The sequence below is a fragment of the Providencia sp. PROV156 genome, assembly GCF_028480905.1.
GTDB lineage: Bacteria > Pseudomonadota > Gammaproteobacteria > Enterobacterales > Enterobacteriaceae > Providencia > Providencia hangzhouensis.
In genome coordinates this window covers 1-56,227 of the sequence record NZ_JAMPPE010000028.1, presented here as the reverse complement: position 1 = coordinate 56,227, position 56,227 = coordinate 1, and the positions used below count along the sequence as shown (strand labels likewise).

The 56,227-nt window shown below is 40.8% G+C and carries 67 protein-coding genes, 1 tRNA gene and 3 pseudogenes (1 of these 71 cut by a window edge); 18 read left to right on the top strand and 53 right to left on the bottom strand.

The features are described 5' to 3' along the window. Both PSF31_RS17830 and nfo read left to right on the top strand, forming a co-directional pair. A protein-coding gene (locus PSF31_RS17830) for a YeiH family protein (RefSeq protein WP_096863848.1) crosses the window boundary here: on the top strand, positions 1-101 show its end. Its footprint begins 979 nt before the window's first position; the window shows 101 of its 1,080 coding nt (coding positions 980-1,080); the start codon falls outside the window, past its left edge; the stop codon is at positions 99-101. Between the two features lie 100 nt (positions 102-201). After that, positions 202-1,047, top strand: a complete 846-nt coding sequence (gene nfo / locus PSF31_RS17825; RefSeq protein ID WP_036957604.1) for a deoxyribonuclease IV — start codon at positions 202-204, stop codon at positions 1,045-1,047. A 63-nt stretch (positions 1,048-1,110) separates the two neighbouring features. Here nfo and fruK read toward each other — a convergent pair whose 3' ends face one another. Further along, positions 1,111-2,046 carry a 1-phosphofructokinase gene (gene fruK / locus PSF31_RS17820; protein WP_094960617.1) on the bottom strand — a complete coding sequence of 312 codons (936 nt, stop codon included), beginning with the start codon at positions 2,044-2,046 and terminating at the stop codon, positions 1,111-1,113. 164 nt (positions 2,047-2,210) lie between these two features. Here fruK and PSF31_RS17815 point away from each other — a divergent pair, with 164 nt between their 5' ends. The 3 genes from PSF31_RS17815 (at position 2,211) to yeiP (ending at position 4,779) form a co-directional block, all read left to right on the top strand. Beyond that, a complete protein-coding gene (locus PSF31_RS17815; protein WP_096863847.1) occupies positions 2,211-2,648 on the top strand; it encodes a nucleotide triphosphate diphosphatase NUDT15 in 438 nt (145 codons plus the stop codon). Between the two features lie 160 nt (positions 2,649-2,808). After that, the gene (mtr, locus tag PSF31_RS17810; RefSeq protein ID WP_096863846.1) at positions 2,809-4,053 is read left to right on the top strand and encodes a tryptophan permease; all 1,245 of its coding nucleotides are present in this window, start codon (positions 2,809-2,811) and stop codon (positions 4,051-4,053) included. A 153-nt stretch (positions 4,054-4,206) separates the two neighbouring features. Beyond that, the gene (gene yeiP / locus PSF31_RS17805) at positions 4,207-4,779 is read left to right on the top strand and encodes an elongation factor P-like protein YeiP (protein ID WP_004253124.1); all 573 of its coding nucleotides are present in this window, start codon (positions 4,207-4,209) and stop codon (positions 4,777-4,779) included. Positions 4,780-4,915: 136 nt separating this feature from the next. Here the strand turns inward: yeiP and PSF31_RS17800 are convergent, their stop codons facing one another. Continuing rightward, complete coding sequence (locus tag PSF31_RS17800) at positions 4,916-5,260, bottom strand: hypothetical protein (protein WP_004253122.1); 345 nt, start codon at positions 5,258-5,260, stop codon at positions 4,916-4,918. A 336-nt stretch (positions 5,261-5,596) separates the two neighbouring features. On the opposite strand from PSF31_RS17800, the gene PSF31_RS17795 reads away from it, so the two are divergent. Then, positions 5,597-6,196 carry a YrbL family protein gene (locus PSF31_RS17795; RefSeq protein WP_096863844.1) on the top strand — a complete coding sequence of 200 codons (600 nt, stop codon included), beginning with the start codon at positions 5,597-5,599 and terminating at the stop codon, positions 6,194-6,196. Positions 6,197-7,011: 815 nt separating this feature from the next. Continuing rightward, entirely contained in the window at positions 7,012-7,596 is a 585-nt protein-coding gene (gene mepS, locus PSF31_RS17790) for a bifunctional murein DD-endopeptidase/murein LD-carboxypeptidase (protein WP_004253117.1), read from the top strand. A gap of 260 nt (positions 7,597-7,856) precedes the next feature. On the opposite strand, the gene PSF31_RS17785 is transcribed toward mepS, so the two are convergent. The 3 genes from PSF31_RS17785 to rsuA all read right to left on the bottom strand — a co-directional run bounded on the left by PSF31_RS17785 (position 7,857) and on the right by rsuA (position 10,738). Continuing rightward, a complete protein-coding gene (locus tag PSF31_RS17785; protein ID WP_004260080.1) occupies positions 7,857-8,198 on the bottom strand; it encodes a hypothetical protein in 342 nt (113 codons plus the stop codon). Between the two features lie 629 nt (positions 8,199-8,827). Further along, the gene (locus PSF31_RS17780; RefSeq protein ID WP_036958095.1) at positions 8,828-10,012 is read right to left on the bottom strand and encodes a Bcr/CflA family multidrug efflux MFS transporter; all 1,185 of its coding nucleotides are present in this window, start codon (positions 10,010-10,012) and stop codon (positions 8,828-8,830) included. A gap of 18 nt (positions 10,013-10,030) precedes the next feature. Continuing rightward, the gene (gene rsuA / locus PSF31_RS17775) at positions 10,031-10,738 is read right to left on the bottom strand and encodes a 16S rRNA pseudouridine(516) synthase RsuA (protein WP_094960408.1); all 708 of its coding nucleotides are present in this window, start codon (positions 10,736-10,738) and stop codon (positions 10,031-10,033) included. Positions 10,739-10,961: 223 nt separating this feature from the next. On the opposite strand from rsuA, the gene PSF31_RS17770 reads away from it, so the two are divergent. Both PSF31_RS17770 and rplY read left to right on the top strand, forming a co-directional pair. After that, entirely contained in the window at positions 10,962-12,719 is a 1,758-nt protein-coding gene (locus tag PSF31_RS17770) for a DEAD/DEAH box helicase (protein WP_004260062.1), read from the top strand. 165 nt (positions 12,720-12,884) lie between these two features. After that, on the top strand, positions 12,885-13,166 hold the full coding sequence (gene rplY, locus PSF31_RS17765; RefSeq protein ID WP_004260060.1) for a 50S ribosomal protein L25: 282 nt from the start codon (positions 12,885-12,887) through the stop codon (positions 13,164-13,166). A 97-nt stretch (positions 13,167-13,263) separates the two neighbouring features. On the opposite strand, the gene yejK is transcribed toward rplY, so the two are convergent. After that, on the bottom strand, positions 13,264-14,265 hold the full coding sequence (gene yejK, locus PSF31_RS17760; protein ID WP_004260056.1) for a nucleoid-associated protein YejK: 1,002 nt from the start codon (positions 14,263-14,265) through the stop codon (positions 13,264-13,266). Between the two features lie 242 nt (positions 14,266-14,507). Between yejK and PSF31_RS17755 the strand changes: the two genes are divergently transcribed. The 3 genes from PSF31_RS17755 to PSF31_RS17745 all read left to right on the top strand — a co-directional run bounded on the left by PSF31_RS17755 (position 14,508) and on the right by PSF31_RS17745 (position 16,622). Next, a complete protein-coding gene (locus PSF31_RS17755) occupies positions 14,508-14,735 on the top strand; it encodes a YejL family protein (RefSeq protein WP_004911940.1) in 228 nt (75 codons plus the stop codon). Between the two features lie 21 nt (positions 14,736-14,756). Beyond that, positions 14,757-16,472, top strand: coding sequence for an LPS biosynthesis-modulating metalloenzyme YejM (gene yejM / locus PSF31_RS17750; protein WP_096863843.1), 1,716 nt, complete (start codon positions 14,757-14,759; stop codon positions 16,470-16,472). Positions 16,473-16,545: 73 nt separating this feature from the next. Further along, a tRNA-Pro gene (locus PSF31_RS17745) sits at positions 16,546-16,622 on the top strand. Positions 16,623-16,745: 123 nt separating this feature from the next. Here PSF31_RS17745 and PSF31_RS17740 read toward each other — a convergent pair. From PSF31_RS17740 to PSF31_RS17525, 46 genes and pseudogenes are all read right to left on the bottom strand, one after another. After that, positions 16,746-18,356 carry a phage tail fiber protein gene (locus PSF31_RS17740; RefSeq protein ID WP_176489286.1) on the bottom strand — a complete coding sequence of 537 codons (1,611 nt, stop codon included), beginning with the start codon at positions 18,354-18,356 and terminating at the stop codon, positions 16,746-16,748. 63 nt (positions 18,357-18,419) lie between these two features. After that, complete coding sequence (locus tag PSF31_RS17735; RefSeq protein WP_164561079.1) at positions 18,420-18,575, bottom strand: hypothetical protein; 156 nt, start codon at positions 18,573-18,575, stop codon at positions 18,420-18,422. Positions 18,576-18,583: 8 nt separating this feature from the next. Next, complete coding sequence (locus PSF31_RS17730) at positions 18,584-19,672, bottom strand: hypothetical protein (protein WP_096863842.1); 1,089 nt, start codon at positions 19,670-19,672, stop codon at positions 18,584-18,586. Then, a pseudogene (locus PSF31_RS21130) lies at positions 19,669-20,124 on the bottom strand (DUF1983 domain-containing protein); the annotation flags it as partial. The pseudogene PSF31_RS21130 and the gene PSF31_RS17730, both read right to left, overlap by 4 nt. Before the next feature lie 1,815 nt (positions 20,125-21,939). Further along, positions 21,940-24,432 (bottom strand): annotated as a pseudogene (locus tag PSF31_RS21125) (host specificity protein J); the annotation flags it as partial. 2 nt (positions 24,433-24,434) lie between these two features. Continuing rightward, the gene (locus PSF31_RS17720) at positions 24,435-25,091 is read right to left on the bottom strand and encodes a tail assembly protein (RefSeq protein WP_096863841.1); all 657 of its coding nucleotides are present in this window, start codon (positions 25,089-25,091) and stop codon (positions 24,435-24,437) included. Continuing rightward, positions 24,995-25,729, bottom strand: a complete 735-nt coding sequence (locus PSF31_RS17715; protein ID WP_375373120.1) for a C40 family peptidase — start codon at positions 25,727-25,729, stop codon at positions 24,995-24,997. Before PSF31_RS17715 ends, PSF31_RS17720 begins: the two co-directional genes overlap by 97 nt. A gap of 2 nt (positions 25,730-25,731) precedes the next feature. Continuing rightward, positions 25,732-26,430, bottom strand: a complete 699-nt coding sequence (locus tag PSF31_RS17710; RefSeq protein ID WP_096863839.1) for a phage minor tail protein L — start codon at positions 26,428-26,430, stop codon at positions 25,732-25,734. A 54-nt stretch (positions 26,431-26,484) separates the two neighbouring features. Further along, positions 26,485-26,724, bottom strand: coding sequence for a hypothetical protein (locus tag PSF31_RS17705; RefSeq protein ID WP_096863838.1), 240 nt, complete (start codon positions 26,722-26,724; stop codon positions 26,485-26,487). A 50-nt stretch (positions 26,725-26,774) separates the two neighbouring features. Then, positions 26,775-27,101, bottom strand: a complete 327-nt coding sequence (locus tag PSF31_RS17700) for a phage tail protein (protein ID WP_096863837.1) — start codon at positions 27,099-27,101, stop codon at positions 26,775-26,777. 44 nt (positions 27,102-27,145) lie between these two features. Beyond that, positions 27,146-30,211 carry a phage tail tape measure protein gene (locus PSF31_RS17695; protein WP_096863836.1) on the bottom strand — a complete coding sequence of 1,022 codons (3,066 nt, stop codon included), beginning with the start codon at positions 30,209-30,211 and terminating at the stop codon, positions 27,146-27,148. Beyond that, complete coding sequence (locus PSF31_RS17690; RefSeq protein WP_227528954.1) at positions 30,186-30,509, bottom strand: phage tail assembly protein T; 324 nt, start codon at positions 30,507-30,509, stop codon at positions 30,186-30,188. The genes PSF31_RS17695 and PSF31_RS17690 overlap by 26 nt, the downstream gene beginning before the upstream one ends. 14 nt (positions 30,510-30,523) lie before the next feature. Then, positions 30,524-30,907 carry a phage minor tail protein domain-containing protein gene (locus tag PSF31_RS17685; RefSeq protein ID WP_096863835.1) on the bottom strand — a complete coding sequence of 128 codons (384 nt, stop codon included), beginning with the start codon at positions 30,905-30,907 and terminating at the stop codon, positions 30,524-30,526. A gap of 43 nt (positions 30,908-30,950) precedes the next feature. Beyond that, the gene (locus tag PSF31_RS17680; RefSeq protein ID WP_096863834.1) at positions 30,951-31,463 is read right to left on the bottom strand and encodes a KilA-N domain-containing protein; all 513 of its coding nucleotides are present in this window, start codon (positions 31,461-31,463) and stop codon (positions 30,951-30,953) included. A 225-nt stretch (positions 31,464-31,688) separates the two neighbouring features. Then, positions 31,689-32,180, bottom strand: a pseudogene (locus tag PSF31_RS17675) (phage tail tube protein); the annotation flags it as partial. An 11-nt stretch (positions 32,181-32,191) separates the two neighbouring features. Next, on the bottom strand, positions 32,192-32,590 hold the full coding sequence (gpU, locus tag PSF31_RS17670) for a phage tail terminator protein (protein WP_096863832.1): 399 nt from the start codon (positions 32,588-32,590) through the stop codon (positions 32,192-32,194). Then, complete coding sequence (locus tag PSF31_RS17665; RefSeq protein WP_176489291.1) at positions 32,583-33,152, bottom strand: phage tail protein; 570 nt, start codon at positions 33,150-33,152, stop codon at positions 32,583-32,585. Before PSF31_RS17665 ends, gpU begins: the two co-directional genes overlap by 8 nt. Then, positions 33,130-33,426: an ATP-binding protein gene (locus tag PSF31_RS17660; RefSeq protein ID WP_096863830.1), complete on the bottom strand. Its 297-nt coding sequence runs from the start codon at positions 33,424-33,426 to the stop codon at positions 33,130-33,132. The genes PSF31_RS17665 and PSF31_RS17660 overlap by 23 nt, the downstream gene beginning before the upstream one ends. Positions 33,427-33,429: 3 nt before the next feature. Continuing rightward, positions 33,430-33,777: a DUF2190 family protein gene (locus PSF31_RS17655; protein WP_096863829.1), complete on the bottom strand. Its 348-nt coding sequence runs from the start codon at positions 33,775-33,777 to the stop codon at positions 33,430-33,432. A gap of 82 nt (positions 33,778-33,859) precedes the next feature. Then, on the bottom strand, positions 33,860-35,920 hold the full coding sequence (locus tag PSF31_RS17650) for a ClpP-like prohead protease/major capsid protein fusion protein (RefSeq protein WP_172767085.1): 2,061 nt from the start codon (positions 35,918-35,920) through the stop codon (positions 33,860-33,862). Beyond that, positions 35,865-37,370 (bottom strand): phage portal protein, encoded by a 1,506-nt coding sequence (locus PSF31_RS17645; protein ID WP_096863828.1) that lies wholly within the window; start codon positions 37,368-37,370, stop codon positions 35,865-35,867. The genes PSF31_RS17650 and PSF31_RS17645 overlap by 56 nt, the downstream gene beginning before the upstream one ends. Next, positions 37,367-37,582, bottom strand: a complete 216-nt coding sequence (locus PSF31_RS17640; RefSeq protein WP_096863827.1) for a hypothetical protein — start codon at positions 37,580-37,582, stop codon at positions 37,367-37,369. Before PSF31_RS17640 ends, PSF31_RS17645 begins: the two co-directional genes overlap by 4 nt. Further along, entirely contained in the window at positions 37,579-39,690 is a 2,112-nt protein-coding gene (locus PSF31_RS17635; protein ID WP_096863826.1) for a phage terminase large subunit family protein, read from the bottom strand. Before PSF31_RS17635 ends, PSF31_RS17640 begins: the two co-directional genes overlap by 4 nt. Further along, on the bottom strand, positions 39,687-40,190 hold the full coding sequence (locus PSF31_RS17630) for a DUF1441 family protein (protein WP_096863825.1): 504 nt from the start codon (positions 40,188-40,190) through the stop codon (positions 39,687-39,689). The genes PSF31_RS17635 and PSF31_RS17630 overlap by 4 nt, the downstream gene beginning before the upstream one ends. A gap of 424 nt (positions 40,191-40,614) precedes the next feature. After that, positions 40,615-40,836 (bottom strand): hypothetical protein, encoded by a 222-nt coding sequence (locus PSF31_RS17625; RefSeq protein ID WP_096863824.1) that lies wholly within the window; start codon positions 40,834-40,836, stop codon positions 40,615-40,617. Between the two features lies 1 nt (position 40,837). Continuing rightward, positions 40,838-41,371 carry a hypothetical protein gene (locus PSF31_RS17620; protein WP_164560854.1) on the bottom strand — a complete coding sequence of 178 codons (534 nt, stop codon included), beginning with the start codon at positions 41,369-41,371 and terminating at the stop codon, positions 40,838-40,840. Between the two features lie 347 nt (positions 41,372-41,718). Next, positions 41,719-41,898 (bottom strand): hypothetical protein, encoded by a 180-nt coding sequence (locus PSF31_RS17615; RefSeq protein WP_164561081.1) that lies wholly within the window; start codon positions 41,896-41,898, stop codon positions 41,719-41,721. Between the two features lie 659 nt (positions 41,899-42,557). Then, the gene (gene lysC, locus PSF31_RS21120) at positions 42,558-42,782 is read right to left on the bottom strand and encodes an Rz1-like lysis system protein LysC (protein WP_096863916.1); all 225 of its coding nucleotides are present in this window, start codon (positions 42,780-42,782) and stop codon (positions 42,558-42,560) included. Next, a complete protein-coding gene (locus tag PSF31_RS17610; RefSeq protein ID WP_164561082.1) occupies positions 42,700-43,089 on the bottom strand; it encodes a hypothetical protein in 390 nt (129 codons plus the stop codon). The genes lysC and PSF31_RS17610 overlap by 83 nt, the downstream gene beginning before the upstream one ends. Further along, positions 43,074-43,430 carry a D-Ala-D-Ala carboxypeptidase family metallohydrolase gene (locus tag PSF31_RS17605; protein WP_096863821.1) on the bottom strand — a complete coding sequence of 119 codons (357 nt, stop codon included), beginning with the start codon at positions 43,428-43,430 and terminating at the stop codon, positions 43,074-43,076. Before PSF31_RS17605 ends, PSF31_RS17610 begins: the two co-directional genes overlap by 16 nt. Beyond that, positions 43,427-43,795: a hypothetical protein gene (locus tag PSF31_RS17600; RefSeq protein WP_096863820.1), complete on the bottom strand. Its 369-nt coding sequence runs from the start codon at positions 43,793-43,795 to the stop codon at positions 43,427-43,429. The genes PSF31_RS17605 and PSF31_RS17600 overlap by 4 nt, the downstream gene beginning before the upstream one ends. Continuing rightward, positions 43,795-44,208 (bottom strand): putative holin, encoded by a 414-nt coding sequence (locus tag PSF31_RS17595; protein WP_096863819.1) that lies wholly within the window; start codon positions 44,206-44,208, stop codon positions 43,795-43,797. Before PSF31_RS17595 ends, PSF31_RS17600 begins: the two co-directional genes overlap by 1 nt. A gap of 22 nt (positions 44,209-44,230) precedes the next feature. Next, positions 44,231-44,479 (bottom strand): hypothetical protein, encoded by a 249-nt coding sequence (locus PSF31_RS17590; RefSeq protein ID WP_096863818.1) that lies wholly within the window; start codon positions 44,477-44,479, stop codon positions 44,231-44,233. 121 nt (positions 44,480-44,600) lie between these two features. Continuing rightward, entirely contained in the window at positions 44,601-44,921 is a 321-nt protein-coding gene (locus PSF31_RS17585) for a hypothetical protein (RefSeq protein ID WP_096863817.1), read from the bottom strand. Positions 44,922-45,612: 691 nt separating this feature from the next. Next, positions 45,613-46,050, bottom strand: a complete 438-nt coding sequence (locus PSF31_RS17580) for an antiterminator Q family protein (protein WP_096863816.1) — start codon at positions 46,048-46,050, stop codon at positions 45,613-45,615. A 31-nt stretch (positions 46,051-46,081) separates the two neighbouring features. Beyond that, a complete protein-coding gene (locus PSF31_RS17575) occupies positions 46,082-46,621 on the bottom strand; it encodes a DUF968 domain-containing protein (protein ID WP_096863815.1) in 540 nt (179 codons plus the stop codon). Continuing rightward, positions 46,618-47,004 (bottom strand): RusA family crossover junction endodeoxyribonuclease, encoded by a 387-nt coding sequence (locus PSF31_RS17570; RefSeq protein ID WP_096863814.1) that lies wholly within the window; start codon positions 47,002-47,004, stop codon positions 46,618-46,620. Before PSF31_RS17570 ends, PSF31_RS17575 begins: the two co-directional genes overlap by 4 nt. After that, positions 46,997-47,182 carry a Lar family restriction alleviation protein gene (locus PSF31_RS17565; protein ID WP_096863813.1) on the bottom strand — a complete coding sequence of 62 codons (186 nt, stop codon included), beginning with the start codon at positions 47,180-47,182 and terminating at the stop codon, positions 46,997-46,999. The genes PSF31_RS17570 and PSF31_RS17565 overlap by 8 nt, the downstream gene beginning before the upstream one ends. After that, positions 47,179-47,565, bottom strand: coding sequence for a hypothetical protein (locus PSF31_RS17560; RefSeq protein WP_096863812.1), 387 nt, complete (start codon positions 47,563-47,565; stop codon positions 47,179-47,181). Before PSF31_RS17560 ends, PSF31_RS17565 begins: the two co-directional genes overlap by 4 nt. Then, positions 47,562-48,029: a hypothetical protein gene (locus PSF31_RS17555; protein WP_096863811.1), complete on the bottom strand. Its 468-nt coding sequence runs from the start codon at positions 48,027-48,029 to the stop codon at positions 47,562-47,564. Before PSF31_RS17555 ends, PSF31_RS17560 begins: the two co-directional genes overlap by 4 nt. A 1-nt stretch (position 48,030) precedes the next feature. Continuing rightward, on the bottom strand, positions 48,031-48,669 hold the full coding sequence (locus tag PSF31_RS17550) for a phage N-6-adenine-methyltransferase (RefSeq protein ID WP_048608715.1): 639 nt from the start codon (positions 48,667-48,669) through the stop codon (positions 48,031-48,033). Next, positions 48,669-48,917 (bottom strand): hypothetical protein, encoded by a 249-nt coding sequence (locus PSF31_RS17545; RefSeq protein ID WP_232062889.1) that lies wholly within the window; start codon positions 48,915-48,917, stop codon positions 48,669-48,671. The genes PSF31_RS17550 and PSF31_RS17545 overlap by 1 nt, the downstream gene beginning before the upstream one ends. Further along, entirely contained in the window at positions 48,914-49,975 is a 1,062-nt protein-coding gene (locus PSF31_RS17540) for a conserved phage C-terminal domain-containing protein (protein WP_110591889.1), read from the bottom strand. Before PSF31_RS17540 ends, PSF31_RS17545 begins: the two co-directional genes overlap by 4 nt. Positions 49,976-49,984: 9 nt before the next feature. Further along, entirely contained in the window at positions 49,985-50,164 is a 180-nt protein-coding gene (locus PSF31_RS17535) for a DUF4222 domain-containing protein (protein WP_096865221.1), read from the bottom strand. A 282-nt stretch (positions 50,165-50,446) separates the two neighbouring features. Continuing rightward, positions 50,447-50,905 (bottom strand): YmfL family putative regulatory protein, encoded by a 459-nt coding sequence (locus tag PSF31_RS17530; RefSeq protein ID WP_096865219.1) that lies wholly within the window; start codon positions 50,903-50,905, stop codon positions 50,447-50,449. Positions 50,906-50,981: 76 nt separating this feature from the next. Next, on the bottom strand, positions 50,982-51,218 hold the full coding sequence (locus PSF31_RS17525) for a transcriptional regulator (protein ID WP_096865218.1): 237 nt from the start codon (positions 51,216-51,218) through the stop codon (positions 50,982-50,984). Between the two features lie 120 nt (positions 51,219-51,338). Between PSF31_RS17525 and PSF31_RS17520 the strand changes: the two genes are divergently transcribed. Further along, a complete protein-coding gene (locus tag PSF31_RS17520) occupies positions 51,339-52,028 on the top strand; it encodes an XRE family transcriptional regulator (protein ID WP_164561303.1) in 690 nt (229 codons plus the stop codon). On the opposite strand, the gene PSF31_RS17515 is transcribed toward PSF31_RS17520, so the two are convergent. Continuing rightward, positions 52,014-52,898, bottom strand: coding sequence for a BRCT domain-containing protein (locus PSF31_RS17515; RefSeq protein ID WP_096865216.1), 885 nt, complete (start codon positions 52,896-52,898; stop codon positions 52,014-52,016). The two genes, PSF31_RS17520 and PSF31_RS17515, sit on opposite strands and share 15 nt — an antisense overlap. A gap of 155 nt (positions 52,899-53,053) precedes the next feature. On the opposite strand from PSF31_RS17515, the gene PSF31_RS17510 reads away from it, so the two are divergent. The 5 genes from PSF31_RS17510 (at position 53,054) to PSF31_RS17490 (ending at position 55,978) form a co-directional block, all read left to right on the top strand. After that, complete coding sequence (locus PSF31_RS17510; RefSeq protein ID WP_094962334.1) at positions 53,054-53,263, top strand: hypothetical protein; 210 nt, start codon at positions 53,054-53,056, stop codon at positions 53,261-53,263. A gap of 33 nt (positions 53,264-53,296) precedes the next feature. Beyond that, positions 53,297-53,485 carry a carbon storage regulator CsrA gene (csrA, locus tag PSF31_RS17505; RefSeq protein ID WP_096865222.1) on the top strand — a complete coding sequence of 63 codons (189 nt, stop codon included), beginning with the start codon at positions 53,297-53,299 and terminating at the stop codon, positions 53,483-53,485. Between the two features lie 190 nt (positions 53,486-53,675). Beyond that, positions 53,676-54,590: a recombination-associated protein RdgC gene (gene rdgC, locus PSF31_RS17500; RefSeq protein WP_110591891.1), complete on the top strand. Its 915-nt coding sequence runs from the start codon at positions 53,676-53,678 to the stop codon at positions 54,588-54,590. Positions 54,591-54,674: 84 nt separating this feature from the next. Continuing rightward, positions 54,675-55,484: a hypothetical protein gene (locus tag PSF31_RS17495; RefSeq protein ID WP_096865214.1), complete on the top strand. Its 810-nt coding sequence runs from the start codon at positions 54,675-54,677 to the stop codon at positions 55,482-55,484. Between the two features lie 17 nt (positions 55,485-55,501). Further along, positions 55,502-55,978: a hypothetical protein gene (locus tag PSF31_RS17490; RefSeq protein WP_096865213.1), complete on the top strand. Its 477-nt coding sequence runs from the start codon at positions 55,502-55,504 to the stop codon at positions 55,976-55,978. Positions 55,979-56,227 lie beyond the last annotated feature (249 nt).

Here is a 56,227-nt window from a genome sequence, read left to right as displayed (position 1 = left end):
GCCAAGCGGGTATTAAGCCATTACTGATGGCACTTATCCTGTTTGTTTGGTTGATTGTCGGTGGGCTCTTAATTAACATACTGATTCAAAGCATTTTTTAGCATATATTCTCCTCACTTTTAGCCACCTCAATGGGTGGCTTTTTTGTTGATTTCATTTATTTGCTTATTAATGGCATACTCCAACAAAAAGGAGTCAAAAATGAAATATATTGGAGCACATGTCAGCGCCTCTGGTGGGGTTGACCAAGCTGTTATTCGCGCACATGAAATCAATGCAACCGCTTTTGCTTTGTTCACAAAAAATCAGCGCCAATGGAAAGCTGCGCCACTAAGCGAAGACGTAATTAAGAAATTTAAAGATAACTGCAAAAAATATGGGTACGGTAAACACCAAATCCTTCCTCATGACAGCTATTTGATCAATTTAGGTCACCCCGAATTTGAGGCTCTAGAGAAATCTCGTGTCGCTTTTATCGATGAAATGCAGCGTTGTGAACAATTAGGTATTGATTTACTTAACTTTCACCCGGGTAGTCATTTAAAGAAAATTGAAATTGACGATTGTTTAGCTCGAATTGCTGAATCTATTAATATTGCGCTTGCTGAGACCGAAGGCGTGACCGCTGTAATTGAAAACACGGCGGGACAAGGCACTAACTTAGGCTTTGACTTTACGCATCTTGCAAAAATTATTGAACGGGTGAAAGATAAAAGCCGTGTAGGCGTTTGTATTGATACTTGCCACGCATTTGCCGCAGGTTATGACTTACGCACAGCCGAAGATTGTGACAACACATTTAGCCAATTTGCAGATATTGTTGGTTTTGAGTTTCTAAAGGGAATGCACCTTAATGATGCTAAAAGTGAATTTGCCAGTCGTGTTGACCGCCACCATAGTTTAGGTGAAGGGAATATTGGTTTTGTTCCATTCACGTATATTATGCAAGATAGCCGTTTCGATGGTATCCCCTTGATTTTAGAAACCATTAACCCCGATATTTGGCCACAAGAAATTGCATGGTTGAAAGCACAGCAAAGTAGCTAATTATTGGCTTTCTAATATAAAAACCCCCGCATTATCATGTGGGGGTCGTTTGAAATTCATTAACTATAACGATTTCATTTCAATTTTTGCCATCATATCCGCTAATTTGTTTCTATTTTTTAAACCGACATCTGGCTGAGAAACGGATAGTGCAGAAATTGCGGTCGCCATACGTAACGTATGCTCGCTGGACTCACCATTGAGTAACCCATAAGCTAGCCCTGCTACCATCGAGTCACCAGCCCCAACCGTGCTTATCACTTCACAATGTGGCGGTTTCGCCAGCCAAGAACCCGAAGCATTAACCCACAGAGCCCCTTCTTCTCCTAATGAAATAACAACATGAGAAATTCCTTTGTCTCTTAACTCATGCGCTGCGGCTACAACATCTTGTAAATCTGGCAGTTTTCGGCCAACCCAACTTTCTAACTCATGACGATTAGGTTTTACTAGCCATGGTGACGCTTTCAAACCTGCCTTTAAGGCTTCTCGGCTACTATCGAAAATAATACATGGACATAATTGGCGAAGGCGAGTCATCCAACGAGTGAATTCTTCTGGGTCAATACCACTTGGTAAACTTCCGCTGACAACGACCATATCGAAATGGCCTAACCAATTAAGTGACTCTGTGGAGAAACGGTTCCAATCGTCTTTACTGACCTCAAAGCCTGAAAAGTTGAAATCCGTTGACTCCCCATTATTTTCCGTGAGTTTCACGTTAATCCGTGTACGCCCTGGCACCATACTAAAACGGTTCGCCATGCCATTTTCACTGAAAAAATGTTGAAACTCTTCTTGGTTATCCTTTCCCATAAAACCACTAACAGTGATATCAATACCTAAGTCACGGAGCACTTTTGCGACATTGACACCTTTACCACCCGCGTTGAGGCTAGCGGTTTTGACTAAATTGACTTCACCAACTTCGATAGTAGAGCATAAGCCCACAAGGTCGTAAGCAGGATTTAATGTAATTGTAGCAACCCGGCGAGTCATAACCACTAATCTCCCTTATCATGATTATCGTGTCTTTAAATTTAATTATAGTTATAACATTAAAGCATATTGTTTTCAGTGATATTTGTACTTTTTCCTGCTTGTTTTTCTACAAGATTATGTCAGGATCAGCGCGCTGAAAAATAAAATAATAAGGAGAATATATGTCTCAGCATACTCATGTCGTCGCCGGTGTTGGTGTTCTAATCACTAATAAACAGGGACAAATTTTGATGGGCAAACGCAGTAGTAAACATGCGCCCTATTGGTCCATTTTCGGGGGACATGTGGACCCTGGTGAGTCCTTTGAAGATTGTGCCATTCGTGAAATAAAAGAAGAAATTGGTATTGATATCCAAGCTCCGACTGTTTTTGGTATCAGCAATAATTTACAGACTTATCAACAAGAAGGTAAACATACCGTTTCTATTTGTATGCATGTTGAATATAACGGTGAGGTTGAACCTCGAATTATGGAAGCAGATAAATGTGAAAACTTAATGTGGGTTTCACCTGATAAGCTCCCAGAGCCTCATTTTGAAGCTAGCCGCAATGCTGTTGACCTCTGGCTTACACAACGTTTCTATCACCACAAAGCCTAATCAAGTGTAAACGTACAACATCCTCTTTTTGTACGTTTATCATCCATCCCTTTCTAATTACTCATTTTTCCCTATTTTATTCCATTTACTATATTTACAATACTGCACTCTTACCGTATCATTTAGCTAGTACAGTGAAACGATATATTTAGGAGCCACCATGGCTATTGATGGAACAACACAACAAAAAAATCCTTCTATATTAGGAGGTGCGATGATCATTGCCGGTACTGCGGTAGGTGCGGGTATGTTTTCAATTCCTATGGTGACTTCCGGCGTATGGTTCACAGGCTCTGTCATACTGTTAATTTATACCTTTATTTGCATGTTACTTTCTGGGTTAATGATTTTAGAAGCCAATATGAATTACCCAGCTGGCGCCAGTTTCCATACTATGGTCAAAGACTTATTAGGCACGACATGGAATTCTATTAACAGTTTATCCGTTACTTTTGTGCTTTATATTCTTACTTACGCCTATATTTCTGCAGGAAGCTCTATCATCACCGCGAATTTGTCAGAAAAAATACAAATACCACAAGCGGGTGCAGGCTTTATTTTTGCATTTATTGTGGCTTTTTTTGTGTGGCTTTCTACTCGTGCTGTCGATAGGTTAAGTACCATTTTAATTGGCGGGATGGTCATCACCTTTATTATGTCAATCGGTGGAATGATTTCAACCGCATCACCAGCTATCCTATTCAACCAAACTGAGCATGGTGAAAGCCAATATCTTCCTTATGCCTTAGCCGCATTACCCTATTTATTAACCTCATTTGGTTATCACGGTAATGTTCCTGGATTAGTTAAATATTATAATAAAGATAGCCGTAGTGTTGTTAAGAGCCTAGTGTATGGGGCCACCATTACCGTGGTTATCTATATTTTGTGGCAGTATGCGATCCAAGGAAATATTCCAAGAATGTCATTTATTGAAATCAGAGAAAATGGCAACAATATTGATGCATTACTGGCTCAAATGAATATTTCTACCCAGAGCAGCTTTATATCTCAATTTTTGAACCTGTTTTCTTATATGGCTCTAGCGAGTTCTTTCTTAGGCGTGTCTTTAGGGTTATTTGATTTTATTGCTGATTTTTTCAAATTTGCAGATAACAAATTTGGGCGCCTTAAATCTGTCTTAGTCACTTTTTTACCACCAACAATACTCGCACTGATTTTTCCTAATGGGTTTATTTATGCGATTGGTTTTGCAGGGTTGGCAGCTACTATTTGGGCAGTCATTGTCCCTGCGCTGATGGCGAAAGCAAGTCGTAAACGTTACCCTAACAACAGCTACAAAGCACCAGGTGGGAGCTTTATTATTGGCTTTGTGATCCTCTTTGGATTAATTAATGCGGTTGCTCATTTATTGTCACTATCTGGCTTACTACCTATTTATTAACCCTTTCAGTGTGGATATCGCCCTCTGGTTATATCCACACTGATATGCCACCTAAAAATTTTTCACTGAAAATTGACTTCAGCATCTTGCCTAATTCTTTATCTGCGAGTAATTTTGTCGCACTCTTTTTGACAACCCTAAAGAAGGTTATTTATGGCCAAGGCCAACGAAATCAAACGTGGTTTAGCAATTAACTACAATGGCAAATTATTACTTGTAAAAGACATTGATATTCAAGCACCTAGTGCTCGTGGAGCGAGTACATTATATAAAATGCGCTTTACTGATATCAAAACGGGCCAGAAAGTTGAAGAGCGTTTCAAAGGCGATGATATTTTAGAAACAATTTCCCTAACCCGTCGTGGAGTGAGCTTTTCTTATATTGATGGTGATGAATATGTCTTTATGGACAATGAAGACTATACTCCCTACCTTTTCAAAAAAGCCGATATTGAAGAAGAATTACTTTTCATTCCTGAAGAAGGGTTACCAGGAATGCAAGTGTTAACAATGGATGGGCAAGTTCTTGCTTTAGAGTTACCGCAAACGGTTGATATGGTCATTATTGAGACAACCCCAGCAATTAAAGGGGCTTCGGCTAGCGCACGAACTAAGCCTGCAACGATGGCTACAGGGTTAACAGTTCAAGTTCCTGAATATTTAACAACCGGTGAAAAAATTCGTATTCATATCGCTGAGCGTCGTTATATGGGTCGTTGTGATTAATTTCTGCTTTTGATTTGAAAGAAATAAGCCTTTATATGCCTATGAATTTATTGTTCATAGGCATATGTCATTAAAATTAAACATTGCATACCTTTTCATCTTAGTTTGCTATATTCAATTTGTGTTCGTCTCAAAATTAATCGTATTTTATTGTGTAAATACCTAGGGTTTTATCTTTATTAATCCAGTTGAATTGTTGAGTACCTTTTTGATTCGGAAGCAACATTTCTTGATTCTTTAGTTTACGAATATCTGCAGATGCGGTTTCCAATTTACCACTATCATTCCAGCATTTGGTTTCTACTTTATTCGCATTGGCTTCGACAATACAAGGCGCTGCTACAATAGCTCCAGTAAATCGAATAACGCCTGTATTGCTGCGTTTTACCTCACTGTTTTCAGATGCAAATACTGAAAAGCTTGAGTTCAATGCTGTTACTGCTAAAAAAGCCATTACCATTTTTTTTACTGAGCTATTCATAACGAAATTCCCGTTTAAAATTATGTTATCGTCACTTCCTGTAATTTATTTACAGTTAAAGTATTTATTTGGCTGAATTGCCTGAGGACGACATACTAATTCCAAAGGGATATTAATAATTTCATTTATAGCCGTAGTTTTTTATTTTTTGTTTTATTATTTATCAAAACAAAATATATGACTTGCCTCACACTTAATTAACCACACAAAATGCAACACTTTATAAATATAATCTATTAGCATTGGTCAATTAATTTATAAAAATCGTCGCTATGCCATTTTAGGTATATCTATATATCAAACACCTTAAATTTGTTAAAAAAAGTGTTTATTATCATGAATATGAACTTAGATAAAAAAATTTTATTACCTTCTGAAAACTTGATCGCATCAGGCAGGCAACGTGCTTGTTATCAGCATCCCGAGTATAATCACCTATGTGTAAAAGTTCATTTAAGTGGGCGAGATGATAAAGAAACATTAAGAGAGGTTCGCTATTATAAACGCTTGTATAAAAAGAATCTTACCGTAAAAACGATTTCTCATTACTATGGCACCCAGCAAACTGATCGGGGGCTAGGATATGTGTTCCAATTAATCAAAGATAAGACAGGGAATGTTTCAAATACCTTAGATTATTATCTTAAAAATAAACAAGTTTTTTTAAAACATAAAAAAAACATGAAAATTGCTTATGAGCAATTTAAAAAGAACATATACAAAGAGGCTATTACCACGATGGCGCTCAAAACTTATAACATCGTTTATCAACTAGGCTATAAACCTTATGGTCAATTTATTATTATAGATAACCTTGGCTCATCTAACCTAATCCCCATTGATTATTTCTCAACTAGAATTGCTCGTTCCACCCTAAATCGCCGGTTTGCTGATTTCGAACAACGACTTTATCGTGGCTATAATCTTAAGATATAGACACATTCCTCGCCCCCTATTTTGCTGTCACCATTAAATATCTAGTTATATTGACGTATTATTAGAGTTGCTCTAACAATACATTGGTTATGAATGGTTATGGTAGAATGCTACTCACTAGTCGATATTAATATTGTGGAGAATTACTAATAAATACAACCAGAAAATACTGATATACATACAGTACTTTTATTTTTTAAATTATTTTCTGAGTGTTTTTTATTCTAATGGACTTTCTTAACAAGAATTAAACTGTTTATTTGAGTACAAACACACTCCCTCTAAATAAAAACTTAAACTTCTTTACACTTCTAGTTTGAAAAGTCCTTAATTATGCAAATTCACTGAAATAACACATAGAAAAGTGTGATTTAGTTCATATTTTACTAGTTAAAAATACCATCTTTATAAGTAATATCCTTCATTGTAGACAATTGTCACATAAACCAATGGCAAATAGGCACTTTTATCTAATGTTTTGTAAATTTCACCCCTATTAACTCGCCATTTTGCTTTTGTTTATGTATGCTCTTAAAGGTTTGATTTGGTACTACTACGATGCTGAATCTTCTAAACAAAAAAATGTAAAGAATGTCTTAGTAAATTTAGTAAATATTGACTTATCTCCTATACTCAATAAGTCATTAAATATGACTAGTACATTCGAAGTTTAGTGGTACTACGATAAACACTTTCTGCGAAAAACACAGTTTTGCCATCTATAATGCGTTTTTCACAGGGATAAGTTTAGTTTTTTTGTGTCTTTTTACACAATAAAGTACTAAAAAGAAAAATGGTAAGGGATATATATAAGAATGCTAACCTCTGAAAAACTTAAGCGCTATGCTTGGCGCATTGTTCCGGCAATTGCAATCGCCGTAACGCTCACAGCATGTACCAACCCAAAGTCAGCTAAAAACACACAATATACTGCTAAATCAGATACTCGTATGCTAAATGGTTCTGCGGGTGACTCGTTGACGATGGCATCTCAAGATGAATTCGAAGAGTTAGTACAAAGTGTTGATACTAAATCTAAAATAATGGATCAATACGCAAGCTGGAAAGGCGTAGCTTATCGTCTTGGCGGCACAACAAAGAAAGGTGTTGATTGCTCAAGCTTCGTACAGAGAACATTTCTTGAACAATTTGGTGTTGAACTCCCTCGTACGACCTCTGAACAAGAATCCTCCGGCAAAAGCGTAAAACGTAATAATCTAAAAGTCGGTGATATTGTTTTATTTAAAACAGGCCGTACTATGAAGCATGTTGGCATTTATATTGGTGACCAAAAATTTGTCCATGCATCAACCAGTAGTGGTGTTATCGTTTCTGAAATGACTAACTCATACTGGAGCAAAAGATATTATGCCAGCAGGCGCATTATTAATGGCTCATAAGTTTTTATAATATCCTATATCCCTTCCCAATAAAAAAGCTTCCATTTGATGGAAGCTTTTTTATTGGGAATTTTTTGACTAAACTTAGTGATAGCTATTTGATTTTTAGGTAAAAAACAACTAAAACACCAAGCCCACCTCGCGATAATACTCATTCAAAAACAAGCTTTAAACACGTAACCGAATAAAACCTGTAACTAAAATAATAATAAGTAATCAAGCCACTATAATAACTAATAAAATATTAAATATACTCAAAACTAAGCACTATAAAAACCAGAAGAAAGTTCTGCAATAGCAACGCCAGAGGCTTTTAAACGGCACATAGCTGCCAACTCATCATTAGCATGAATAAATAGGCAAATTTCTTTTTGCCACTCTAAGATCGCGTTGGCAATCTGCATATCTGATAATGATTCAGACAATTGTTGCATTGCAATACAATCTGTCGCACAGTCATGGCTAAGTAATTTCAGCCCCACAAGCTTATCGCTATCGGCATCATTCATAGGTACAACTTCAACATCCGTACCTATTTTGCCTGATAACCAGCGGTAGCTTTGCGGTAGCCTGTGCACCACCGAAAGACCTAATTTTTCCACAAAGATATCCTATTGATACATTCTAGTATTTTGCCAAGTATTGATATTTAATTTCTTACTTGACCTAACATGGGCTTAAGCCACTCATTCATCGTTCAAACCGAACTTTAAGTTATCCAAAAAGTAACATGAATGTTAAATATCGAATCTTAAATATAACATTAAAAAAACAAAATGTCGTTAAATTTTTGTGACATAAATCATTGCATATTCATTTTAATAGCAAATATCTTAAAATATAAACTAATTTTGATCGCTACATCCTAACATCTTGCATAAAACACTTAACTTTTTTTTACATTTGTGAAAAGAAAATAGTAAAAAACAGTTTATTTTTGAAGTAAATCCAAATTTTTATTAATGAATAATGTTGCAATGCATATCAAATCACAAAACATAAATTTAACAAATTCAGCTGTAATGATAATTGATTTAGATCATTTTTCACTAAAGATTATTAATACCACTGCGTTATCACTCGATTTTATCGAGCAATCACTTTTATCTCTAATAGATAAATGAATTATATGGGAAAGTAACTAGAACAAACTTTGATTAGTCCGTTATAAATAATGAAGAAGAGAATTGAGTGTTCTCAGTTTCATCCATGAAACTTGAAAACATATGATTTATTTTGTTTTTTTGGCTAGTAAAACAAATAACATTGAGAGCGCCACGCAAGCAACCATAGAGCCGACCATTGGCCATGCGCTCTGAGCAGGTATTAGTGATAACAAAGTTCCAACGAGTGCGCCAATTGAAAACCTTATTGTTCCTGCCAATGAAGAAACGGTTCCTGCAATATGTGGATAATTATCCAAGATCACTGCCATTGCGTTAGAAGTGATCATCGCTATTCCACTAACATAGATTGCAACACCGATAACCAATGTCCAAAAATCTAATGTAAATGCCGTTGTCACAAGCAACCACACGCCCATCACAAATTGGATAATAATACCAAAGTAAAGCATTTTCTCCGCGCCAAAATGCCTTACATAACGGCTATTAATGGTCGTCATAATAAACAGGAAGATGATATTGATACCAAAGTAGTAGCCGAAATTCTGTGGAGATACCCCATTTAAATCGATATACACAAAAGCGCCTGCATTTAAGAACGAAAACATTCCTGCAAAAGAAAATGAGCTCGCTAATATATAGAACAATACTTGTTTTGCTCTAAATAAAGTCGCAAATTGCCTTAATGTTGTTCCAACATGAAATTTTTGCCTTTTGGCAACGGGGAGTGTTTCCCGCACAAAACAGCTCACTAAAATAACAGCGATAACCGCAGCAATAGCGATGCTCCAAAAAATTGCATGCCATGAGAACCAGCGCATTAGCTCTCCCCCTAAAATAGGGGCTAATAACGGTGCGATTGTCATCACTAAGACAACAAAAGACATACTTCTTGAGAATTCATCACGGGTAAACATATCCCGCATAAGTGCATTAATCACAACACTTGCAGCTGCCGCGGCAAAACCATGTAAAAAACGCAACCAAATCAGTGAGTCAATCGATTCAGTGATAGCACAAGCCGCTGAAGCAATTGCAAAAACAACGACTCCACCCAAGATAACAGGTTTACGACCAATGCTATCTGCCATCGGCCCATAAAATAATTGCCCTATAGCAAAACCAAAAATGTAGCTATTGAGCGTCATTTGAATGCGCCCTTCATCTACATTAAAATAATGCATCATCGTCGGAAAGCTTGGTAGGTACATGTCGATGGCCAACGGCATTAACATCGATAATAAACCTAGAATTAGTATCAGCCCCAAATAGGATGAACGCTGCTGTTGCACTCTTTAAACTCCTGCTATTTATTTACGTGGTACGTTAATACTGTTGATCTCTTCTTCCGTCAGTGGACGGTATTCTCCGGGCTCAAGAGTCTCATCGAGCCAAATTTCACCAACGCGTTCACGATGTAACCCACAAACATGGTTCCCCACCGCAGCAAACATGCGTTTCACTTGATGATAACGCCCTTCACTAATCGTCAACCTGACATCTCTAGGGCTGATAATTTCCAGTTTTGCTGGTTTAGTTAGGTGTTTTTCCCCGTTAAGCATAACGCCCTGAGCAAACTGCTCGGCAACATCATTGGCGATATCGTCACTCAATTGAACTCGGTATGTTTTTTCACAATGATGCTTCGGTGAAGTAATGCGATGTGACCACTGACCATCATCAGTTAATAAGACAAGCCCCGTTGTATCGATATCTAAACGCCCTGCTGAATGCAGTTTTTGTGCGAGAGGCTCATCAATAAAAAAAAGAATTGTTGGATGTGTTGGGTCATCTGTTGAGCAAATATAGCCTTGTGGCTTATGTAACATAAAATAACGCGGCCCAGTAACTTGCACGAGGACATTACCATCATAAGCGACTTCATGATCAATCGTAACTTGAAAGGCCCCTGACTTAACGATTTCATCATCAACCGTTACGAGCCCTGCGCGCAATTCTCGCGCTACCAAACTTCGGCTTATCCCTAATTGCTGGGACAAAAATTTATCCAGTCGCATAGATTCTCTTAACTTGATGGAATGCCAGCGAAGCGTACAATAACGCTCAACTGTCAGAATATAGAGTGAAAGGTTGTTGTGATTGCTATCACATAATTCATTATAACAATAACCCCTGTGAAGTGATAGTTTCACCGCAGCAACTTACATCTTTAGACAGAGTCATCGTTTTAAATTAAATTTAACGTCATTCACCTGATTTAATTACATAATACTGAATAATATGCCTTTTGTATTACGCCCTTACCAACAAGAAGCTGTCGATGCGACAGTTGATTATTTCCGCAAGCAGACTGCCCCTGCTGTGATTGTCTTACCAACAGGAGCAGGTAAAAGCTTAGTGATTGCCGAATTGGCTCGGCTTGCTCGCGGGCGAGTGTTGGTATTAGCCCATGTGAAAGAATTAGTTGAGCAGAACCATGCTAAGTACCTCGCATATGGCCTACAAGCCGATATATTTGCCGCAGGCCTGAACCGCAAAGAATCTCAAAGCAAAGTGGTTTTCGGTAGTGTGCAATCTGTTGCTCGCAATCTTAAGGCATTTGACGCTCATTTTTCCCTAGTGATTATTGATGAGTGTCACCGTATAAGTTTGAATGATAAGAGCCAATACCAACAAATTATTCAAGTTTTACAAGCTAATAACCCTTCATTACGTATTTTAGGATTAACAGCCACCCCTTACCGCCTTAACAGTGGCTGGATTTACCAATACCATTACCATGGCATGGTACGTGGTGATGAAAATTGTTTTTTCCGAGAGTGTATTTATGAACTCCCCCTACACTATATGATTAAAAACAAATTCTTAGTTCCACCTGAACGCTTAGACATGCCTGTTTTACAATATGATTTTAGCCAAGTTTCACTAACATCATCGGGTATTTTTAACGAACAAGAACTTAATTTGTCATTAAAAAAACAACAACGCATTACGCCTAAAATTATTGAGCAAGTTATTGAATATGCAACACCGTTACAAGGCTGCATGATCTTTGCTGCGACGGTCGAGCATGCCAAAGAAATTCTGAGTTATCTACCGAAGAATAGTGCGGCATTAGTGACGGCTGAAACCCCAGCAATTGATAGGCAAGCAATTATTAAGCAATTTAAAAATAAAGAATTACATTATCTCGTTAACGTTTCAGTATTAACAACAGGGTTTGATGCGCCTCATGTCGATGTGATTGCTATTTTGCGGCCAACAGAGTCAGTCAGCTTATACCAACAGATTGTTGGCCGAGGATTACGCCTTTATGAGGGAAAAACACGCTGTTTAATCTTAGATTACGCAGGTAATCCACACGATTTATTTCGGCCTGAAGTGGGGTCAAGTCAACCAAATTCAACCAGTGTGCCTGTGCAAGTTTTTTGCCCATTATGCCAATTTGCGAATATTTTTTGGGGAAAATGTACCTCTGATGGGCAAATTATTGAACATTACGGCCGGCGCTGCCAAGGCTGGGAAGAAGATGAAAATAAGCAGAAAAAACAATGTGAATTTCGTTTTCGCTTTAAACAATGTCCACACTGTGGTGCAGAAAATGATATAGCGGCTCGTCGCTGTCAAAAATGCCAAGAAGTGCTTACCGACCCTGACGATATGCTAAAAGCCGCCTTAAAACTCAAAGATGCGTTAATTATTCGTTGTGGTGGTATGCAATTCATTACAGGGAGTGATAACAAAGGTGAATGGATTAAAATCAATTATTATGATGAAGATGGAACCTGTGTTTCAGAACGTTTTCGCCTAGCCACACCCGCACAAAAACGCGTGTTCGAATATCGTTTTTTACGTGAGCATCAGCGTGCCCCAGGTGTTCCGTTTAAGTGGAATAATGCAAATGATATATTAGTGCAACAATCTTTATTACGATATCCCCAATTTATTGTCGCGCGCAAAAAAGAACGCTTTTGGGAAATTCGAGAGAAAATCTTCGATTATCAAGGGCGTTTTCGCGTTGCTGCTCCCCTGTCATAACGCGAAAATGATCATAATGATTGCTGGATGGCCGATTTTTCGTTAAAATGCCGCCCGCCTTCCGATATCTTGTTCTCTGAATGGATTATCCTAGGCCAAATCTCGAACCTGCTGCTGGGTCGCCTGTAGCAGGAATTTATATTTTCTTTTTATAGAGAAATAGTAATGTTAACTATCAATGCAATTGAACGTAAAGAGCAGGGTAAGGGTGCGAGCCGCCGCCTGCGCAGAGATAACCAGCTTCCAGCTATCGTTTACGGTGGCAACCAAGAAGCTATCTCTGTAACTCTTAACCACGATGAAATCATCAACCAAGAAAGCAAAGCAGAATTTTACGAAGTTCTGAATCTGGTTATCGATGGTAAAGAAACAAAAGTAAAAGTTCAGGCTGTTCAACGTCACCCATTTAAGCCAAAAGTGACGCACATTGACTTCCTGCGCGCTTAATTAAAGCCCACAGCCGAGCTTTAGAAATTTTCGGGACGCCGAGTAAATAACGCCGCAATTGCGGCGTTATTTATTTCTACCTCTTCAACACCACAACCTATTTAGTACCACGGCGTTGTAATTGATCACGCAAATTAGGTGGTGTACCACGAATGGTTAACGTATCAGTGACAGGGTCCCAAAAGATACGCTCCCCCATGAGCATCGCATCAAAGCTAATCGTGATCCCGCCACCACTCCCCGAAAACTTCGTTAATTGCTTTAACGTTCCTCTATCGGCAGGGAAACTTTCTTCGAGTTGATAATCATTTTGGCGAGCGAAATCGTCAAAGCTTTGTTCTTCAACCATTGGCAGCTCTTTTGCCAACGCCTGCAGCTCAATTTCCTCTCCAGACTGTAATTGTTCTGTGCAATAACTATGTACTTGCTGGCGATAAGCTTGGCGCGTATTTTTGTCCATTTGTGCATTGTCACAAAAATCATCAAGTGCCTGAACCAAGCCTTTATTCTGAACTTTTGCGTTTAACCCTTCAGATGCAGCCAGAAAATCCATAAAGAAATCAGAAACTTTCCGCCCTACTCTACCTTTTAAGAAAGTTAAATAGCGTTTTGACTCAGGATTGGTCTCCCATTCGGTTAAATCAATACGTGCGACAATATCTGCATGAGGAATATCTAAATAATGTGTCGTGCCTAAGTCCAATGATTCTGTGACAAACATGCTGTCACAACTATTGAGCACCGCAATTAATAAGTATTCGACCGCGAGGTAACGGTATTGACAAAAGAGAACCACGCCCCCTTCCGCAAAAGGATATTTGGCTAATTCATCTTTCAAGCGAACCGTCATCGCACGGCTGAAACCTAAAAATTCTTCTTCGCCCTTACGCAATAACTTTAACGCATCAGCAAGTTCACTTTCTTCGTTAAATTCACCAAATGCTTTACTTTTAGCACTATAGACGCGGTGCAATTCTGCCATCATGTCTTGTACGACACCATCTGCTGTCAATAGAGAATCCCGCAACATCACCTCTAGGGTCTGCTCATCTCTTTTAATTAGCTGGTGTAAAGCTATCTGGTTAATTTCCAGACTCATTGTTGGCTCCTTCGTTATAGCGAAAATAATGTTGCGCGTATTCAAACATTGATATTATTCATCTGCAACAGAAACCATCATTTGTTCTATTTTTAGCCTGATTGCGCTGAACTAATACGCACTTTTCGAATCTGAATTAACATTATTCCCATTTAAACAAAAATTTGTTGCGAAGAAAGAAGAAAAACCAACTGTGATACGCTATGATATGTAGCTTTCATTAATTTAGGATGTCTCAATTTATGCCACAATCATCTCGCTATAGTGATGAAAAAGTTGAAGGTTTACTTTCTGACCTCGTGAGTGTGTTAGAAAAAAATCACACCCCTGTTGACCTTTCCCTCATGGTGTTAGGTAATATGGTAACGAATCTGCTGAATACGTCGGTTGCGCCTGCGCAACGTAAAATGATTGCAGAATCATTCGCAAATGCATTACTTTCTTCTGTTAAAGAAGATCAATCACACTAATTGATTAATGAAATAAACAGTATGGTCACCCACCTGCGCTACCGTGACAAAGTCTCTAACATGATTGGTTGGGGGCACTGGTTTGCACTATTCAATATACTGCTTAGCCTTGTGTTAAGTAGCAGCTATCTGTTTATTTTTGATTGGCCAGATACCTTAACTGGCCGAATTTATGCTTTCGTCAGTTGGTTAGGTCACTTTAGTTTTGTGGTCTTTGCGACTTACTTGCTAATTATTTTTCCACTGACCTTTATTGTTATGTCTCAGCGGTTGCTGAGGCTACTTTGTGTTGCCCTTGCAACGGCAGGAATAACACTATTAATCTTTGATATCCGTGTTTTTAGTCAATTCGGTTTGCATTTAACACCGCAAGTTTGGGACTTGGTCATCAACCCAACTAAGGGGGAAATGGCTCGTGAGTGGCAACTGATGTTTATCAGTATTCCCATTATCTTTCTTGTTGAAATGTTATTTGCGACTTGGAGTTGGCAAAAACTACGTAGTTTAAACCGCCAAACATTCGGCAAACCTCTGGCGGCTATTTTTATTGTGACTTTTATTATGTCACACCTGATGTATGCATGGGCCGATGCTAATTTTTATCGCCCTATCACCATGCAACGCTACAATTATCCATTGTCGCAACCCATGACAGCTCGCAAGCTACTTGATAGGTATGGCCTATTAGACTTAACCGAACATCAAAATCGTGTATTCCAACAAGGTAGCCCAACGGCACTTAAGTTAAACTACCCATTGAAACCTTTAAGTTATTATGACCAAGGCGCTGATTACAACTTATTATTGTTGGTCATTGATGATCTAGGGAATAAATCTCAACAAGATTCTATGGGGGCGTTAAACGAATTTAAAGAAATCAGTACGCAGTTTACGAATCACTACACAGCTGGGCTACGTAACGATACTGCGCTATTTGGCCTATTCTATGGTATTTCATCGACTTATTTCGATAATATTCTCAATGGCCGCCATCCATCAGCGCTAATTGAAGCCTTACAACATCAAGGGTATCAGTTTGGTTTATTCTCAACAGATGGCTTTAATTCTCCATTATTCAGACAAGCTATTTTAGCTGATTACTCATTACCTGCAAAAACTGCAGATAATGACAACTTAACCGTTACACAGTGGAATAACTGGCTAGATAACCTTAAGAACGGCTCGCCTTGGTTCTCTTTCCTGAATATTAAAGGAACACCAGGAAGTGCAAAAACGAATGAACAAATCAATCGCGTAATGGCTGCATTACAGCGTGATAATCGCTTGCAAAATACCATTGTTATTGTGACGGCAAATTATAATAACCAAGGAAAAGCAGAAAACGAATGGTTAGATGGTAAACGCTTCAACCGTGATAATATGCAGGTACCACTGTTTATTTATTGGCCAAACACACCTGCACAGCAGATAGATAAGCTAACAAGCCATCAAGATGTGATGACAACACTGATGCAGCGTTTATTACATGTCAGTAATCCACCTGATGATTACAGCCAAGGTGAAGATTTATTTAGTGTTAAACGTACTTACCCATGGGTGATCACGGGTGACAACGACGATGTTGTCATTACCACAGATAATACCACCCTCTACATGGATCAAAATGGCCAGTTTAATATCTACGATAAACAAGGTGCCATAGAACGAAATGAAAAACCTGATTTGGCTGAGTTGTTGAAAATCTTTACTGAATTAAAGCGTTTTAATGAAAATTAGTGCTTAAATATCAACCAGTCGCATCATAAGTCTATTGCTTTTAGAAGCAAATTGAGTAGTATTAATCAAAGTTCGGCATGTAGCGCAGCTTGGTAGCGCACCGTCATGGGGTGTCGGGGGTCGTAGGTTCAAATCCTATCATGCCGACCAACTTATTTTAAGAAAACCAACCACTTAAGGTTGGTTTTTTTGTGCATGAAATTTGCTTGGTGTAAAACTGGTGTAACTCTGGTGTAAAACCCCGTCATGATTACACAGGATTTTTACCTCTAATTACAGCAAGGCATCATTATCACCAAGGCCATATTGTTTACGTTCCGCTGCTTCCTGCTCTGCCCTTTCCGCTTCCTCAGCTGCACGTTTAGCTTCTTCTTGTGCTAATCGCTCTGCTTCTAGCTTAGCGAGTCTCTCAGCTTCAGCTTGCTTTTGATTGTAGATAGAGTTTGAAGGCATGTTTACACGCACATCAACCCAATGTCCTGTAGGAATATCGCAAGGTTCTCCGGGTGTTAATTCAACTTTGCCATTAAAGCCCGGTATTGATTCTTCGCCATCGATAGCATCACGTAAAAACTCAGGATAAAGCTTGAATCGCTCATACTGTATATTTTGCGGTAAATCATGCTGACGATAAGACGTGTATAGAACGATATCCCCGTCCTCATCGGGCTCAACAATACGGCCGTCAAAAGGGTGTGGTTTTCCTTTCTCCAGTACATCATAAAGCGCATACACAAGGGGAAGTTGATTAATACCGCATGGGATTGTGATACCGCCGTTAATACCCCCCCAACTCGCATCAGAGTGTAGTCCAAGAACGCCGTGAAGCTGGTAAATCCCTGTATGTAATTTTTTGAGTGTGACGCCTTCCGCTTCTTCATTTGGATCGACATCGTCAGCGAATACTCGAATAATCGGTGATGCGGCTTTTAAGTTTCCGTTTGAGTCTTTAGTTGTATTTTTTGTTGAGTAGAAAGTAACCTTATTAAACCACGATTCAGACGTAGTTTTACCATAATGAAATAAATCCCCCTCTGGTGTCATTCCTAATATGGCCTGTGGAGATGTTACTTGATTCCCTGACCATCGTTGATGAAATAGAAAGTTGTATTTGTTAACATTTGGTGGGTTCTTTGCACCGCCCCATGCATATAGTCCCGTGCTTCTTGAATTGAACATCAAAGGTAAGTCGAAGTTTTGCCCGCTCCCATACAACCCTTCCAAATTTATATTTACACCACCAAGACCACAATCACCAACTTGCATAAACGTTCCTGCTGTTTCAGGAATTGCATGGTCAAACCACGTTCCGTTTTTATTCCTCGACCTTATTTTTGCTATATCGCCTCTACTATCTAACTGCGCACCTACTCCACCAGCAGTATGTGCCGTTACTTGCCCACCAGATGTTTGAATTGCACCTGTAGCCGAAAGACCTCCCTCAACTGAACCACCTGTTTTATCAAACTTCCCATCTAGCTGCTTATCCATTTCAGCGAATGTTTTTGTTTTTAATGTCGTCCCGTCAGGTAATACAACTGTGATAATTCCCGTTTCTGTAAACATTCGATTCAAAACTTCACTAAATACTGCATTTGCATTGTTCATTGCAACTAGCTTGTTTGCAGCATCAGAAATAGAGTTCACCATTGTTGTTAATATTCTGTAACTCCCATTTTTTACTGCCGCTGGAGCCGCAAAAGATAATGTTAACTCAGTGTCACTTTGAATTGATGCGATACTGTTAATGTAAACTGTCGTTCCGTTTTGAATTAAAATAACTTGCTCTGCTGATACAAGTGAGTTGTTGTCTTTCCACTTTGTGTTTGTGCCGGTGGCTTTAGTGCTGTTTGCTGTTGTTGTGACTGTGCCTGTGTTGTACATAGGATTCTCCGAAATTTAGATACAAAAAAACCGCAATTAAGCGGCCTGTAGGTGTTCATTTGCTTATTTCATACAGTGGTGTTGTTTAAACTCATTTGCATCAGATTGCGTGATAACAAATAGCCCTTCACAAACTTCGTGTGTGACTGTTACAGGGGATTTGCACGCAGCAATAAGCACGACTATTCCTGCGAATATCGCATAATTAATTTTTTTCATATGGTTACCTATGGAAAAGGAAAATAATCTGCAGCGTCTAGAAAAATAGCGGGGGTTGCAGTTCGGGCTATCGTTTGATTGCCATGATAACCACGCTGTTGAGAAGTACTGGTTTGAAACAAACTGATTTGAGACTCACCTAAATTCCCTATATTCAGGTCTCGCCACCAGCCTAAACCACCATCACTGCTGAATATCTCCCCGACCTTTGTCGGTGTGTACATGGGCCGACGAATGGAATCAACGTTAATACCTGAACCTAGCGGTATTTGATTTCCCGGAACGGTAATAGGCCTAGTCATTACCCCCATCTGGGAGTTAAACGTCACTTTCCCCTCGAGGTTGCGGATTTTTAAGCCAAAACCCGAGGTGTTGAGTTGAGCTGGTTGCACGTTTGTAAAAGCAACAACCCAATACCACGCAGGTGAATACGCTGTAATGTTGGTGCTGTTTCGATTTCGGCTAACATACCGCCACCACTTTAATTCCTCCCAGCTTTGCACGTTAGATGCCTCTAGTCGGATAAATGATTTATTATCATCGGTGTAAAAGAAAAATACGGCATTCTCAATTGTTAACCCGGGGAAAGTATTACCGATATTAAATGCATCCGTAATATACACTTTGGCTTTATGAGTCGCATAGGCATAACCAAGAGGTGGGGTATTCTCAAGAAAAATAGAACTTCCCATCACTTTTAACCCAAAACCACTGGTCGATTTTTGGGATTCGATTGTCGGGAATGCAATAATTTTTACATAGTTGAGGTCATAATCCATCATCCCCATCACAGTGACTTTCCTGCCATTTGAGCTATAAGCGATTTTGTCCTTTGTCCCAGATACGTAGCGCCTATCGCCACTTTGTGTAAATGTCACCTCTGCTGCACTCAAAGAAACTACTTGAAACCCATATCCTTCAGGTATTTCATTGGGGCAATTCCATTTGTATGTTAGCCAACCACCATCTGGAGATAGACCGTCACTTCTTTTCACATAACGGGTCCAAAGATTTGTTGCTGGGGCTGTGCGTTCATTAAAAACAAACTCACTACCATCAGGATTGCGAATTTTCAATCCATACAGGTTATCAATCATAAGAACCACCCTAACTCTATGATGTATGTATTTTTATATTTAAAGTAATCCCCTTTGCTATTGCGAATGACAGAATAATCACCTTCGTTGCTATTCGTTTCAAATATCCCATTTTCCATATCAATGCGCATACCAGACTTGCCGGGCACGTAGTTTTTTGAACGCATATCCGTCCCCACAATGATTTTTTCAATTGTGGCCTTGTTAATAAACGCTTCATTGATAAACACCTGACCATTTTCGACAAAAAATACGGGCTCTAACTTGCCGCTCGATGGATTGAAAATACCGAAAGTATCAGCACTGAAGCCAATTTGAGTCACGACTTTACCGTTTTTAACGGTGGCTCCCATCATGAATTTGGCGTCATAATATTGGCCATTCCAATTAATGCCTGTCTTGATTGTATAAATCGCAGAGCCATTCCCTTTGTGATCGAAAACAGTTTGCCCACGCAGTTCAATTGCCGCTTTGTTATCGCCAATTTCTGATTTAATGAGTTCGTTAACCTCCGCTTGTGCTTTTTCATTATCAGAAACTGTTTTCTTGAGGGTGGTAATGCTTGAATTAACACTTTCAAACTGAGCCTCAATCTTTTCAAAGGATTGTGCATAGGCAAGACTATTGTTGGCGACCGTTTTATCAACACGCTCAATGGATGCTTTAGCACGTAAAAGTTCTGTGCCTTGCACGTTCTGCTGAGCAGACAATTGCATCGCCATTTCAGCTAAAGATGATTCAGCATCTGCATGCGTATTTTGGATATTTGCAATTGATGCATCATTATCTTCGAAGTGTGATTTGGCTTCCTCTTTTGCTTGAGTTAATGCTTTATCAGTGCTCGCGGTTGTTTGCTTTAACTCGTCGATACTTGCTTGAGTATCTTCATGCTGACTTTTCTGTGATTGCTGAATTTGAGTTGTCGTTTCTTCAAGTGTCGCGATAGATTTAGAATGCTCTGTCACGACTGCATTGATGTTTGACAGATCGTTTTTGTTATCAGCGATATCTTTCCCGAGTTCTGCACGCACTTGCTCAGTGTGCTCAGAAGCCGCTTTTTTATCATCAGCTTGAGATTTTCTGATATCAACAAAAGTCGCTTGATTGTCTGCATACTGTGCATCGACTTTCTCAGAAAGCTCAGCGTGGGCTTCTTGCTGATTAGCGATTGCTTTCTGTTGTCGTTCGACACTAGCTTTAACTTTCAAGTTTTCATTATGATTAAGTGTTGTTTGCGCTGTGGTTTGCATAATTGCTTCAGCGTTAGCACTGTCACTGTTAGCAATAGTTTGCTGAAGATTAGCAATGTGTGCATTGTTCTCTTCATAATTACTTTGTTGAGTTTGCTTGAGCTCCGTTTGTGTTTTATCAAGTTCTGCAATAGCTGTTTTTTGCTCATCAACACTACTGCTTATTTTTGATAATTCACGCCCTTGGTTATCAATCCCCTCCTGCAGCTTGTCGTCACCTGTTTTAATTTCAGCACGTAATTGCTCAGTCGTTGACGCAATTGTTTTCCCCTGCTCTGCGACAGTTTCTTTTATTTCAGTTATTCCGCTTTCATTACTATCAATGCGCGCTTCTAACTGAACCCCCATTGTTGCCCGGGCTTCCGTCTCTGTCGCTATCGCTTTCTCATTTTTCGTGATTTTCGCTTCGGATTTAAGCTGTTTATCATGTAACGAATTGAATTGTGCAGTTGTTTGCATTAGCGCTTCAGACATTGTCATTTCAGCACTTGATAATGATGTTTCAATGTTTGTTATATACGCTTGATGCTCTTCAAACTGAGCAATTGTGCTACGTTCAAACTTCGCTTGCGCCTCTGTTAGTGTCGCCGTTGCAGTTTCAACTTGTGTCACTCGCCCAGTTACACTATCAACATCGGCTTTTACTTGACTGATTTGCTTCGCGCTCGCTGCTTCATAAGTCGCTTGTGCTTCTTTGACTTCAAGTATTGATGATGTATTAGAGCCAACTTTAACGCTAATTTGCTCTTGCCAACGCGCTAAAGCATCTAAATCAGTTACTCGAACTTGTTCAAGTCTGAATATTTCAGCTTTGCGATCCGTAACTTCTTCACTGAGTTTAAAGCTAACTTGTGTTGTGAATTGCGTATTTTGCAAAACAGCTTCATTGACTATTTCAACATCAGTATTGAGCTGAACGACTTTGTTATTTAAGTCAATTGTCTTACTATCAACATTGATAATGTCATGCTTAATTTCGAGTTGTTCGAGCGTTAAGTCTTCAATGTGATCTTTGTTGAAGTCGATTTGCTTTTGCATTTCTTTGCCAGCGTCAGTGGTGATGAAGTTGTTTCCCAACTCATCAATCATATCCTTTGGCGTTCCGTCAGCCTTTCCTACAGCTTCAACAAACTGCGACTTGCCTACGGGGTTCACGGTTCTGACATAAACGTAATATGTCTGACCAGCTTTAAGTTTCCTTCCTTGAATCACCCACATTGTGCCATTGCCAAGGTATTCAGCTAATAGCTCAACCTCATTGATATTAGCAATCTGCTTTTCAGAAAACCAAAACTCATACTGCAGGCGCAGCGCATTTTGTCCACCCACATGTGGGATAATACCCAAACTGAAAAAGCCCGGATCAATATCAATATAAGACGGCGGGGGCGGTGGGTTAATATCAAATGAGACTGAGGCTTGTTCGCCTTTTTGCCCATCTTTATTTTGCGGTGCGACAGAGAGCAAGTAATTCCCTTGCGGTAAATTACCAATGCGATAACGGTTTTCTTGGGTTTTCGCGGTACCAACAATACGCCCCGCTTGAGTTAGTTTGAGGACAAAATCAACACCTCGAACCGCCGTTGCGGTTGTCCAGTTGGCTTCCACTTGCCAGTTGTCACTATCTGCACTGACTTCAACAGAAAGGTTTTCAACTGGAGGAATGTAGCCGCCCAATGGCGTATCGGGCAACGGTTCAAATTTCACCCCCTGGTCAACCATAGCCTCTTTTTCGGGAACGTGCTGAACTGCAATAACACCGTAGGTGCCATCGCCTTTATCAGAAATCGTAATCGCCCTAAATAAGCGACGAGCCAAATCAGGCTGGCTAATACCCCATACCGATTTTGTGGCGACACCTTTTGGTACCGATTCAACTTTAATTTGATTGTTGCCTAAGTATCCTGTCACTTTTACGCGTTCATAACGCCCAGTGGCATTCATTAACGAAATAAATGCGGTACCGGATTTAGGTTTTGTTACTTCTCTATCAAGCGTTAAAATCTTTTGAGTGGCATCGATGGCTATGAGTCTACCACCAATAGGATCCTCACCCCCCACCCAGTCGTTATCCATAATTTCGATAATATCACCAGGAGTATGCCGCAGCCCTTCCGCGCCTACTTCAAACTCAACAGTTTGGGTCTCTAATTTTTCTGTCAATAATATCCACAGACCATAACGCCGAGCTTGTCCACGGCTTGTGCAGCCAAATGCATCAACTCGAAGCACGTTAAGGCCAAACTGAGCAACCAATGCATCATCAGAGACTTGCTCAACACTGGTTTTCCAGCCGTTTTGCGGATCAATAAAACGTACTTCAATAACGGTATGACGGGCTTTTAATGGACTGAAGCTGTAGTGGAAACGACCATTAACCACGTTTGCATTTGTGTAAGGCCAAACAACATCACTAGGACGATCTTGAACAAATGTCATTTGTAGCCCGTTCCACACAGGCATGATGCGCATTATTGAGCACAGGTCACTGAAGTAATCATAAGCTTTTCGAATATCAGTAATATAAGCATTGCAGGTGACTCGAGGCTCTTTATTACCGAAGCCATCAGGTACCAGTTGATCGCAATATTGACCAATAACGTAAAGCGCAAACTTATCAACCTCAGCTATTTTCAGTCTTTTACCTAGCCCAAATCGCTTCGTTGTTAATAAGCTATACAGTACCCATGCGGGATTATTGGTGTATGCAGGCTTAAACGTTCCATCCCAAATGCCACTATAGGTGCGAGTTTCAGGATCGTAATTGTTCGGCACTTGAACAATCAGCCCCCGAACTAAATAGTTACGTGTAGGATATTGATTACCAAACTGTTCACTTTCAAACGTTAGACCCGCGACTGCTGAGCCCGGATAGGTTTGATTAATATCGGTGATTTCGGTGTAACTTGACCAAATAGTATTATTTTGTAATTTATCGCTGTTGCTATCTGGCGTTATACGAACCATGCGAATGCTAAAAGGTGGCGGTGGCAACTTATCGATAATCACAGCCATTAGGTATGGGGAATTACTCCTTTTACCACGGATAGTGATATTTTTTTCAGTTACCCACGAACCATTACGTTGTACCTGAATTTGTAACTCAACCGATGTACCAACACGATCCCCATTATCTTTCACTTCAACCAACGCTTGGGTACCAAACGTTAACCGTAAGCGGTCAATGTTTCGTGAAGTTATTGTGCGAGTTACAGGTGTGCTTTTTTTGATTTCAATACTGACAGGGGTTTCACTTGATGACGATGAAAACCCCTCTAAGACTGGTTGCTCTAAAGTGCCTGACACCCACTGAGCAGTCATACCGTTTACATTACTGTTACCAGAGGAGTCAATAACGGGAGTATTATTAAGATAAACCCCCTTTAAATCGCCAACCGGCCCCTCAATTGGACCTTCACTCACTAAATCAATAATTGATAATTTCTGCCGTGATGTTAAATCGTTTGGCGCCTCATAAGGAGTATGTTGTTTACCGCCGCCTTTACCCATGATTACGTCTCCCCACTACCACCGTGTTTGCCCACATCAATATCTTTTGCGTCACCGTCATCCATGATTTCAATTGCTTGTGAAATCACCCTTGAGCCGCACATAATTTCACCATAAGCAACCGGTACCGCCATCCCCTGCGCCACTGCGTTTTCGAGATTGCTGAAGTACGTGTTCCCTTTTTCTTCTTCAGAACGCGACAAATTGGCAGGCTTAGGTATCGGCGTTAACATTTGCGCGACCCCACCAATCATCATTGCACCACCTGCCAGCATCATCGACGCGCCAAAACTCCAGCCTGCAGGGTTCCACCACCCGATCGCCAAAACGGCTGCGCCGGCAATAAATTGAAATGCACCCCCTGTTTTTGCACCCTCGATACGCGGAACGATGTGAATTACCGCATTTGCCATCAGAGGTTCATGGACACGCTGATGTAATTCGCTGGGGTCAACATCGGATCCGCTAATGCGAATTTGGTACCAGCCATCACGGAATTGTTGTTTTAGATTGGGAATTTGAAGAAATAAGGCATGAAGCCCTTCAGCTGCGGTTTTAATATTTAAATCGAATCGACGGCCAAATCGTTGCAGATCCCCATAAAAGCGGATGGTTGCCAGTCGCGGTAGCGCCAAATCGAGTGCGTCATTCGTTGCCATCTTTCGTTATAAACCTCTCGCTTACTCAATTGATTAGGAACGTGATGCAAAATAGTTTGGTCGCCCAAGTAGATTGCGGCATGATTTGCGCGGGAACTGGCATAGCAACACAAAATAATATCGCCGGGCTGGATATCTCTTTTGACTTGCTTAAAGCCATTTTCCGCTAAGTTATCTAAATAGAGCTCCTTCCCTTTCCGCCACCAATTGTCTTCACGGTCAAAGTCTGGCAATGAGCAACCGGCTAAATGGTAAGCGTCACGGAATAGGCCATAACAATCTGTAGAGCCATGAATAAACTCACGGCCTAATAACTTTGGCACACACTCAAATTTGATAATTTTTTCATCGCAAACCAACCACCAGGGGAGGTTTGTTTTTAACTGGTGCGCTCTATCTGCTGAACTTAAATAGGGATTGCCACCGGGGTGACTATGAACAATCGCGATGACTTCACCTATTTGGCTGGCTTGAATGTAGTCTTCAGCCGCAATTGAAAAATGATTTTCAGGGTCGATATGTTGGTTTTCACAAGGAATATAAATCTCGGTACCGTCTTGAATAATCACAAGGCCACACGATTCCTGTGGCGCCATGCGTTTTGCATGTTCCAAAATAGTTTGTTCTAACATGGCGATCCTTATTGACTGAGGCGAGACGAAGAGAGGAAGCAGCCTATTCGGTGTGCGTTATTCCTTAATTTACAATCAGATAAGCGCTTACCGCATTTATCTTTACTGGGGTCTTGAGTTGGGTTGCCGAGCTCATCAGCAACCGGCGCACCCTTATAGCCGCACTCTTCAGAGCGATAGCCAAAATTACATACATCAGAAAGAATGACTCGAGCTGGAAAAGTGGCGCCATCCGTTTCCGTTGGGGCAGCAAGTTCCCATGTTGCTGTTTCAGCATTGAGGCTGGTTAGTTGCTCAATCACCCAGCGACTAACTTGCTCTTGCGTTGGATCTGCATTGTCATTACCACCAGCAAAATTCGCTGCATCGAGGAATTGTGCTGTTGTTTTACGGCGAATAACAATACCCCCTAACCCTGAGTTTAGGCGACTAGCGATACCAAAAATTAGGCCGAACAAATTAGACAGTGAAATAGTTGGGCGAGTCGATGGACCCTTGCCATTTAAATCAAACCCATCCCCCATGATTGGGTAAGGTTCATATTCTTGGCCTTGCCAAATAACCGGTCCTGATGATTCATTGGTACCGTTGTGGAATCGATACCGAATTCCACCTATATTTGTTAGATCTATTTCATAGAGTATAATTTCTGCTTCTGCTTCAAGTTTCGTTGTCGCGATAAGCAATTCTGGTGGGATGTTTTGCATTTATTTTACCCATAAAAAAACCACCCGAAGGTGGCTGTTTTGAAAGATGTAACATTATGGTTTTACACCATATTTTTTTTGAAAATCATCCTCTTTCTTTTCACACACGGAAGCAACGAATTGCTTAGTCTCTGGTGAAAGAGATTTTTTCTCATAATCTTTCCAACAAAGTTTTATTACATCTCTGTCCTTACTTTTCTCTTTATCTTTTGGTGACTCATTAGTACTAGGTATCGCTAAATATAGTAATAGAAAGCCAACCGCAAAACCGATAATGTATTTATATGATTTCACTTTAGAACCCCAATAAAATTAGATTGCTAAACAGATCATATCTTATCCCATTAAACTACCTGTTCAAATTCGGCACTTATTGTTTTGCGGATATTGCCGCTATCTGAAGACCATTTTCTGCAAACAACTACAACAGCAGGCTTGTTTTTAGTGGGTTGAAATAAAAATGATTTCACCCCGCCATGGCGTTTTAAAAAATCTAACGCCTGATTGGCCTTTTCTGGCGTAAGAGATAGGTTCACATTGAATTTTTCAAGCTGTGAGTTTAGCCCATCAGGTTTACGTTGTTCATACCCATCACCAAAACTAACAGATCTCACTCGGGGGGAGGATTCTGTTCCCATCCCCGGTTTAATAGGCCAGTTAAATGTTTCCATTAACCCTCCATTATTCAGCCCTCAACAGAGGGCTTCATATTATGTTACGCTTGAAACGAACCACCATCACGGCGTTCTTTTATCATAACTTGCTTGGTTTTTTGCTCCACTAAATTCAAAATTTGTTTAACTGCATTCGGCCCAATTTCCCCGTTGCTAGCATCATTTTGAATATTAATTTGGAAAGTTTGATTAACCTCACCGCCCGTTGGACCGCTTGCAGCTACAACCCCCAATTTCCCATCAATTCCTCGGCGTAAAGGTAATATCGCCTCTGGCCCTGCTTCACCCATTAATCCAGCGCCACAAGCAAACGGGAATAAAGTTGGCTTCGATACAATTTGCCCACTGTACGCACTAAGACCAGGAGAGTTGTATACACCCCCTTTTGCATTAGCGGTCACACCACCAAACCCAAAAGCTTCAAAACCTTTAACAATGCTCATTTTGATAGCAATTTCAGCTAGCATTTTCAAAATTGATTTAGTGAAGTCTTTAAAGTTGGCCTGTCCATCCACTAGCACGCTAGATAGTGTGGAACTAAATCCATTTAATGTCGCTGATGTAACGCTTTGAATTTGCCCATTAGCATCTAAGGCTGCGTCCCGATAGTCCCCCCAAGCTGTTTTCATGCCAGCCGCCCAATCTTGTTTTGCGGCATCTTCTTGGGCAAAAGTCGATAATTTTGCACCCTCTACCTTTTCCCATTGCGGGGTATTGCCATAGGTTGAGCGCAATTGCTCTATTTCGAGTGCCCGCTGAAGCTCTAAAGACGATTTGCCCAGCGAATCCGCAATGGCTTTTTGGCGAGCTTCTTGCTGTTTGACGTATTTATCAGCCTGATCTTGCAATTTATTAAGATGTTCTTGCTTGGAGATTTGGTCGCCCAAATCAGCTAATTTCATCTTATTGGCTAAAATACTTTCTTTATTTTTTAATAAAGATTGTTCATCAAGGGATAATTTACGAGTTTTGCTAGCCTCCTCTAAAACATTAAATTTGGCCTGTTCTAACTGTAAGTTTTTACGCTGCTGACTAATAAAGTCAGTGGCTGTTTGGTGTTGTTGCAGTAACTTTAGTTGCGCTTGTAGAGAGGTTAATTCCGCTTGTGAAGATTCGTCATGACGAGTGCCCATATCGGGCTTGTAAGCTTTTCCTTTTGGTGTTTTACGTGCTAATTCTTTCTTATACCGCTCATTTTCTCTCTGAATAGCTAGATCTTTTGCTGACTGAGAGGCGTGTTCATCATTTCTAATTCTCTTGAGTTCTCTTTGGTGCTTTTCCTCTGATGTCTCATATTTCTTTTTTAACGCTAAATCAGCTTCAAGCTGTTTCTTCATCTTCTCATTAAACGCAGAAATAGCATTTGCACCTGCATTAAACGATTTCTCATTACTTATCTGATTTTGCAGATTTTTAACTTCAGATGTTAGATTTTTAACTAGCGCTTTGTTTGCTTCTAAGTTTCTTGTAGCGTTTTGATTTAAAAATGATTCAGAGTTTCTTCCGACACCATACCCTGTTGTATCAGGGGCGCCTCCTTTTTCAGCAATTTCTAGCTCTTTTTTGGCTGCTACTAATTGCTGAACCTTTGCATCTAATTTATCTTGTACAGAAACAGATCGACCAACATTAAGCATTCTGTCCCATGCATTTTGAGCCGCTTCACCAACCCACTTCCATGCAGTTTCTAACGTCCCCAAGTTTTCACTAATTTGAGATGTCCTGTCTCTCATTGAATTAGCATAAGATTCCATCGCAATCTTAGCAGCATCAGATGTTCGCCCCTGCTCCTCAAGCGTAGTTATTTGCTCAAGTTGCGTTGCCGTTAAAAAGTGGAGAGACTTATCCAATTCCATAACAGCTTGAGCCGGCTGATCTTTGAGTCGCTGAAATTGCTTGATAGTTTCATCGATAGATTGGCCTGTGGCCTTTTCCATTTTTGCCGCAACGCCAGCAACCATGTCTACCTGTGAGCCAGTGAACGAACCCGAACCCACCACTTGTGCCAGCGCATCAGCCATTTTGTACTGCGTGATACCGTCACCCGAAAGTGACCTTGCTAATTCATTAAGTTGGCCTTTGGTTTTAGCGGCATAGTTGCCCGTTAAAATAAGCTGTTTATTGTACTCGCTGAGCTCTTTAGACCCTTGATAAGCAGCAACGCCAAATGCCGTTAATGCACCAGCACCACCAAACATGGCCACTTTCCATGGTGTGATTAAAGATGTGATCGCTTTCAGTGAATTACCAAACCCACCAAACGAGTCTTTAATTTGCCCTCCCTGCTGAACGGCTACTAACCACGGTGGCATGCCGGAAGCCAAAGAAGTGACAATATCGGTCATTTGCATTGGCAACTGTCGCATTGCTTGGCGATACTGGCCAGAGCTAATCGTTACACCTTTTAACGCTACGTTTTGTTTTTCAAGTTTGCGAATGTAAACATCAGCTGAACTTGAAACACCAAGCTGTGCTGCTTGAATACGTAACATTTCAGTGCGAGACAAGTTCTGTTGAGTCACTTGTTCTTTTAACTTGTTAATAAAACGCTGCTTGGCCTGCGTTTGCTCTTCTTCGGCTCTTGTGGTTGTTTTAATTATCCCACCGATTCGATTTTGAAGTGTCGCATACTCTTTACCAACCAGGAGCCCGTTTTGTAAGTCTCTGTTAAGACGCTGGCGTATTGCTTGGGCTTCTTCAAGTCCTTTATTGTACTTTTGCAATGCATCCATTTGCGCATCATACTGTGCAACAAGTCCAGTATTTGATTCGGGGCGCTTTCCTTTACGCATCTCTTCTTCAAAAATGCGCTTCACATCTATGTGATTCTTTTCAACGGCCCGTGCTTCTGCTTCAAGCTCTGAAATTTTTTGTTGATGCGCTGCTGCGGACGCATCACTAAATTGTTTGAGTTGGGATTGCCGCTTCCTCTGCCTTTCACTTTCCTTTGCTGCAATTCGGTCCAATGCATCTTGACGCATTTTCGCAAATCGCTGGTCATCACGCTCCTGCTTATTTAATTCACGCTCAACACGTCCAGCTTTCTCAAGGAATTCGGTTGTATTCACGCCAATCTTAATCTCAAGATCCGCTATTTGGTTGCTCATATCGCACCCCTCCGACAATTCCCTCGCCGATTGTCTGCAGTGTTTCGTCTGACATTTCTGTATCACTCGCCTCTACATCGGTCAGTAACATAAAATCGGTTAACTCAGTATCACCACCAAACATGGTCTGAAATACGGTTTTCTGTAATGCAGCAAATTCGGTATCAATAAGCTGAGGCGTGAACGGTACTTTGCTGAAATGGTCGGTCCAATCGCTATACTCGGTTGCACTGATTTCATCTAGCATTCGTCGCCAGTCAGGTCGCCCAAATTCACGCGCCAGTCGCAAAGCAAACACACGTTCACGCGCGACTACTTTTCCAGTGATTCAGGCTCCTGCGCTTCTTGCCCTTCTTTTTCACTAGGGTCGCTGTCATTGCTCATGCCGCTTAGTTTAGAGGCGGTATCAAATGCGGCTTTTAAGGCTGAATCACCCCAGTTATCGAGTATTTCCTGATAGATGGTTTCAATGTCGCGATTTCTATCAGTGTTCCAAATCGAGCGAGAGACAATCCATGTAAGTTGCTCAACGCCATGTCGATTTGCTTTAGCTCCCAGCGCGTGACCTTTGAGGTTTTCAAGTTCACTATCTTGATGGACTAATAATTCAAAATACTCAGCACGCTGCAGGGCAGTTAATTCAGAAAGAATGATAACTTCTTCACCAATTTTGATTTCTTTTTTCTTTAAAAACATATCGATACCTTTTCGTTAATAATAAAAAAGGCCGCTGAGCGACCTATTTATAATCCAGTGCAATTTGCAGTTTATTTTCTGCTTCTTGTTTATTGTGTAGCAAGTGAGCTTTTCTACCCCCTCTACCCCAATAATTCATTGTTCGACCACAATCACTAACTATTGCGGCCTCTTGGTTGTAAACATATGCAGCCATATTCGCTTCAGCCATAAAGCTAGCAACTGAAATTAACTCACCTGAAAAATATTTATCTAGGACGGTGTAAACACCAACTTTAAATGCAGGGTCGATATATCCTGCATATTCATAGGCCAAAAACTTAGTTGCAAATGTTCCACCATTACGGCCTTTAGAGATTATAAAAGGTGTAGAATTTCCACCTTTTACTAACTCATTGATAAATGACTGAGTTACTGAGCTTCTTAGGAAGTCAACTGGCCGTAAGTTATCTACTTTCATGCCTGATGCTTTTGCAGCCTTCCAAATATCAGTGATTGATATATATCCATCATCACCCACTCTTACTGGTGTATTAAAAACTGATAATTCTTTCATGGTGCTTACCTTATTTAGTAATGAACCCTTGCCGAAATAGGAAACCAGCCCATCGAAGCGACACCAGCTATAACTGATCCCCTCAAAGGCTCATTACCTAAATTTTGGCTCGATGTTTAACATGTGAATGTGCTTTCGGTGCACAGGGTGAAATGCATATAAAAAGCCACATTTCTGTGGCTATTTGATTGATTTAAATATTTATTACTCTTTTGGTTGAGTAACTGTTTTACCCGCTGGTTTTGGGGGGATTTCTTCTGCCATGGTTGGGCGGCCGGTATTTTTAATTTTTACCGTGCGCGTCATGGTTTCTTTAATCGGAATGGATTTACCTAGGCTGCTAATCCAACCCTTAAATAAGTCCAGAGTACCATTTGGGTACAAGATTTTGTAAAAGCGTGGCACTCCCTCATCAAACCATTTAACAAGGTCTTTTTGCCCTTCTTCGCCCGGCAACCATGCAAGGGTCACACTGGTTTCACCCGAGGATTTTTCGCCCTGAGTGGTGTTTTCCCAGTCGCCATTGGGATCGTCTAGATAGCTATCGTCTTCACTTGCCGCCGTAATTTCACCCGGTTCTAGTGATTTAATTCTAGCTAATCGAGTAAAACCTGTATCAAGATACGGATCCTTTGTGGGGTCATCCGTTCCGGTATATACCCAAAGTGTGGTGCCAGCCCCTTTTGTGGGCTCCAGTGGATTTGGTACTTTTGCCATCGTAAAATTCCTTACATTTCATATTCAATTTGGTAAGTTATATCAACCGAAGCCCATAGCGCCATTTCATCATCGCGATCGTAATCAAACCCCCTTGGCGTCATATCGGTTAATACGTCACCTAAATTGGTTATGTTTTTGATTGCTGGATACAGTTTTTCTTCTACCCATTTATCTAAATCAGAATCGGTTTTGGCCGCTTTTAAAAACAGCTCAATATGAAGAATGGCTGTCCATTGATTGCTATCAAGGTACTTTGGGTCTGGGCGAGGCTCAGTTAAATAAACAGCAACAACAGGCAGTTCATTTTCATCGAAGTTGACGGGTCGCCCGTCATAAGTTGATAATTTTGGAATGCTAGCTTTGAGGCCCTCAATCACTAGCTCGCGGATCTTGGTGTGCTTAATCACTACCCCCCTTAAAATACAGCCGTAATTGGTTATTTAAGGCATCACGCATTTCTTTACTCATGTCCTCCTCACGGACTTTAACTGCATGCTCTTCAAAGGCTTCCGTTAGCGGTTTAGAAACGGGTATTTTAACAACATCAATCGGGTAACGACTTAAACTGAGTCGTTGCATGACGTGCCATTTACCATTTTTTAACTGTTGAATAAATGCGCCTTTAAAGGTGAATTTACCCACTTTTAAAACACTGCCATGTCGTCGCTCAATCCCTCGACTTCGGGATAATTGAACGCGCGCTGTACCAAGTACAATAGCGGGCAAATTCCCCCTGTTCACAGTGATCCGCGCTTTAGGGGTGCCATGCTTTGCACTGGCCTTTTTGAGCCTTACGCGCTTGCGGATGATCTTCTGTTGGATTTTGACTTCTTTAGAAACTTGCTTAACACTGCGACTTACTGCTCGAGCAGCAATACGATTTATCGCTTGAGCTGTTGCAACGGGAGTGACTTTCTCAACAATAATGTTAAGGTTTCGAATCGCTTCATCCTTCCCCTTCATCGTCATCATCCTCTAAAAAAATCATCCACTTGCCATTAAATCGCTGAAAACGAGTCACTAAATAATGGCAACCACCAGCAGCCACTTTGTCGTTTTTTCTGGGTTGATAACCCGTCGAAAAAATGACATAAGAAAGCCCATCTCCTGTGACGGGGCCGAATTCAGGTAAAAAGTGAGAATCCACCCCGATGTGGTCTATACCGTTAATAGATATAGGCTTTCCCATTCGTTTAGTGGTGAGTGCGTCCAGTCGATCTGTTAACCTCTCAAACGCACTCATAAATTAGCCACCTGCTGCCGCTGCCGCTGGGAAAATATTAAGTTTTACGGGTACTAATTCCGCGCCAGCTTCAGCCGCCTCCCATGTAATACCAACAGGAACGCCGCCTTTATCTGCAACAACCCCTTTATCACCTGTCACCGCTTGACCTGCCGTTAATGCAACGCCCGCCTTTTTCTTTAGTAAAAAGACACCTTCAGCAAATCCATCACCAGTTTCCCCTGGTTCAATATTTGTTGCAGCGATACAAGCTAATGCACCCACCATGACCAAATCGCCACTGATAATAGCGGTTGCACCTGTATTTTTAATTTCAACAGTTAACCCTTGTTGTTGATAATTCTTAGCCATAACTTCTCCTTCTGGCCCCGAGGAGCCAGATTTTAGGTATAAAAAAAGCCCGTTAGGGCGAGGGTTTTAACCTGTAATAAGGTTATTTCGTATCAACACGAACCATGCCGCGATAATCTACTGGGGCAACCCCTGCATCGATACGAACTTTAGTGGTTACACCGTCAGAGCTGAATCCTTCTTCTTGGTCAATGTAAGGCGTATCAACACCATCAAGGTAAGCAACTTCAATGGTATCTGTACCTTGTGCCGAGGTCAGGAACCACGTTGGTTTATCTTTACTCGCGCCACGAGATAAACGAGATTCACGGATAACTTCAACAATATCTTTGACTGGGTTAATGATCCCCGCGTTGATATCCGCACCTTTAACACTGCTAGAACCAATAACTTGCTTGGCAGAAGTTGCTAAGGCCGTTGGAACCAGCATAAATGCAGGTTCAATATTTAACTCACGCTCACCTTCTTTTTGCTCTTGCATTAACGCACAAGCAGCCGCAATCGTATCAACATCCATGCCGCCACTGGTTAAGTTTGCGTGTTTTGCATCAAACATTTTAATGTTATCACCGCTAAAAATTACGTTATCCATAAGAATAGCGTAAACCAAGTCACCAATGGTCGCTTTGGCTGCACGACCTAGTTTCATCGGAATGTCAGTGAGCATCGACATATCATCGTTAATGATAGCTTGGCGAGTAATGCTGAATAACTCACCGTAAGTTGCCAGTGCGATAGTTGCCTTTTTGTCACCCGTAGTCACGTATTTGTATTCTGCACCTTCGCGAACTTCACGGATGGAGTTAAACCCACCCATTCCAACACGTGTCGCCGTTTTAAAGTCACCCAGATGCCCTTTTTTCGTCCATTTTTCAAACGTTTCTGGCGCTTCATTCCAACCTTGCAAAATAGATTTATTTGCTACATCTAACAAAATATTACCAAAGTCAGATGTGCCGTGAGTAAAGGCCATGCCAACCATTTGCATTGAGTTACGAGTCGCAATACCAACGCCACGATCCGTTAATGACATGCGAGCCAATTCGCGCAGTGTCATGCAGTTATAAGGGTTATCAGCATGTGCTTCATCATATCCCGCACGTGCCATCAATGATGCACGGACGCTATCACCCACGATATTGCCGTTATTTGCATAAATATGAGCACCGTAATTATTTTTATTTGTTGGTGTCGCCTCTTTGGCTACCAAATCCAAAATTTTGTCTTTTGCTTGCTCGACGGTGCAGTTGATATCTGTCAGACACTCAACCATGATGCTGTCATGCTTACCACCAAACATCGCAAATAGATCTTTAATGTCATTCATGCGCGTTTGCTCGGCTTGTCGTGCTTGCGCTTGAATGCCTGCAGTATCTGGTTGTTGTGTATTGGTTGGGTTTTGTGGTTGCGGTACGGGATCTACCGGTGTTGTTGTGTTTCGTGGGTTAGCTAAGCTGTTTTTTAACGTGTTTTTTAATGAATTCGGCATGGATTTAAATTCCTCGATGCGTTTAGATGAAAGACTGGCCATGGCTTTAACCGGCTCAATCACAGTATTAGCAAAACCGTGCTCCACGCACTCTTCTGCGGTTAACCATGTCTCTTCGCCAAGCATGGCTTCAATTTCTTCTTTGGTTTTCCCAGTTTTCTCCATGTAGGCAGGAATTAAGACGTTTTCGACTTTATCGAGCAGGTCGGCATAATCTCGCATATCATTGGCATCACCCCACGACACGCCCCAAGGCTTATGGATCATCATCATGGCGTTTTTTGGCATTTTGACTTCATCACCTACCATGGCAATAACCGACGCCATCGAAGCGGCTAGCCCATCGATATGAACCGTAATGGTTGCATTGTGATTTTTGAGCTGGTTATAAATAGCAATACCCTCAAAAACTTCACCACCAGGCGAATGAATATGAAGGTTGATATGGTTAATATTGCCAAGAGAAATTAAATCTTCGGTAAATCGCTTCGCACTTATTCCCCACATCCCAATTTCATCATAAATATAAATATCGGCTGAAGTTTCACTGGTCGCCTTCATTTGAAACCAGCTTTTCTCCGGTGCCGACATTAGCGGTTTACTCATCGTCGTGCTGTTTTTTGGTAGCATCAGATGTGTGTTTCTCGTCTGCATTGTCGTTACCTTTGTCGTTAGCGGGGTCAGTATCAAATTTCAGCCCCAGTCGTTCATTTTCATCAATTTCCGCTTTACGGCGGCGTTTAACTTCTGCTGGATTACCACCTCTAGCGCGAACCCAATCACTTTCTGTCGCAGCACCACCACGAATTTGTGCCTTCCATGCATTTGATTCTTTAAGCGGATCAATCCATGGCATGACAGGACCGTTGTATGTCGCGTTATAAAGTGAATTTAGGTCAACGTCAGCAGGGAGGGTAATCACTCTAGATGCAATAGCCATTTGTAGCCATTGCCGATAGACAGGCCGACTAACTGAGCCGCAAAAGGTATCTTGCAGAATGTAATAACCCTCAAATGACTCCACCAGCTCTTGTCGTTGTGCGCTGTATGTTCCGTTGTAATCACGAGCGATACTGGAATAACTCCCCCGACTACCGGCGGCAACAGCTCTTAACTGACCGTTTCTAAAATTTTCAAGGTTTGGGTTTGGCCTATCGGATTTGATCATGCCAACTTCTTCACCAGGCAATAAGTCATCGTAGATTATGCCCGGCTCAATGATGATATTTCGGTCTTCTTTATCTTCATCGGCATCATATAAACCAGCATCACCTTTTTTAATGTACATCCCTAATGAAGCTGCAATCCTTGCCGCTGTTAGCTCTGCGTCCTCATAATCCTTCAAAGAGCTTAGGCGCATTAAGATACCCGAAAATAAACTGACACCACGCACCTGATGTAACCGCCGTACATATTTTATATGCAGCATGTTTTCAGCGAGGATGGATTTTAGGTCTCCCATTTGCTGTCCTGCGGTTAACAGGTTTTTGTAAACAGAATAGGACTGTGGGCGACCCCAGTTATTTAATTGGATCCCCTGCCGGATATTTTTCCCTGTATCATCGAGATGAATAGGAACAAAGTCAGGTTCAAGTGCTTCCAACCAAAACGGGATCCCCGCTTGTTTATCCAGCCCCTTTTGGTTTCCTTTGACCAATTGAGCAAAGACCTCCCCATCGCGTATCCACGTTCTGACTAAAAGACGCTCAAGCATTGGGCGGGTAAATTGCCCTGTCACTTCTGGGCGAATTGACCATTCAGCCCAAGCAGATCTTATTTGTTTGGCTAGTTCTTCATGAATTTGCCCTGTTAGCGATAATGGCTGAGGTTCAACAATGATCCCTCTACTGCCGACAACTCGCTCTTCCATTTTGTCAAGGATACCAATCACAAGATCATGGTTGTTGTCTAACCACCGCGCCTGCTCGCGCAATGACTTTCCCCCAGTTTGTGTTAATTGATTGGCATTACGGGGCTCTCGCCTTGCTTTATGTTGCCGTGATGGCATTGCGGCTTCATAAGCCATGATTTGGTTTCGTGAGCGCAAACGACTACTAGCCCATCCTGGTGAAATCACCGATATGGCTTTATCAAGAAAATTCATTGGAACCTCGCTAATTTATAGCCGCGTGACCTGCGATTTGTTGCACTGCTTTGTGAATATCGCCTCTCCCAATATTCCCGCCCCTTGCAGATCTCGCTAAGATTTTCCATTGTCATTGACTGTCCATTAAATGTAATACTCTTCCCCTGCAGTATTTCCATTTCTGCTTTTAAATACGCATCTAGCATTTCTTTAATTTGCTCACGGGTCATACCCATCCCCCTGAAGTTGCAGACACAGGAGCCCATGCCGAGCTTGTGCTAGGTGTGGTTTCTTGTGTTTCTGTTTGAATTTGTGTTGATTTTTGAGGAGGTTGATTAGGCGCCGGACGAGATGGTTTAACATCACTGATATCCGGCAACCGAGCCCATTTAGGCGGGTTCTCCCATTTGATTTTTTCGTAACCAAGCAAAATTACCAACGCATGCGCATAGACCATTAAGTCAAATGCTTCGTTAGCCCCTTTACCCGGTTTACTCCATTTCCCGTTACTGTCGCGCTCTTCATACGTCAATTCATCGTAGAAGGAATCATCAAGCCAATCTGGAAAATGAATATAGTTAGGGCCAACGGTGTCTCGCCCAAGATGAGCAGAAATGCGATCCTTAAGCTCATTAGTTTGTAATAAATGAATGGGTACATCACCCCGCGCTTTTGCTCGGCGATCTGAACGGTTAGTGTTATCAGGGTAAGATTTAGTAATGAGCTTGCTTTTCGCTTTACCATCCCCCTTAAATAAATAAACTCGCCTCGCTAACCCTTCCTTCTTACATTGTCGCCAAAATTTATACGCGTTATCAGTTACCCCTTCTTCCCCACCGGTATCTATTGCCATGCAATGGACGCCCATTTCAACGTTGTCATGATCGTGAATTGGGTAAGTTTTATCGAGCACATCCGTAATGAGAACATCCCAGTCCTCCGCGTAAGATGAAGGATTAATGGGCAGCGATTCACCATCTTCGTTTGTTCTTAGTGAATGAGTGATATCAAATCGGTCAATTATCCAACGCTCACCTCTGGTGCCATAGCCTGTGACCTGAACGACAAAACGCCGCTTTTTACCACCCTGAACGTCAATAGTTGCAACAAGAAAACGAACGCCATTAGGCACTGAACCATAGTCCCAATACTCTGCTCGGGCTTTAAGATCATCGCCGCTTCGCTGCTCTTGACTGATTTTTGGTAAATAAGGTTGTCCCCAATCGGTATTAATAACGGACTTTAGTGTTTCCTCACTACCGGTTCGCTCGTATTCCTGCTCCGCATTAAGTAAGTTATAAACTAACTTTTCCCATGTTTGATAAGCTGCTGCGGGGCCTTCCATCCAAAATGAAGCAATGCGCGACTCTCTTGGCTCACCCGTTACAACACCATTTTGGTCAATAGACTGCCCCTCTCTAAGCCAGACCCCTTTATTGTTTAGTTCTCTTTTCTGTTCAGGTTCGATAATTCCCATACAGTGTGGGCATTGTAATCGAGCGGCTTTGCTGCCCATTGTTGGGTCATCACCCTCACTAAAGCCCACCATATTTTCTCGAATAGGCAAGAAATATTCCGAACAATGCGGACATGGCCAATACCAGCGGCGGCGATCACCCCGATTATAAAGTGACAAAATCCCCGTTGTAGGTGGTGCCTCATGAGGTGTATTTCGTCGCCATTTGCTGTCTGTTATTTCTCGACCTGGGGAGCTTTCTACAAGCGTTTTTCCTGCCGACATAAATGTGGTTGTACGCTTTGCAGCTAATGTATAAGCATCACCCTCACCGTCAATATCTTCGGGAAATCGGTCATAATCCGTTAATGCCACAAATCGATAATCCGAAGAGGACATGATATTGACGGATGGCCAACCAATTTTTAAGTAATTTCCTGCCCTAAATGTTTTGTCATGGACGTTGTTATCATTGCGGTGTGGACTTAGTCTTTTAGCCACTTCACGACTAGAGCGAAAGGTTCTGTCTAATCGCTTTTTAGAATGCTCTCGCGCTTTTTCTTCTGTCATTTGGATAAGAAGAAAATCCGCGGGGTCACATACAATGACATAAACAATCCAGCCATCAATTAACCCCAGTGATTTACCCGTACGCGCTGGACCAACAAATATCACCGAATCATAGCGGCGATCTGAAAGGCAGTTCATGGGTTCAATAATGTAGGGAGTTAATGAATCATCCCACGGTATTGATGAACCTTCACCCATGGGAACGCGCATATATTTTTTTACTGCCTGAGCAATTGGCATTCTACGAGGTGCTTTCAATAAGGATGCAACATCCTTTCTTACCGTTGATGCTGAGGCATAATTTACTGTCATTCGTCAAAATCCTCCGCTTCCATCACGCGAGAAGCGAGAATATCCCGTAATTCATCAACAATGATTTGCACCTCAGTGAGCTGCTCCGCGTTCCACCCCTTATCTCGCTCTAATTTATCGGGCCACGTATCTAAAACTTGGGTTATTGCCTTAACCAGCACCGCCATTTCCAAATGCACATCAGCAACAGGAACTAATTGTTTAAGCGTAGTTTCCAGCTTAATTCTTTCATTTTCAGACTGATACCAATCCTTGCGCTCTTTAGGTGGCATCAGCGTGGGGTCTTGAAGGTTATTTGTATTTACATCGGGGTCGGCACCAAAAAGTATCGGCCCGATATCTCGCAAAGCATAAACGGGATTGCCTCGCACAATATTGGCAATGGGAGTATTTGCATCGAGCAATCGCTTTTTAACTGTTCCGCGATTTAAGCCGAATGCTTCAGCAATCTTAGCCACGCTCCAGTTGTAGGCGTCCCCCAGATTGCTGATGTTGGACATTGACACCTCACTCTGTCAGGTGAAAACTGATATTTTTATTTATTATCAGATGGATATAACACATTGAGGTGACAACTCATTTTGAAAATTGTCACCTCAATATTGATATTTTCAAACTAAATCAAAGAGTTAACTAACCTGCTGCTGACAGCATGAAAAATTGAAAATGAGCCGTTTCCCGCGCGCGCGCCGCCTCGTGGTAAGGGTGCCCCCTCAGGAGTACCTTTTGAATTATGCGTAAAATTAATCAATCTAATGAGTTTAAGGTTTCTTTGGTGGTGGGAGTGGCTTGGAGTTGCTAGACCGCTTGGGTTGATACCCTTTAACATTTGTACCGCCATCATTTAGTTGCTTGTCCAGATGTTCTCTGAATTGGTTAGGGTTATTGAAACCTTCGCTGCCCATGGCTTCCTCCATTTGGTTATTAACCGCCATAATCAATTTGAACTCGTATGGCTTCTTCATAAGTTGCATCACGCCAACCCGTCATCGTTTTGATATCATTACTTGGGCTATCAAGAGGATATCGTGAGCGCTTTATATCAACTTCTACTTGCAATACAGGGAGTCCAGTCAGGTTCTGACGCCTGAACTTAAAGCGCCCTGTCAGGCCTATTTCGTGGTTTCTATATCTTGGTAATGGCATATTAAGCAAACCCTGAGCTTTTACGCTGAATATCAGCCCGAATCTGTGTGATAGACGACTGCAAATGACTAAATTCAGACTCAACCTGTTGCTTAAACTTTTCGAATTCTGACTGCTCACGAGAAATAGCTTCACTTGTTCGGCTAATTTCAGCGGAAGCTTTAAGAGCCATTTCAGCAGGTACTTGAACACTGTTATCATTAATGCCTGTGGTTATTTTAAACCGTACTTGCTCTGCCCCCTTTTTAGCACCTTCTTTTGCTGCTTGTGTCATGGCTTTCTCTAGCGCAGCATTATCAATAAACACCCCATTAATGAACGCTCTATCAGCGGAATTTGTAAACACGGGTTCTAAGCACCCAAAATGGTTGAATGCAGCAAAATCAGTGATGAAGCCACCTTTGGCTGGTTGTTTCAGTCCAGTGCTAATCATCAGCCCTTCAATACGCTTTAGCTGCGCTTCCAGCTTATCTAAGTCAGTGCTATCGACTGATATCTTTATAGATAGGGTGGCTATTTCTTTTTTATCTGACATGACTGTCTCCATAAATGAAAAAGCCACCAGTGATTAGCTGATGGCTATTACATTAAAAATAATTTCAATCGACTATTTTCAAAATAAAAAAACTGATTTATTCTTAAATTGAGCGTACTAGCTCACAAGTGCAGTAGTCCACTTCAACTTACGGGAGGTATCTATGTTTCTCGTATACACCATCATCGTTATTGCTTTTTTTATATCTTTAGCAACAATGGATTCACCTGAGGGTGGCCAGGTTAATTTTGATATTAACGATAAGCAAATAGGATATATGTATGTTATGTAACTACGATTGAAAGCCCTGAAATATTTATCTAACAGGGCTTTCCTTCTCGCCCCTACTATTCTAGTTGCAGAACACCGTGTTCTTCCGAGCCTGAATAAGCTATCAAACCTTCATAAACAATTTCATCACCATCACAGATGGTGCCTACTTCAAGGGTGTAAGTCAGTTGCCCCTCTTCCTGTGTAAACTCATAAAGAGACTTGATTTGTTCTGGTGTTAATACGATTTTGCTCATCAATAAATACTCCAATTTGGCTTAAGCAATAAGTAGTGGTAATATCCTGCCGCTGGTTAAGGATGACTGGTCCTACAACAATAATGATAAAGATACATTTCCATTAGATATGCCCTTCTATAGAGGGGCTTTTTTTATATCATTTAATAATCACCAAATATAATTGCGCATTTGAAATAACCTGCTAGGCTTAACGCTGATATTCATCGTAAAGCAACACTTTAGCCTACCGCTGTGTAGGCTTTTTTTATTTGCATACGCGTTTTTCAATATTCTTTTCCGTATTTCGTAACAATTTATACCTAGATTATTTAACTTATATTGGTATCATGCGCACACCCATTTGACATTTGGGTATTCATAAACAAAAATTGGTTCTATTAATCGAATATTCCGCCCCGCGCCAACGAGGGGCTTTTTTTATTCTTTCGGAGTGCTTTTATCCAACTCTTCACGGAATTGCTCTGGTTTATCAAAGCCTTGTGTTGCCATGTTATTTCTCCATTAAAAAGCCCCGCGATTGCGAGGCTGACATATTTTGTTAAGATTTTTTACACTTATTCATCAGTCAATGTATTAATCTTAAAAGTAGACATATATAACAATAAACTTACTAGGCAGTACATATAGTTAGCCCATATTCCACCAGGCGGTATGGGCTATTTTTTTGCCCTTTCAGCTTCAATATCTCGAATGGCTTTTTTATCTAAATTACATTGCTCGATGACTTTTAGTAGTGACTCATTTATCAACAGAGAGTCACCCCAAGGAAATGTCTCAGGGATGTATTCAGGTAAGCAATCATTGAGTAAGTGGGCTGGTATGGGTATTGGTGGCGTTTGAACGTATTCTATTCGCGTGGTTGTGCAGCTCGATAGTAGCATCACGAGGAGCATCAAGGGGAGCGCACTCATTATCCACAAGAACAGTTTTGATAATGGTTTTGACCTTTTCAGAAGCCACGGTTGCCCTATCCCGCTCTCTGAGATTATTTCGTGAGATTTCATTGAATGTTACCGAAAGTTCTAAAACGGTGGACAATATGAATTGATTGGCGGCTAGCTCATTAGCTTTCTTATCAAACTTATCACTCAATTTGTCGTAATCTTTCACAACCCAAATAAGCCAAAATAGCAAAATGACACAAGCGGCCATTAATGCTTTAGTTAGTATGCTTAGTTGCTGCCCCATCGTGCTTTATATCCCCTCACGTCAATATGTGTGAATGTTTTATAGCGACCGATGCCGTAGCTATCAGGAAAGATAGATTCAAGATAATCAGCCACTATTTTAGGCGCTACATCCTTGACTTTGATATCTGCCGCAGTGCCTAACAAGTGTTGTGATTTAGGCGCGCCACCTACACTTTTATTATGGTTGGTGCAGCGACGGCCACTGACAATAATTACTGGCTTACTAAAATGGGCGCGAACACTTTCAAGTATTTCAACCAACTTAGGTTCAACTTGATTTGCTCCGCACCCGTCTTTACATGCAAATTCATTACTATCGAAATGTTTACTTAATTTCATTTCTTCACCATGAAAGTAAAAGGCCGCCTTATAAGTGACCAGATTGATTTGATTCGGGACATTAGCTTACTGATAACGATGACCGTCATAATGTTTCCACCTGACGCAAAGATAACGAGGAATAAGATTAAATCAGCATAAACATCGGACGGGGCTGATACCCTTGCCCCTGTTAACGTTTCGTAGATTTGATAAACCATACCGATTAGTAATGCAGTTCCGACAATAGCGTCCCTTGTTCTTGGGTATCGACACAAAAATAAAATAAGCGTCGACAATGACATCAAAGAAATATCAGCAGCATCCCAAAAGTAAAGGTCTAGCCATGCTATAACCTCGCCGTACAACTTAAAGAAGGCTTCCATCAGTTACCCCCTTTATTTTGCCAGTCTTTAATGGCCTGTACGATACTACTGAAGTTTCGGTCTATTGATGCAACAATACGACTAAACAGCTTTCTAAGGTTGTCTTTGTTTGCAGCAAGCACCAGAACGGGGATTAACAAGGCCGAAATAACAATGGCTGTTATCTTAGGGCTAATTTCCCATTGCCATACCTGAGCAATAAAATCTGAGGCTTCTTTAGCAATGAGGATCCCTGCACCGAGTGCTAAAATAAAATGAAGTATCTTTCGTCGGTTATTATCTTTAGATGCAATGACGGAAACTGAAGCGCCAATAACTGCCCCTAGCACAACACCATAGTCGGCACCAATAAGGAAACCGCCCATCGCGCCACCGCCAGCAGCACCGAGGGTTATCCCTATTGATGTGCTCATAAATGATTTGTTCTCTTAACAGTTAATGAGAAGGTGTTTTACCTCTGCAGATAACTCGAACCGTATCGCCAGTTACCGTAGTAATGTAGGCATGATCTGTTCGCTTGATATCAAATGCAGGAACACCGTCTTTTGTTGTGTATTCCAGTCGAGCAACTATATCGGGATTATCGACTACTGGATAAAACTCCAGTCGGTACATTTTTCCCAAATAATGTGACTCTTCAACTTTACGGCCTTCACGTTCTGTCATTAATTTAAGTGCGTACATAGTTACGTTCCTTAGTGCATAGATAATAGAAAATAGAAAATCCACCAGCTACAGAAGCTAGTGTGAGTTAATGAATTCAGTTGATATTTAAGCAATAAAAAAAGGCCGCCTAAGTGACCAATTATTTATGCTCAGCTGTAGAATGGTCACGCCGCTTGCATACGCAGCAATGGCGATTCATATACCGCTCACCATCGTACTTTTGGCTTAGGTCATAAAGATTAGGTAATAGCGCCCACGCCACATAAAAATCATGAGGTGTCATTTCTGACCCCATCCAAGGACGAATACCGATGTGAACCCAATCACCCTCTTTTTCCACGCGAACTATACCAAGGTGCCAACCATCACAAGGATTGATGATAATGACATCCCTACCGTCTAAATCTTCAGTAGGCAGCTCACTGGCGGGTCTAAACACTAATTCAGTAGGTATTTGCATTGATGAACCTCAGAAAGCAAAAAAGCCGCACTAGGCGACCTCTTAATAATTATGTAGTTTAATCACTCTGCACTAGCAACACTGTATACACGGTACTATTCATCTATCCGAAAAAATTATTTGTGGCTAATGTTATACCCAATTTTCCACAAACAAGACCAGTAATGAAACGACAAAAACCACCATTAAATACTGCATTCCAACCATAAAATCTAAAAAACGATTAACTGCTTTCACAAATCCCTACTTTTTCACATGAACGACCGAACAAATTGTAACCAATCAACCCACCAAAATCCATATAAAAATAAGAGAAATTACATGGCAAAAAACCCGTCATTTCTGACGGGTTTGATTAGGGTTGATGTTCTTACAACTGATGTAGTTCGCAAATTAAATATAGTTCACTGTTGAAATTGTGCAAACTCAACTCTTCAGCTGCTAATTACTTTACCCAATGTGGAATAGCGACAAATAGAAGAACTAATACCAGTGCAGCTACCGCTACCTGTAATACATGAAAGATCCCCATAAATACAATCCCTTTATAATCAGCAATTAATCAATCACTTGTTATATAAAAGTAGCTATATTTTGTGGATTGTAAAGAAACTATGCGCTAAAAAACAAAAACCCCGCACAAATGGCGAGGTTTCATTCTATAAGTTAGGTGACAACGTATTCACTCTTATCACAATAGCATCGAATTTGCGTAGCGCACTAATACTTTTTTACTATCTATCACTTTTACTTTATTAATAACCTCGGAATCCATTTCTAGGGTTACACCCAGCATGGCTAGACAACCATGAACAAAGCCCTCGGCAACTTGCATCATTTGCCGAATTCGCCCCTCACTCATTTTCCATTCCTTGGCGATATTGCGTTTTGACACCCCATAAAGGTAATGCAAAACAATTAATTCTAACTCTTCCTCTTTTCTAACTTGCCGTAGCTTCGCAATAACGCTATCAATAATTATCCCGTCATCATCACTGCATGACTCTCTCGATGGTTCTTTGTTTGCAATTAGGCCTTTAAAGCCTGCAGCAATATGGGAATAATCGATACCCGGATTATCACTCGTCCAACCTGCCCATTTTTGTAAAACCAACTGAATATCTCTCATGCAAAAAGTCTCCTGCGTTCCGCACAACGCATTAACCGAAAACACCCAGTGCCGCTGAACGGTCTAGGAATCGAAATAAAAAATATAATTGGCTTCCGTGTTCGCTTTCCCACTCATTAGGATCCTTATGCAACTCGCTGTGGTGAATGCGACATAATGGGATAGTGAACAAATCATGGGCTTTAGTACCCATGCCACCCTGACCATGACCGATTAGGTGATGTGCATCGTCCGATGTGGCACCGCATACGCAACATGGCTGTGATTTAACCCACTGTAGATATTTATCATTAGTCCAGCGCTGAGGTTTTGGCTTTAACATCAAGCTAGCTGGTGGCTCGGGATCGATGGTTAAATTTAATACAGATTTTGATACCCGTTCATCACCAACCAAGCCGCTGAGGTATTGGTCAGAAAGAGAGATAAGGCCTGATGGTTTATACTTTAGCTCCTCAGGTAAAGTCATGAGCAACATTCTTCCACTGAATGTATTTAAATGTGCTCCTGGTCTAAATATCACCGCGCTAAGCTCAGGTATTAATATTGGAGTTAATATCCATTGGTGACTCATGATATTTTCTCCACTTTTGCATTGAGTGGCCTTATCTCAATTTCAAATCGACCACCTTTTACGACTTCACACCAAGTGATATCAACATGCTTAACTTGCTCATCGTCTTTCCAAATATTGGCATGGGTGATGGCGCCAAATGGTGCTTTTAGATAGTTATCAATATCCCTTCTGTGATAAGTGGGTGGGAACATCTTCACAATGACGGATACATTTTCAGTAATTACCCTAGGTCTTGGTCTTAATTGGGTATAAATAGCAGCTATTGCACTAGCCCGAAATGCACGCCCTTTTGCACTGATTAACGTTTTGCCGTTGATGTTCCGCCAGCAGGCATTAACACTTGGTGGAAAAGGTAAAATTAGAGATATTGAATTACTCACTAATTACCCCCTTATTCCATACAGTAACAGCCATTGGTTTATCATTAACATCGGGACCTTTAGCACCGCAGCGATGGCAGCGAACATAGAACCATGTCCTATAGCTATGACTTTCGACTGTCGTGTCGGAGCTATTGCAATAACGGCAAGGCTGAATTTCTAGCATGGTATTTTTCATCCAACCTTCCCCTCATGCTGAAGCTTTTTATTTTCAATAAACATTAAATCTGTTCTGGCGCTTCGCAATCTGGCTTTGGTGTTCTTTTCTTCCCTCAAAAGCCCATCGACTGATTTACGCAGTTCGTCACGCTTATTTAATAATTCACTCATGCCTCGGATTACAGACTCGGCATTATTCGCCCTAGCTAACAGAACATCAAAAGCCTCGACAACACAGCCACAATCGTTGCATTCAACTGTTCTATGCTCTTCATCGATAACTAGTGAATGATGCTTACAGTACATTTGCTGTCTGCTTTTTCTTCCCTTTACTTCCGTGTCGATAGTGGGAATTGCATCACTAGGCGCTTTGAATTGAATAACATTGTCATCTGCACTCATGGCCTCACCCCCGCCAGCAACTGATCTAACTGTTTAAGTGATTGGTTTCCCATATCGCCTATGTAAGCCTTTTCGACAACTTTAATGCCACACTCGAATCGAGGCTCAGGCCCACACTTCTTGATTTCGTCCACTTTTTTAGGCTCGGATGGTGACTGTGTTTTAAGCTTTTCTGCCCTCTTTGGTTTTTCCTTCTCCTCTAACTTTGTCTCCCACACTGCCTTTAGCTTTGTAATTGCATGGGGATCGATGCTGTATTGCTTTGACCTCTGCTTAGTTTTCCCTGCAGGGAAATTGCCGACATATTTTATGCAGCCAATTTTTTCCAGCATTTCAAAAGTTCGGTGTGCAGCGGATGGTGAATAACTAGCAACATTTTTTAGGATCGCTGCATTTATTGTTTTAAATTCGCGTCCAATCCTAATGACTTCAATTCCTTGCGTGTATTGGTATTCAGTTATCATTTTATGCAGCCACCCTCTTCGCTAACCACCTAACTTGCTCTATGAATATTCTGCCTCGTTCCTCTAGATCCTCACGCTTGATATAATCAAATGGTTTACCTGTCCATGACTTATCAAAAACGACAATAGCGCCAGCAAAGAATGCCCCCGTTGGCTTCTGTTTATCATCTGATGGGTTAAACCACGCAGGGAGCTCAAACCCAATACGACCGCGAATAAAGCAAACATGATCTGCATTTTCTGGCCACCAGCTTTCACTTGTTGCCGCCTTCAGAAGAAAAACATAGCGACCGCCTTTCTCTCTCATTGCAAAGGCGTGGTTCATTATGTGGCCAACACCCGTTATAGCCTGTTTTTCGTGATATGAACTGCGTGAATATGGTGGATTACCAAATGCAGCACCGCCAACTTCTTTTAGCTTTTCCGACCAGTCTTGAGTTAAAGCATTATCTTCTGCAGTGTAGAAGTTAGGTGCCTTAGTGTTTTTACCGTCAGTAAATAAATCGAGTTTGAATAGCCCATATATCGAGCTGATACCCCAGTACAATTCATCGGGTGTACACCACTGATCCCCAATTTCATTAAGCTTATGTCGTGGTTTAGCTTTAAGCGCCTCGAGGCTTTGAATGTATTTATTCATCAGATAGCACCTCGCTGCTGGTGGGATTTAACATACTCGCGCATATGCTTATAACGCTGCTGAACTTGAAAATGGTCAGCATGATGGTTTAAGTGGCGAAACTTCCTGCAGGTCACTAAGTCACGACGGGATTGATTCCATCTGTTACGAAGCTTGCGAATCGTGCGCCATTTACGTATCTGTTTGAATATGGCAATCATGCCTAGTACGTCAACGCCATAGATTGTTTTAGTTTCACTACGCATCATGCTGTCACCTCTTTCGCTGCTAGCTCTGCTGCTTGTTGCCAAATACCTAACCATGCCTTGCGACCTACAAAATCCGACATGTTACGAACACCCTGTTTACCCGCTAATTCAGCTGCGATTTCCTCAATGCGGTTTTTAGGTGTTAGCCTTGAACCAATGATCCGTGTGTAAGCATTGTCACGTTCTACGGGGTCGATACTTACAGCAACTTCACCAGGCTTGAGCCATTTACCGTTAACACAGACGGGGCGACCAGCCTCATGCCATTTCTGAGCTTTTTCAAAGTACTCCATGCAGTTTTCAGGGCTAAATAATGTTTTCGGGCGTAGGTAATCACTCATTCTTGAGTCATTTAGCCACTTGGCTGTGATGTAGTCAGTCACCAGAATTAAATCATCTGAGGTGTAATTTTCAGCTAGACGGGCTCTGATATGGCCCATAGTTGTTTTACCATCGCGATAACTTGAGTTAGTGACCTTGTTGAAATGATCTAAAACAGCTTGCGCATGGTCGGGCTCAGCATGAGCCTGACAAAAAGAGTTACTCTCTGTTGTAATCTCTTGAGTATTCTCTGTAGTACTCTCTGTAAGATCAGGGCAATTTGCCCCGTTCGATGAGGTCATTTTGGTACTGTTCGAACGTTTCATTTTGCGCTTATCGATAAGGTCATTTTGACCTGTTCGAGAGGCTTCGGCTGAACTGTTCGATGAGTTCAATTTGACCTCATCGGATAACAACGCATGTTCATAATTTATAGAGTAATAATTTGTGCGGTCATGGGTGCGTTTATTGATTTGCTCAATATTTAATACACCCAACTTTTTTAAATTGTTAAATGCACGCTTAATTGTGGATTCGGAAAAATACGGGAATTGTTCACGCCATTCTTCAATAGTGTTATAAACCCAGCGCCTACCGTCATGATCAACACCTGACGAGGTTTCAGATAGCCAGTATTGAACTTGCTGAAGCAACAAAGCCTCATTCAAGCCCAAGCGAACCGCCAGCTCAGGTATAACAATTTGTGGGCGGGTTTTAAGGAGTAATAAGCTACTCATACAGCCACCTTACTTAACTTCTGTGTAATATTTTTTGAATTGTTCGAGGGGCTCAAAACAGGGGTGCTCATAGTCATCGAGCATGAAAACAACCCGTTGCCTTGGTTTGTCCCACTCAACAACATGGACAATACGGCCTCGCTTATCTCGGAAGTGTCGATTAAGGTTTTTATGCTTTTCATTGCTCACTAACCTCTCTCCCACTGCGGAAATAGTATTTAGCCCAGCTATCTCTTAGGGCTTTGCTATCTACCAATTGTTGTTCGGTCTGGTAGTTGCCCGACTCGTCAGCTGAGGTTATGATTTCTACATATTGAAACGGACCACATTTCGATACAGGTAAGCATCTAAATTGCTTTTTTGATTGAAATTGGTTTACACTGCTCATGCTAGTTACTCCACACAAGTTGTTATTAGCACCCGACGCCTCGGACCACATATCTGGGGCGTCAACCTTTCTAGTTATGCTCATCATGGTTTAATCCCATAAACACTTTCCAAAGAACCAACAAACCCAAGCGCATAAGCAAAGACTTTTTCCATCTTTCTGTAGATAGCCTTTGTTTCATCTGGTGTTAGAACGCCATCAGAAATACTGTCTTTGATTAAAACGCTTAAAGCCCCTTGCATTGCACCAAGGCGCATTTGAATATCAAATAACTCAACCGTATCTAAGCTCTCAGCTTCAATTTTTACTGCCGGTGTAATTCCGTGACGTTCCATGTGATAAGCCACCAGCGCTTTGGTACCTGATAATTCCTCAATCGCTTCAAGTTCATCATTTTCAAAGAAACGACAGCCGTTTTTCTCATACAACTTGTTATTGAATGTGGTTTCAGAAATACCTAATGCACCAGCCATCGCTGAACGACCACCAGGGAATGCTTTACACATTTCTTTCACGACTTCTTTTAATGTTTGTTTGCACATATCTACAATTCCGTTGTTATTCTTGTAGTTAACTTAGCGACTTTCCTCTGATAAATTTGATAACAACTTTTAATTGTTATGGATATAAATCAGGGCGTAATTTACTTCTTGAAATACCTGACGCCTGCTCGACAACAAGCACTTTATCGGCGGGAACTCTTTTATTTCTGTTGAGCCAATTCCATATTTGTTGTTGTTTTACTGGTTTATTTAGAAGCTCGCTAATACGCTTTGCTAACTGCGTTTGTCCACCAGCTGCATTTATTGCGGCCTGCAATCCAGTAATGCATGATTCATTGGTTACGTGCACCATAACTCCCCCAAAGTTGTTATTAACAACTTTATATTAATCCAGAATAACAACTTTGACAACTTTTAGATGTTGGAAACTTCAACACTTAAAGTTGTAAAATACAATTACGAGGGAGGGAATATAATGTCGATAGCTAAAAGGTTGTTAGAGGCAAGAATAAAAGCAGGAATGAGCCAAGCGGATCTTGCTGAGAAAGTTGGTGTTAGCCAACAATCAATACAAAAAATCGAATCAGGCCAAACTAACGCTCCTAGGAGAATTGCTGACATTGCTAAGGCAGTAAATGTTTCCGCTCATTGGCTTCAATTTGGTGTTCGCGACGAAAATGGAAAGAAGACCGACTTTGAAGTAAAAGAATGGGAGGATGTTTCTGTATATAGTGATGCTGATTTTGTGGATATACCAGTGCTAGATATTGAACTTGCCGCTGGTTGCGGGGCTAATGCTGAAGTTGTTGAATCGGAAGAGTACACATACCCATTCCGTAGGGGTGAGCTACGTAAATACGGTGTTAGTGCTAGCAACGCTAGAATCGTTAAAATAATTGGCAATAGCCTTTACCCAGTACTAAATAGCGGTGATCTAGTAGCTATTGATATTAGCAATAAAAAGATTAAAGATGGTGATCTTTACGCTATAAGGGATGGGGTGCTGTTGCGTGTAAAAATTCTCGTATATAGACCCGACGGCGGGCTTATCATACGGAGCTTTAATAAAGATGAATACCCTGACGAGCAGGTACCTAGAAGTGAGTCTGTCGTCAGAGTTCATGTAATTGGCAGGGTTTTTTGGTCATCAAGAAGCTGGTAAGTATTTCATTAAGATATCTTCAGTCGTAATTTTCACGCTGGACTTACCGCTATCTCTATCATCAATGGCTTTTTCTATTTTTCTTCCGTGTGTTGAATATCGCCAGTCTCGTGAGGATAACCCTCCGATTACTAAGTAATCTGTAGACTGGGTCACCCTATCAGTAACGGAGCCTCCAGCATCTTCTATCATTTTTGATACAATAGACCTTTTGCCTAAAACAAAGTTTCCTGTTAGGCAAAAAGACGCTCCGTATAGATCTAGGGAATCAATATCGTCGCATGGTAATTGACATGATAGCCCATCAACAATCCCAGTATTTAAATCCGTGCCTGAAAAGTCAACTAAAGCTTTATATAGCAAATCGCTTTCATTTTGATCTATAACCCCATCTTCCTTGATTGTTTTAACTAGTTGATATAAATGCTTTCCGGGATAATTTCTTTTCAACATCCCATTTTGAGTTAACCACCAATCTAAGTAGTTAATTTCATCTATACTTAAATCTTTGTCTGCCACAATCCCTTTGCAGAGCCCATTTAACAGATTAATATCTGACTCTTTAGAATACAAATCAACATTAGGCATGTCCATTATAGCCCGCTGCACATCTAATAGCGTCTGCTTTATCTCTTGCCTTTCTTCGGCCGTTATCACTCCATCCTCTAAAACCCTTGATATCCTCTCTTGTAAAAGCATTACAAATGGATTGCTAGAAATCACTTCAGAATCGGAGAGCCATGTCGTGATATATAAAATCTCAGAATCTGATAGTTCGCAATCGGACAAAACACCATCAATAATCGAAATCAGGTTAGCAAATAACTTGTCTCGATTTCTTTTGTAGTTGAAAGCCGGGTTGATGTTCATAGTTTCTCCTATTTATTTGTATATCCTTTAATTTTCTTTAAATTAAATCAAACAACATAAAGTTGTTGACAAGGACGTTAAATACAACTAAATTACAACTTAAAGATGTTTAGGTGAAAACAATTAATAACAACTTTCATTAATAAGGTCAGATTATGCAAACCAATTCAAATGAACCAATCGTAACTTTTAGTGTGCCAATGTCGCAGGATGATGTGCGCGAGTGGATACTAGAAAAAGCCAAACAAATTAACAACCTGCAAAAACTACGCAATGAACGTGATGAGCTGCAATCTAAACTCGAAAAGCTCGACGAAGAAATTGCAGAGTGCATGGATATGTGTGCAGTTACTGTTAGTGCTTAACTGAATTAAATTGTGTGGAGTCTTAGTATGGGAATGCTTATTTTAACCCGTAGAGTCAGTGAAGAAGTCATGATCGGCGATGATATTAAAATTAAAATCTTAGGGGTCAAAGGAAACCAAGTGCGGATTGGTGTTGCTGCCCCCGAAGAAGTATCAGTACATCGTGAAGAAATTTATCAACGTGTTTTAGCTGAAAGAAATAATGCCAGTGCTAGTAAGTAGTTATTGATAGTTTTGGTGGTGACCTGAATCTTCCACTCTACGAGGTTGATGATAATGTTCTATTCAGTAGCCACCCTTTTTCATAATACATAAGGCCACTGATATTCAGTGTTCATACTAGGTAAATATATTCATTATTTGTCAGTGGTCTTATTTATTGTGTGGAGTTAATTATATTTGAGGATATCTCATGAGTGTTTTTAATGTTAAAAATCTAGTTATTTATCGGATAACTCGCGATATTGATTTTAATAATATCGAAGAGCAGTTATCAAATTTAAAATATGAGCCTTGCGGTTCATTTGATATGCAACGTTTTGGCTTCATTCCACCACTTGGCATTGGTAATTCTGATTGTTTGACTCATAAAGTTAATGACCAGATGCTTATATCTCTTTTTAAAGAAGATAAAATGCTACCAACTCCTGTTATCAATAATGAGTTAAATAAAAAAATTGAGAAGCTAGAAGCAGATCAGGGTAGAAAATTAAAGAAAGCTGAACGCCAAGCCATTAAAGATGAAGTTATTCAGGAACTGCTACCTCGTGCGTTCTCTAAGTATACTCGTTTCGATGTATGGGTTAATCTTACTGATGGCTTTATTGCTGCGCTAGTATCGTCACACCGACGTGCTGAAGATTGTTTTGCAATGATACGTAAGGCTCTTGGTTCTCTGCCTGTCGTACCGTTAACGATGAAAGACCCTATTGAATTAACGCTAACAGAATGGGTTAGAAGCGGGCAATTACCAAAAGGCTTTATATTTGGTGAGCAATCAGAAATGAAAGCCATCCTTGAAGAAGGTGGAATTGCTAAATATACAAAACAAGACTTAATTTCTGATGAAATTCAAACGAATATTGAAGCAGGTAAATTAGTCACTAAATTATCATTAGGTTATGAAGATAGGGTTACATTCTGTATTGATGATAGTTTTGTTTTATCTAAGCTTAAATTTGATTCCGCATTTTTAGAAACTAATGATGATATCGAACGAGAAGATTATAACCAACGCTTTGATGCTGATTTCTTCTTAATTATTTCTGAATTAAATATTTTAATAAAAGCATTAATTGATTCACTTGGCGGCGAAGCCAAGCTTTAAATAATTTAACCAACACCAAGGAATTTAATTCTCTTTATTAAGAGACGGACTCTTATTATCTAAATTTTGCGTGGAGTATTAATTATGCCGAAAGGAAAAAATATTATTGCTGATAGCTTGGCAAATGATATCGCTAAACATTGTTCTGAGTTTGAAAAATCCCCCGAGTATGCAGAAATGATCGGTACTCATGTTAAAAGTCTTTATGAAAAAGCAATTAAAGATACTTTTAGCTGGGGAAATTTTCCTGACCGAGTTAAAAAAGCCCTTGAATCAGCACTTCCTGAAAATATTAGTGAAGTGGTCGACCTACCTAAATATAACCTATTAATGGCTAAAGAGCTTTCTAGCCAATGGGAAATGAATGGTGTCAGCGAGCAAATGGTTAACGGCATGAAAGATTTGGTATTGAAATTTATCAAATCACATGAAATTCCAAAATATATCAAAGCATCTGACCTTTGGAAGGCATACGTAGATCAATACCAAGAAGAAGCGGCTCATGAGGGCTGGGGAAGACCTCTAGTGGTTATTTCCGAGGGAGAATATACATGGGAAAAAGGATTTTTTCATATCGGCTTGGAGAAAGAACCAGCTAGCGACTCTCTATACAGCCATAGAAGCAAAGAAAAATATCATCAGTGCGATACCCACCTTAGCTTCCATCAAAAAACCACTAGAGAAATGCGTGAAGACGTAGCAGTTATGCATGATGGGTATCCAGTTTACAGCCTATACGCTGGTGAGCTTGAATACCATGACACGCTTGGTAAGCAAGTTGTTCAGTTCCGTTCTGAGTTTGAGCGCCTTGTTGGTGCGCTTTATTACGGCGGTAGCCTGTTAGTTTTAGATGAATCTGACGCTGATGAGATTCATTACAACAACGATTATTAATAACGAGGGTATTAATAATGCAACTTAGCCAAATTAATTTAATTTCCGCTATTTCTACTGAAATAGAAAAACAAATACCCGGCATACCTGCTGAACCTCGTTATATGAATGCCATTATTAAGGCTGCAAATTTGGTTTGTGAGGAATTTAAAAAGCCACTTGTTAAAACTTCTGAAGGTATGGGTCTTGCTGCATGGCTTGCTAGTGATGATGTGGGGGCGAGTTCTAAATATATGGCTTCCGTTCTTTCTGGTCAATTTAGCGCTCCACATCATTACCCTTGGGATGGTGCTGATTTAGGTCGCTGTATTCGATTACTGGAAGCAGTGCCAGAGCTAGCAAGCCAATTACATGAAATGAAAGCATGTGCGCCTCAGTGGTCTGCCGTTATCGATAATTGGGTTAAATGGAAAGAGCTTTACGATGCTGGTGAAGGTACAAAACTTTATCAAGAAATGAAATTAACTTACAAATCATTAAGGGGCTTGCCATGAAAACTCTACATGGACGCTGCATTCGTCGCTGTAAATTACAATTCAATCGGTTATTTGCCAAAATGAATTAAAAAAATACCGCCATGACGGAGGCGGTAAGGGAATCTTGATGAGTGATCTAATTGTAATAATAGGTATCAGCTTTTTAACATAGTTAATGAACATAAATCAATATCGAATGTTTAATAAACCAGACCTGGTAATAAAAAAATTGCCGACACGGATTGGGCGGCAAATTGTGTAGGGATA

Bases quoted from the DNA above. Each gene is read 5' to 3' on its own strand.
- PSF31_RS17650 (WP_172767085.1), bottom strand. From the start codon at position 35,920: ATGCAGACGAGAAACACACATCTGATGCTACCAAAAAACAGCACGACG.
- PSF31_RS17795 (WP_096863844.1), top strand. From the start codon at position 5,597: ATGAATATGAACTTAGATAAAAAAATTTTATTACCTTCTGAAAACTTG.
- PSF31_RS17560 (WP_096863812.1), bottom strand. From the start codon at position 47,565: ATGAGTGCAGATGACAATGTTATTCAATTCAAAGCGCCTAGTGATGCA.
- lysC (WP_096863916.1), bottom strand. From the start codon at position 42,782: ATGCTACTATCGAGCTGCACAACCACGCGAATAGAATACGTTCAAACG.
- PSF31_RS17595 (WP_096863819.1), bottom strand. From the start codon at position 44,208: ATGAGCACATCAATAGGGATAACCCTCGGTGCTGCTGGCGGTGGCGCG.
- fruK (WP_094960617.1), bottom strand. From the start codon at position 2,046: ATGACTCGCCGGGTTGCTACAATTACATTAAATCCTGCTTACGACCTT.
- PSF31_RS17575 (WP_096863815.1), bottom strand. From the start codon at position 46,621: ATGAGTCACCAATGGATATTAACTCCAATATTAATACCTGAGCTTAGC.
- PSF31_RS17695 (WP_096863836.1), bottom strand. From the start codon at position 30,211: ATGAGCAACCAAATAGCGGATCTTGAGATTAAGATTGGCGTGAATACA.
- yejM (WP_096863843.1), top strand. From the start codon at position 14,757: ATGGTCACCCACCTGCGCTACCGTGACAAAGTCTCTAACATGATTGGT.
- PSF31_RS17815 (WP_096863847.1), top strand. From the start codon at position 2,211: ATGTCTCAGCATACTCATGTCGTCGCCGGTGTTGGTGTTCTAATCACT.
- nfo (WP_036957604.1), top strand. From the start codon at position 202: ATGAAATATATTGGAGCACATGTCAGCGCCTCTGGTGGGGTTGACCAA.
- mepS (WP_004253117.1), top strand. From the start codon at position 7,012: ATGCTAACCTCTGAAAAACTTAAGCGCTATGCTTGGCGCATTGTTCCG.
- PSF31_RS17645 (WP_096863828.1), bottom strand. From the start codon at position 37,370: ATGAATTTTCTTGATAAAGCCATATCGGTGATTTCACCAGGATGGGCT.
- yejK (WP_004260056.1), bottom strand. From the start codon at position 14,265: ATGAGTCTGGAAATTAACCAGATAGCTTTACACCAGCTAATTAAAAGA.
- PSF31_RS17615 (WP_164561081.1), bottom strand. From the start codon at position 41,898: ATGAGCAAAATCGTATTAACACCAGAACAAATCAAGTCTCTTTATGAG.
- rsuA (WP_094960408.1), bottom strand. From the start codon at position 10,738: ATGCGACTGGATAAATTTTTGTCCCAGCAATTAGGGATAAGCCGAAGT.
- PSF31_RS17720 (WP_096863841.1), bottom strand. From the start codon at position 25,091: ATGGCAACGAATGACGCACTCGATTTGGCGCTACCGCGACTGGCAACC.
- PSF31_RS17565 (WP_096863813.1), bottom strand. From the start codon at position 47,182: ATGAAAAATACCATGCTAGAAATTCAGCCTTGCCGTTATTGCAATAGC.
- PSF31_RS17630 (WP_096863825.1), bottom strand. From the start codon at position 40,190: ATGTCCAACATCAGCAATCTGGGGGACGCCTACAACTGGAGCGTGGCT.
- PSF31_RS17530 (WP_096865219.1), bottom strand. From the start codon at position 50,905: ATGTGCAAACAAACATTAAAAGAAGTCGTGAAAGAAATGTGTAAAGCA.
- PSF31_RS17640 (WP_096863827.1), bottom strand. From the start codon at position 37,582: ATGACCCGTGAGCAAATTAAAGAAATGCTAGATGCGTATTTAAAAGCA.
- PSF31_RS17605 (WP_096863821.1), bottom strand. From the start codon at position 43,430: ATGAAATTAAGTAAACATTTCGATAGTAATGAATTTGCATGTAAAGAC.
- PSF31_RS17580 (WP_096863816.1), bottom strand. From the start codon at position 46,050: ATGAGAGATATTCAGTTGGTTTTACAAAAATGGGCAGGTTGGACGAGT.
- PSF31_RS17590 (WP_096863818.1), bottom strand. From the start codon at position 44,479: ATGTACGCACTTAAATTAATGACAGAACGTGAAGGCCGTAAAGTTGAA.
- csrA (WP_096865222.1), top strand. From the start codon at position 53,297: ATGCTTATTTTAACCCGTAGAGTCAGTGAAGAAGTCATGATCGGCGAT.
- PSF31_RS17700 (WP_096863837.1), bottom strand. From the start codon at position 27,101: ATGGAAACATTTAACTGGCCTATTAAACCGGGGATGGGAACAGAATCC.
- PSF31_RS17770 (WP_004260062.1), top strand. From the start codon at position 10,962: ATGCCTTTTGTATTACGCCCTTACCAACAAGAAGCTGTCGATGCGACA.
- PSF31_RS17655 (WP_096863829.1), bottom strand. From the start codon at position 33,777: ATGGCTAAGAATTATCAACAACAAGGGTTAACTGTTGAAATTAAAAAT.
- PSF31_RS17730 (WP_096863842.1), bottom strand. From the start codon at position 19,672: ATGATTGATAACCTGTATGGATTGAAAATTCGCAATCCTGATGGTAGT.
- PSF31_RS17680 (WP_096863834.1), bottom strand. From the start codon at position 31,463: ATGAAAGAATTATCAGTTTTTAATACACCAGTAAGAGTGGGTGATGAT.
- PSF31_RS17660 (WP_096863830.1), bottom strand. From the start codon at position 33,426: ATGAGTGCGTTTGAGAGGTTAACAGATCGACTGGACGCACTCACCACT.
- PSF31_RS17735 (WP_164561079.1), bottom strand. From the start codon at position 18,575: ATGAAAAAAATTAATTATGCGATATTCGCAGGAATAGTCGTGCTTATT.
- yeiP (WP_004253124.1), top strand. From the start codon at position 4,207: ATGGCCAAGGCCAACGAAATCAAACGTGGTTTAGCAATTAACTACAAT.
- PSF31_RS17740 (WP_176489286.1), bottom strand. From the start codon at position 18,356: ATGTACAACACAGGCACAGTCACAACAACAGCAAACAGCACTAAAGCC.
- PSF31_RS17755 (WP_004911940.1), top strand. From the start codon at position 14,508: ATGCCACAATCATCTCGCTATAGTGATGAAAAAGTTGAAGGTTTACTT.
- PSF31_RS17515 (WP_096865216.1), bottom strand. From the start codon at position 52,898: ATGAACATCAACCCGGCTTTCAACTACAAAAGAAATCGAGACAAGTTA.
- PSF31_RS17550 (WP_048608715.1), bottom strand. From the start codon at position 48,669: ATGAATAAATACATTCAAAGCCTCGAGGCGCTTAAAGCTAAACCACGA.
- rdgC (WP_110591891.1), top strand. From the start codon at position 53,676: ATGAGTGTTTTTAATGTTAAAAATCTAGTTATTTATCGGATAACTCGC.
- PSF31_RS17685 (WP_096863835.1), bottom strand. From the start codon at position 30,907: ATGTTTTTAAAGAAAAAAGAAATCAAAATTGGTGAAGAAGTTATCATT.
- PSF31_RS17800 (WP_004253122.1), bottom strand. From the start codon at position 5,260: ATGAATAGCTCAGTAAAAAAAATGGTAATGGCTTTTTTAGCAGTAACA.
- PSF31_RS17490 (WP_096865213.1), top strand. From the start codon at position 55,502: ATGCAACTTAGCCAAATTAATTTAATTTCCGCTATTTCTACTGAAATA.
- PSF31_RS17610 (WP_164561082.1), bottom strand. From the start codon at position 43,089: ATGGGGCAGCAACTAAGCATACTAACTAAAGCATTAATGGCCGCTTGT.
- PSF31_RS17625 (WP_096863824.1), bottom strand. From the start codon at position 40,836: ATGCCATTACCAAGATATAGAAACCACGAAATAGGCCTGACAGGGCGC.
- rplY (WP_004260060.1), top strand. From the start codon at position 12,885: ATGTTAACTATCAATGCAATTGAACGTAAAGAGCAGGGTAAGGGTGCG.
- PSF31_RS17600 (WP_096863820.1), bottom strand. From the start codon at position 43,795: ATGGAAGCCTTCTTTAAGTTGTACGGCGAGGTTATAGCATGGCTAGAC.
- PSF31_RS17540 (WP_110591889.1), bottom strand. From the start codon at position 49,975: ATGAGTAGCTTATTACTCCTTAAAACCCGCCCACAAATTGTTATACCT.
- mtr (WP_096863846.1), top strand. From the start codon at position 2,809: ATGGCTATTGATGGAACAACACAACAAAAAAATCCTTCTATATTAGGA.
- PSF31_RS17510 (WP_094962334.1), top strand. From the start codon at position 53,054: ATGCAAACCAATTCAAATGAACCAATCGTAACTTTTAGTGTGCCAATG.
- PSF31_RS17665 (WP_176489291.1), bottom strand. From the start codon at position 33,152: ATGACGATGAAGGGGAAGGATGAAGCGATTCGAAACCTTAACATTATT.
- PSF31_RS17585 (WP_096863817.1), bottom strand. From the start codon at position 44,921: ATGCAAATACCTACTGAATTAGTGTTTAGACCCGCCAGTGAGCTGCCT.
- PSF31_RS17525 (WP_096865218.1), bottom strand. From the start codon at position 51,218: ATGGTGCACGTAACCAATGAATCATGCATTACTGGATTGCAGGCCGCA.
- PSF31_RS17545 (WP_232062889.1), bottom strand. From the start codon at position 48,917: ATGATGCGTAGTGAAACTAAAACAATCTATGGCGTTGACGTACTAGGC.
- PSF31_RS17495 (WP_096865214.1), top strand. From the start codon at position 54,675: ATGCCGAAAGGAAAAAATATTATTGCTGATAGCTTGGCAAATGATATC.
- PSF31_RS17635 (WP_096863826.1), bottom strand. From the start codon at position 39,690: ATGACAGTAAATTATGCCTCAGCATCAACGGTAAGAAAGGATGTTGCA.
- PSF31_RS17710 (WP_096863839.1), bottom strand. From the start codon at position 26,430: ATGCAAAACATCCCACCAGAATTGCTTATCGCGACAACGAAACTTGAA.
- PSF31_RS17555 (WP_096863811.1), bottom strand. From the start codon at position 48,029: ATGATAACTGAATACCAATACACGCAAGGAATTGAAGTCATTAGGATT.
- PSF31_RS17620 (WP_164560854.1), bottom strand. From the start codon at position 41,371: ATGTCAGATAAAAAAGAAATAGCCACCCTATCTATAAAGATATCAGTC.